This window comes from Streptomyces sp. NPDC043908, from assembly GCF_056435525.1.
Window position 1 is genome coordinate 173,015 of the sequence record NZ_JBWKEI010000008.1, and the last position, 56,331, is coordinate 229,345.

A 56,331-nucleotide genomic window follows, 5' to 3' on the forward strand; every position below is an offset into this window, starting at 1 on the left:
CATCTCCGCGCTGGCCACCGGGCTGGCGCAGGGCTGCGTCGACGAGTCGGTGAAGTACGCGCGCGAGCGCCACGCCTTCGGCCGTCCCATCGGGGACAACCAGGCGATCCAGTTCAAGATCGCGGACATGGAGATGCGGGCGCACATGGCCCGGGTGGGGTGGCGCGACGCGGCGTCCCGTCTGGTGCGGGGCGAGTCCTTCAAGAAGGAGGCGGCGGTGGCGAAGCTGTACTCGTCGACGGTCGCGGTCGACAACGCGCGGGACGCGACGCAGATCCACGGCGGGTACGGCTTCATGAACGAGTATCCGGTCGCCCGGATGTGGCGGGACTCGAAGATTCTGGAGATCGGGGAGGGGACGAGTGAGGTGCAGCGGATGCTGATCGCGAGGGAACTGGGCATGCCGGCGTAACGGCCGCCCCCTCCCCGCGCCCCGTTCCCGGCTCGCCCTCCGGGCCCCTTCCGGGCCGGGGGTTCCCTGCGGGTCGCTTGTCGATCCGGGGTTCCCCTGCGGGTCGCTTCCTGGTCCTGGGGTTCCCCTGCGGGTCGCTTCTCGGTCCGGGGTTCGTCTGCGGGTCCGGTGGGGGCTTGTCGCGCAGTTCCCCGCGCCCCTTGGGGGGTTGGGCTCGGCCCGGGAGGCGCCTGCGGGGCAGGCCGGGGAGTTCGTCTGCGGACCGTCCATGGCTGAGCGCGCAGTTCCCCGCGCCCCTAGGTATTTAGGGGCGCGGGGAACTGCGCGACAAGCCCACCACCGAGGTTCAGACAAACGGGGGGTTAGGGGCGCGAGGAACTGCGCGAGGAACCCACCGCCGGGCCGCAGGTTCGCTCCGGGCGCTGGTGGGGCGCAGGCCCGTCCAGGGGACCCGGGGGCTCGCCCCCGGGAGATGCCTCAAGCCACCCCCGCCGCACCCCGATCCCCCGAAGGGGTGGGCCCGAGGCATACGGCCCTCGCGGGTGGCGGCCCGGGGACACGCTGAACCCCATGACCCCACCCACCTGCCCCGCCTGCCCCACGCGGCCGCCCCTGTGGAAGGACACCTCCGCCACCGTCCCCGGCGCCGCCGACCACTGGCACTGGCACTGCACCGCCTGCCGCACCCTCTACGAACCCACCGCGTCCCACAAAGTCCGCTTCACGTACGCGCCCCTGCGGCGGTAGGGCGCTCGGGGGCGTCCGACCCCTCCCGTCGCGGCTGTCGGCCACCGGCGGCGCCCTCGGCCTCGGGGCCGTGCGGCCGTAGGGCCCCGGCCCCGTCCGTCCGGGACCCCTCTACAGATCCTTGTGAGGTTAGGCTAACCTACCCAGGAACTGCCAGAGGCCGACCCCGGCACGTACGAAAGCGGATCGTCATGCCCTTTTCCCGAGCGTCCCACCTCTCCCGTCGCGGCCTGCTGGCCGCCGGCGGCGCCCTCGGCCTCGGGGCCGCGCTGGCCGCCTGCGGGGACGGCGACGACGACAAGAAAACGGGCGACGAGCAGCAGGCCGCCGGCAAGTCCGGCCCCTGGTCCTTCAAGGACGACCGTGGCAAGACCGTGCAGACGAAGTCCACCCCCAAGACCATCGTCGCCTTCACCGGCACCGCCGCCGCCCTCCACGACTACGGCGTCGAGGTCAAGGCCGTGTTCGGCCCGACGAAGACGAAGGACGGCAAGCCGGACGTCCAGGCGGGCGACCTCGACATCAACAAGGTCGAGATCCTCGGCAACGTCTGGGGCGAGTTCAGCGTCGAGAAGTACGCGGCCCTCGCCCCCGAGCTGCTCGTCACGGACATGTGGGAGAAGGACGCCCTCTGGTACGTGCCGGACAACAGCAAGGACAAGATCCTCAAGCTCGCCCCGAGCGTCGCCCTGTGGGCCGCGCAGCTCAGCATGCCGGCCGCCCTCCAGCGCCGTGCCGACCTCGCCGCCTCCCTCGGCGCCGACCTCAAGGCCGCCAAGGTCACCGAGGCCAAGGCCCGGTTCGAGAAGGCCGCCGCCCGGCTGAAGGCCGCCACCAAGGCCAACCCCAACGTCACGGTGATGATCGGCTCCGCCAGCGCCGACCTGTTCTACGTCTCGGCGCCCAAGACCTCCGCCGACACCGCCTACTTCCAGGAGCTGGGCGTGAAGTTCGTCGAGCCCAAGGTCAACGCCCAGGGCTTCTTCGAGGAGCTGAGCTGGGAGAACGTCGGCAAGTACAAGGCCGACGTGATCATGATGGACAACCGCTCCACGGCCCTCCAGCCCGACGCCCTGAAGTCCAAGCCGACCTGGGCCGGTCTGCCCGCCGTCAAGGCCGGCCAGATCACCCCGCGCACCACCGAGCCGATCTACTCGTACGCCAAGTGCGCGCCGATCCTCGAAACCCTCGCCCAGGCCATCGAGACCGCGAAGAAGGTTGCCTGACCATGACGCTGACAGCCGAGACCGCCACCGTCCCCTTCCGTCTCTTCGATCTGAGCGTGGTACGGACCCGGCGGCTCGGCCCGTCGCTGGTGCGGATCACCTTCGGCGGCGAGCAGTTGGCGTACTTCGAGGGCGGCGGCCGGGACCAGAGCCTCTCGCTCTTCCTGCCGCACCCGGGCCAGGACGCTCCCGTCCTGCCGCTCACCCAGGACCCGCAGACGTGGTTCGCGGAGTACCGGGCGCTGCCCGACGGGGTACGGGCGGTGATGCGCTCGTACACCCTGCGCGCCCAGCGCCGCGACCCCGACGAGGTCGACATCGACTTCGCGCTCCACGAGGACGGCGGCCCGGCGTGCCGCTGGGCCGCGCGCGCCGAGCCCGGGGACCGTGTGGCGGTCCTCGGTCCGGCGGTCGCCGACAACACGGCGGTGCGCTTCCGGCCCCCGGCGGGGACGGACGGGGTGGTGCTGTGGGGCGACGAGACCGCGCTGCCGGCCGTCTCCGCGATCCTGGAGTGGCTGCCGGCCGGCACGCCCGCGCGGGTATGGCTCGAAGTGCCGTTCAGCGGAGACCGGATGGCGCTGCCGACGGCCGCCGACGCCGAGATCACCTGGCTGGTGAAGGAGGAGGGCGCGCCCTCCGTCCTGGACGCGGTGCGGACGGAGCCGGTCCTGCCGGGGCTCGACCCGTACGTATGGATCGCCGGGGAGGCCTCCACCATGCGGGAGCTGCGGCGGCACTTCGTGAATGAGCGTCACATCGACCGCAGGAACGTCACGTTCGTCGGCTACTGGCGGCGGGGGCGCTCCGAGGACCAGTTGCGCGAGGAAGAGGCCGCGTAGGGGACTGTCGCGCGGCTGCGGGTCCGTCTGGACCGGTCGGTCGCGCGGTTCCCGCGCCGGTCAAGGGCGTACACCCCACTCCACGTCACAGGGGCGAGGGCCTGTTGAGATCGAACTTAGGTTAGGCTAACCTTAGTTCGAGATCGCGGTCCTCGCCCCCTTCCTTTCTGCCCGGAGGGCCCGACGAAGTCCCCGATCCGGGAGGACAGTTCATGCGTTCGCACCTGCTCAATGACACGACGGCGGAGAGCTACCGGCGCTCCGTGACCGAAGGAGTCGAGCGGGTGGCGTCGAAACTCGCCGCGACCCGGCGCCCGTTCACGGGCGCGGGCGTCGAGGACATCGCCCCGCTCATCGACCGGGTCGACCTCGACCGGCCGCTGGGCGACACCTCCGCCGTCCTGGACGAGCTGGAGGACGTGTATCTGCGCGACGCCGTCTACTTCCACCACCCCCGCTACCTGGGCCACCTCAACTGCCCCGTGGTGATCCCCGCCGTCCTCGGCGAAGCGGTCCTCTCGGCCGTCAACTCCTCGCTCGACACCTGGGACCAGAGCGCGGGCGGCACCCTCATCGAGCGCCGGCTGATCGACTGGACCGCCGGACGCGTCGGCTACGGCCCGGCCGCCGACGGCGTCTTCACCAGTGGCGGCAGCCAGTCCAACCTCCAGGCGCTGCTGCTGGCCCGCGAGGAGGCCAAGACCGACGACCTGGCGAAGCTGCGGATCTTCTCCTCCGAGTGCAGCCACTTCAGCGTCCAGAAGTCCGCCCAGCTCCTCGGCCTCGGCCGGTCCGCCGTCGTGTCGATCCCCTGCGGCCAGGACAAGCGCATGCAGACCGTGGCGCTCGCCCGCGCCCTGGAGCGCTGCGCCGCCGAGGGCAACGTGCCGATGGCCGTCGTCGCCACCGCCGGCACCACCGACTTCGGCTCGCTCGACCCACTGCCGGAGATCGGCGAGCTGTGCGAGCGGTACGGCGCCTGGTTCCACGTCGACGCCGCGTACGGCTGCGGGCTGCTCGTCTCCCCCACCCGGCGCCACCTCCTCAACGGCATCGAGCACGCCGACTCGGTCACCGTGGACTACCACAAGTCCTTCTTCCAGCCGGTCAGTTCGAGCGCGATCCTGGTCAAGGACGGCACCACGCTGCGGCACGCCACGTACCACGCGGACTACCTCAACCCGCGCCGGGCCGCCGAGGAGCGCATCCCCAACCAGGTCGACAAATCCCTCCAGACCACCCGCCGCTTCGACGCCCTGAAGCTGTGGATGACGCTGCGCACCATGGGCGCCGACGGGATCGGCTCGCTCTTCGACGAGGTGTGCGACCTGGCCGTCGAGGGCTGGCGGCTGCTCGCCGCCGACCCGCGCTACGACGTCGTGGTCGAGCCCACCCTCTCGACCCTGGTCTTCCGCTACATCCCGGATGCCGTCACCTCGCCCGCCGAGATCGACCGCGCCAACCTCTACGCCCGCAAGGCGCTCTTCGCGTCCGGCGAGGCGGTCGTCGCCGGTACCAAGACCGGCGGACGCCAGTACCTGAAGTTCACCCTGCTCAACCCCGAGACGACGGCCGCCGACATCGCCGCCGTCCTCGATCTGATCGCCGGCCACGCCGAGCAGTACCTGGGAGAGAACCTTGTCCACGCAGTCTCGTGAGCCGTACGACTTCATCGGGATCGGCCTCGGGCCCTTCAACCTGGGCCTGGCCTGCCTCACCGAGCCGGTCGACGAGCTCAGCGGCCTCTTCCTGGAGTCCAAGCCGGACTTCGAGTGGCACTCGGGCATGTTCCTGGAGGGCGCCCACCTCCAGACCCCGTTCCTGTCCGACCTGGTGACGCTCGCGGACCCGACCTCGCCGTACTCCTTCCTCAACTACCTGAAGGAGTCGGGCCGCCTCTACGCGTTCTACATACGCGAGAACTTCTATCCGCTGCGCACCGAGTACAACGACTACTGCCGCTGGGCGGCCGGCAAGCTCTCGTCGATCCGCTTCAACCAGACGGTGAGGACGGTGACGTACGAGAACGAGGTGTACGTCGTACGCACCGAGGACGGCTCGGAGTTCCGCGCCCGGCGGCTCGTGCTCGGCACCGGCACTCCCCCGTTTGTGCCCGAGCCGTGCCGGGGCCTGGGCGGCGACTACCTGCACAACTCCCGCTATCTGGAGCACAAGGAGGCGCTCCAGAAGAAGAAGTCGATCACGCTGGTGGGCAGCGGACAGTCGGCGGCGGAGATCTACTACGACCTCCTGAGCGAGATCGACGTCCACGGCTACCGGCTGAACTGGGTCACGCGCTCGCCGCGCTTCTTCCCGCTGGAGTACACCAAGCTGACGCTGGAGATGACCTCGCCGGAGTACGTGGACTACTTCCACGCGCTGCCCGAGTCCACCCGCTACCGCCTGGAGTCGCAGCAGAAGGGGCTGTTCAAGGGCATCGACTCGGAGCTCATCGACGCGATCTTCGACCTGCTGTACCAGAAGAACCTCAAGGGCCCCGTCGGCACCCGCCTGCTCACCAACTCCTCGCTCAACGCCGTGAGTTACGACACCACGACCGGCACCTACACCCTGGGGCTGCGCCAGGAGGAGCAGGAGAAGGACTACACCCTCGACACCGAGGGCCTGGTCCTGGCGACCGGCTACAAGTACGCCGAGCCCGCGTTCCTGGAGCCGGTCGCGGACCGGATCAGGCGCGACGGCCACGGCCGCTTCGACGTGGCCCGCAACTACGCCATCGACACCGCCGGCAGCGAGATCTTCCTCCAGAACGCCGCCGTGCACACCCACTCGATCACCTCGCCCGACCTGGGCATGGGCGCCTACCGCAACGCGTACATCATCGGCGAGCTGCTCGGCCGCGAGTACTACCCGGTCGAGAAGTCCATCGCCTTCCAGGAGTTCGCCGTATGAGCACCACGCACACCACCGCCGGCATAGGCACCTTCACCGTCCGCGCCCTCGACCCCCTCCGGGACGCCGAGCTGCTGCACGGCTGGGTCACCCACCCCAAGGCCGCGTTCTGGATGATGGGGGACGCGAAGCTGGAGGACGTCGAGCGGGCGTACATGGAGATCGCGGCCGACGAGCACCACCACGCGCTGCTCGGGCTGCACGACGGCGAGCCCGCGTTCCTGATGGAGACGTACGACCCGGCCCACCGCGAGCTGGTCGGGCTCTACGAGCCGGAGCCGGGCGACGTCGGGATGCACTTCCTGGTCGCGCCGACCGGCACGCCGATCCACGGCTTCACCCGCGCGGTCATCACCGCCGTGATGGCGCACCTCTTCGCGGACCCGGCGACCCGGCGGGTCGTCGTGGAGCCGGACGTGGGCAACAAGGCCGTCCACGCGCTGAACGCCGCCGTCGGCTTCGAGGTCGTCGGGGAGATCACCAAGCCGGAGAAGCGGGCGCTGCTCAGCGTCTGCACGCGCGCCGCGTTCGAGGCCGCGACCGAGGGAGCGGCCCGATGACGACGACCCCCGCCATCGCCGTCCCCCACCTCACCCCCGGGCTGTGGGCGCGCGCCAACCGGCTGCTGATCCGCAAGGCGCTCGCCGAGTTCGCCCACGAGCGGCTGCTGGAGCCGCGCCCGCTGGGAGAGGACCGGTACGGCGTGCTCAGCGACGACGGCACGGTGGAGTACCGCTTCACCGCCGCGCTGTACGCCCTGGACCACTGGCAGGTCGACCCGGAGTCGATCTCGCGGCACGGCGCCGGGGGACAGCTGCCGCTCGACGCCCTCGACTTCTTCATCGAGCTGCGCGCGACGCTGGGCCTGAGCGACGAGATCCTGCCCGTCTACCTGGAGGAGATCTCCTCCACGCTCTCCGGTACGGCGTACAAGCTCACCAAGGAGCAGATCCCGGCGGCCGAGCTCGCCCGGGCGGACTTCCAGGCGATCGAGACGGGAATGACCGAGGGCCACCCGTGCTTCGTGGCCAACAACGGACGGCTCGGCTTCGGCGCGCACGAGTACGCGGCGTACGCGCCGGAGGCCGCCGCCCCCGTCCGGCTGATCTGGCTGGCGGCGCGGCGCGACCGGGCGACCTTCACCTCGGGCGCGGGCCTCGACTACGACACGCTGATCGAGGCGGAGCTGGGCGCCGCGACGCTGGAACGTTTCGCCGCGACGCTGGCGGAGCGCGGTCTCGACCTCGCGGACTACCGGCTGCTGCCGGTCCACCCCTGGCAGTGGTGGAACAAGCTGTCGGTGACGTTCGCGGCGGAGGTCGCGCAGGACCGGCTGGTACCGCTGGGGGTCGGCGACGACGACTATCTCGCCCAGCAGTCGATCCGTACCTTCTTCAACACGACGGACCCGACGAAGCACTACGTGAAGACGGCGCTGTCGGTCCTGAACATGGGCTTCATGCGCGGCCTTTCGGCGGCGTACATGGAGGCGACGCCCGCGATCAACGACTGGCTGGCGGGGCTGGTGGAGCGCGACTCCGTGCTGCGCGCGGCCCGCTTCTCGATCATCCGCGAGCGGGCGGCGATCGGCTACCACCACCGCCAGTACGAGCGGGCCACCGACCGCTCGTCGCCGTACCGCAAGATGCTGGCGGCGCTGTGGCGCGAGAGCCCGGTGCCGACGCTGGAGCCCGGCGAGCGGCTCGCCACGATGGCGTCGCTGCTGCACGTGGACGGCGCCGGGGCGTCGTTCGCGGGCGCGCTGATAGCGCAGTCGGGGGTGGGGGCGCGGGAGTGGCTGCGGCGCTACCTCGACGCCTACCTCCTGCCGGTCCTGCACTCCTTCTACGCCTACGACCTGGTCTACATGCCGCACGGCGAGAACGTGATCCTCGTGCTGGCCCCGGACGGCACGGTCTCGCGGGCGATCTTCAAGGACATCGCCGAGGAGATCGCGGTCATGGACCCGGACGCGGTGCTGCCGCCGGCGGTGGAGCGGATACGGGCGGACGTCCCCGACGACATGAAGCTCCTGTCCGTCTTCACGGACGTCTTCGACTGCTTCTTCCGCTTCCTGAACGCGACGCTGGTGAGCGAGGGGGTGCTGGAGGAGTCGGAGTTCTGGGAGGCGGTGGCGGAGTGCGTCACGTCGTACCAGGCGTCGGTGCCGGAGCTGGCGGACAAGTTCAAGCAGTACGACATGTTCGCGCCGGAGTTCGCGCTGTCGTGCCTGAACCGGCTCCAGCTGCGGAACAACCGGCAGATGGTGGATCTGGGGGATCCGGCGGGGGCGCTGCAACTGGTGGGCACCCTGCGAAACCCCCTCGCGGGGTAACTCCCCCTGTGCGAGCTGCGCGTTCGGCTGCGGACCGTGGGTGGCTGGTCGCGCAGTTCCCCGCGCCCCTCAAGGCCCGTGGCTGAGGCACCCTTCCCCGCACGGGGAAGTGCCCGAGCTACCAGCCACTCAGGGGCGCGGGGAACTGCGCGATCAGCCCCCACCGGCCCGCGGACGAACACGCATCGGCGGGGTCCGGGGGCCGCAGGCCCCGTGCCTCTGGGGGTTCGGGGGCGCAGCCCCCGGCAGGACCCGTCCCCACCCCCGGAGGGTTCAGGGAAGGGGCGGGTCGGGGGAAAACCCCTCACCCCCACGGCACCAGCGGCGACCGGTAGAAGTTCACCCCCAGCGCCCCCAACCGCTCCCCCTGCTCCCCCAACCGCCCCCGAAACGCCCCCCAGTCATGCGTCGCGGCAGGCGACCACCCCAGCTCCGCAACCCCCACCACCCGGGGAAACGCCATGTACTCCAGATCCCCGCTGCGCACCAGCGTCTCCGTCCACAGCGGCGCCTCCACCCCCAGCACCGCCCCCGCCGGCATCCCCTTCACGAACGTGTCCGGGTCCCAGCCGTAGGCCTGGTCCACCTCCACGTGGCCCGCCCAGTCCTGCCCCAGCTCGGTGGTCGCGTCGTACTTCATGTCCAGGTACGCCCGGTTCGCCGGGGACATCACCACCTTCGTGCCCGCCTTCGCCGCCGCGACGACCTCGGCCTCGTCCCCTTCCGTGCCCCAGTACTGCGCCACCGCCCCGGCGACGGGCCGCGCCCCGGTCAGCTGGTGCCAGCCCATGACCGTCTTGCCGTACTTCCCGACGACTGCCTGGGCCCGGTCCATGAAGGCCACATAGTCCGCGTGCGGCGTCGAGTGCGCCTCGTCGCCGCCGATGTGGATATATCGACCAGGCGTCATCGCGGCCAGCTCCCGCACCACGTCGTCCAGGAACGCGTACGTCACCGGCTTCGGCACGCACAGTGAGCTGAAACCGACGTCCGTGCCGGTATAGAGGGGCGGCGCGACGCCGTCGCAGTTCAGGTCGGCGTAGGAGGCGAGGGCCGCGTTCGTGTGGCCGGGGGTGTCGATCTCGGGGATCAGTTCGAGATAGCGGCTCGCCGCGTACCGGACGATCTCCCGGTAGTCCGCCTTGCTGTAGTGACCGCCCTTGCCCCCGCCCACCTGCGTCTGCCCGCCGTACACCGCAAGCCGGGGCCAGGAGTCGATGGCGATCCGCCAGCCCTGGTCGTCGGAGAGGTGCAGATGCAGCTTGTTGATCTTGTAGAGGGCCAGCTGGTCGATGTACCGCTCGACCTGCGCCACCGTGAAGAAGTGGCGGGAGACGTCCAGCATCGCGCCCCGGTAGGCGTAGCGCGGGACGTCCGTGACCGTCCCGCCCGCCACCCGCCACGGGCCCGGCTGCCGGGTGCGCCTCTCGACCGACGCGGGCAGCAGCTGCCGCAGCGTCTGGACGCCGTGGAAGAGCCCGGCCGCCCGGTGCGCGGTGAGCGTGAGCGCGCCGGGGCCGCTCTCCAGCCGGTATCCCTCCCGGCCGAGCCGTGCCTCGCCGGAGAGCCGCAGCCGGATGCCGCCGCGACCGTCCGCCCGTACCGGCAGCGCGTACCCGGTCGAGGGGCGCAGGACGTCGGCCAGGTACCCGGCGATCCGGCGGCCCTCCGCGCCCGCCGCCGCGTCGACGCGGATCACGGTGCCGGGGGTGATCGTGTACGGGGAGCCGCCGGGGGCGACGGACGCCGGGGCCGGGACGATCCGGTCCAGCGGGCGGGGGGTGCGGGGCGCGGCCGCGGCGGATCCCGCCGAGGAGATGCCGGCCGCCAGGAGCAGCAGGGCGCCCAGCAGACCGGTGATGGTTCCGCGCCGTCCGACAAGCCGTCTCACAAGCTGTTCCCTTCGACGGGACGCGAGCAGGGGCGTGAGCAACCGAACGGGATCCATCACAGCGGCCCGCCACCGCCACCGCCAAGGTGCAGACCAATGCCCAACGGCCTGTCCCCGCACGGCCGATGGAACAATCACGGCATGGCGGAAATCATCCAGAGGGACGGGACCTGGACCTTCGACGGGGACGGCATACGCGTCGTGCCCGGCAGCGACAAGGGGATCAGCCTGCTGCGCCGCACCCTCGGCGAGGTGACCGTGCCGCTCGTCGCGCTGGCGGGGGTGGCGTACGAGCCGGGGCGCAAGGCAGGGCGGCTGCGGCTGAGGCTGCGCGACGGCGCCGACCCGCTGCTCCAGGTCACCGGCGGCAAGCTGGACGACGCCTCCGATCCCTACACCCTGACCGTGGATACGAAGGCGGCCGCGATAGCCGAGTACTTCGTGGACGAGGTCCGCAACGCCCTGCTGCTCGACTCGGTGCCGACCGGGCCGGTGGACCGCTATCTGCTGCCCGGGCCCCCGCTGCCGATGACGGTCGGCGCGGGCGACGGCACGGCCGCCTTCGACGGGCGTACGGTCCGCCTCGACTGGACCTGGCACACCGACGAGGTGAAGAGGAACAGCGGCCCGACCACCGTCGCCCTGGAGGACCTGCACGCGGTGGAGTGGCTGCCCGCGCGCGGCCTGGAGGACGGCCATCTGCGTTTCGTGGTCTCGCCGAACGCGCCCCGGCTGCCCGCCGGGCGCGATCCGCACGCCGTGGAGCTCAACGGGTTCAAGAAGGACCCGCTGATGGCGCTGCTCGCCTCGGCCGTGGTGGCGCGGATGCCGCACCCGCACGCGGCGGCGCCCGCACCCGAGCCGAAGGCCCTCGGCCCGGCGCCGGCCGCCGAGGACCCGGACGCGCTGCTGCGGCGGCTGCGCGAGCTCGGGGAGCTGCACCGGTCCGGGGTCCTCACCGAGGAGGAGTTCACCTTCGCCAAGCAGGCCGTGCTGAAGCGGTTGTGAGGCCTAGGGGAGCCGTGGGGGCGGCCTGGTCTGTACCAGGCTGCGTATGATCATGAGAATCCTGCCCGATATCGGGCAGGATTCTTGCGTGGGGGCCGGATTCCCCGCAGTATCGACGGGTGCTCGAACGCCGCAGCCCGTCGTCGCACGACGACCTCATCGACCATCTGGTGCGCAGCACCGCGCTCCAGCGCGGTGAGGCCGCCCGGGTGGTCCTCGATGTGCTGGCGTACTTCGACGAGACGTACGAGGAGTTCGTCCGCCGCCGCCACCGTGAACTGCAGTCCGGTGGTCTGGTGAACGCGGAGATCTTTGAGCGGATCGCGGCCGAGCTGCCGCACCGCGCCGTGGCGCCCCCGGAGCTCTCGCTCCGGCAGCTGCGCCGCATCGTCTACGGCTGAGCACACCGGAACGTGTTGGACCTGTTGGACCTGTTGCACCTGTACGTCGATGGAGGGGTCAAGACTCTATGTGCGGAATCGTCGGTTATATCGGTAAGCGTGATGTCGCTCCCCTGCTGCTGGAAGGCCTCCAGCGGCTGGAGTACCGCGGTTACGACTCCGCGGGCGTCGTCATCAACAGCCCCAAGTCGGGCGCGCTGAAGATGGTCAAGGCCAAGGGCCGCGTCCGCGACCTGGAGGCCCGCGTCCCCAAGCGCTTCACCGGCACCACCGGCATCGCGCACACCCGCTGGGCCACCCACGGCGCCCCCAGCGACGTGAACTCGCACCCGCACCTCGACCCCGAGAACAAGGTCGCCGTCGTCCACAACGGCATCGTCGACAACGCCGCCGAGCTGCGCGCCAAGCTGGAGGCCGAGGGCGTCGTCTTCGTCTCCGAGACCGACACCGAGGTGATCACCCACCTGATCGCCCGCTCGCAGGGCGACTCCCTGGAGGAGAAGGTCCGCGAGGCGCTCAAGGTCATCGAGGGCACCTACGGCATCGCCGTGATGCACGCCGACTTCGCCGACCGCATCGTGGTCGCCCGCAACGGCTCCCCGGTCATCCTCGGCATCGGCGAGAAGGAGATGCTCGTCGCCTCCGACGTCGCCGCGCTGATCGCCCACACCCGCCAGGTCGTCACCCTGAACGACGGCGAGATGGCGACCCTGAAGGCCGACGACTTCCGTACGTACACGACCTCGGGCACGCTCACCAACGCCACCCCCGAGATCGTCGAGTGGGAGGCCGCCTCCTACGACATGGGCGGCCACGACACGTACATGCACAAGGAGATGTCGGAGCAGGCCGACGCCGTGGACCGCGTGCTGCGCGGCCGCATCGACGACCGGTTCTCCACCGTCCACCTCGGCGGCCTCAACCTGGACGCCCGCGAGGCCCGCGGCGTGCGCCGGATCAAGATCCTCGGCTGCGGCACCTCGTACCACGCCGGCATGATCGGCGCCGGCCTCATCGAGGAGCTGGCCCGTATCCCCGCGGACGCCGAGCCGGCCTCCGAGTTCCGCTACCGCAACCCGGTCGTGGACCCCGACACGCTGTACATCGCGGTCTCCCAGTCCGGTGAGACCTACGACGTGCTCGCCGCCGTCCAGGAGCTCAAGCGCAAGGGCGCCCGCGTCCTCGGCGTCGTGAACGTCGTCGGCTCGGCGATCGCCCGCGAGGCGGACGGCGGCACCTATGTGCACGCCGGCCCCGAGGTCTGCGTCGTCTCCACCAAGTGCTTCACCAACACCGTGGTCGCCTTCGCGCTGCTCGCCCTGCACCTCGGCCGCATCCGCGACCTGTCGGTGGCCGACGGCAAGCGGATCATCGAGGGCCTGCGCAAGCTGCCCGGGCAGATCGCGGAGATCCTGGCGATGGAGCCGGAGATCGAGAAGCTGGCCAAGGAGTACGCGGGCGCCCAGTCGATGATGTTCATCGGCCGGGTGCGCGGCTACCCGGTCGCCCTGGAGGCCTCCCTGAAGCTCAAGGAGATCTCCTACATCCACGCCGAGGCCTACCCGGCCTCCGAGCTCAAGCACGGCCCGCTGGCGCTCATCGAGCCCGCGCTGCCGACGGTCGCGATCGTCCCCGACGACGACCTGCTGGAGAAGAACCGCGCGGCCCTGGAGGAGATCAAGGCCCGCAGCGGCCGCATCCTCGCCGTGGCCCACCGCGAGCAGGAGAAGGCCGACCACACCATCGTCGTCCCGAAGAACGAGGACGAGCTGGACCCGATCCTGATGGGCATCCCGCTCCAGCTCTTCGCGTACCACACGGCGCTGGCCATGGGCCGCGACATCGACAAGCCGCGCAACCTGGCGAAGTCCGTCACGGTCGAGTAGTCCGTCCGGTACGGCTGGTTCCGTATCCGTCGGCCCCGTAGAGGCAGAAGCGGCCCCGCACGCGCCACCTGGCGTGCGGGGCCGCTCCCTTGTCTGCCGGTGCCGCCCATCGCACCGGCGTGCGGCTGCCTAGCCGGCGGCCGTCACCCCCCGGCCGGCAGCGCGTCGCGGGATCGCGGTCGGCCAGTTGGCCAGGGCCGCCGTCGCCCCGTACCAGGACGCGGCGCCCGCGACCGCCGCCACCCAGCCGCCGGCCTTCGCGAGGCCCTCGTTGGTGGCGAAGTCGGCGATCGCGAGGAGCACCAGGGAGACGAAGAGCAGCGCGAACGAGCCCTGCCGGATGGGGCCGTAGCCCGCCGAGCCGACCGCGAGGCTCAGCGCGAGGAGCGCGAAGAGCAGCAGGAACAGGCCGGCCGCGTTGGCCGAGAACTTGGTGTCCGCGCCGCTCGCCCAGGTGAACCAGAAGGCGCCGAGGCCCGCGAAGGCGGTGCCGGTGAAGGCGTCCTGGTCGCGGAAGGCGACGATGCCGAGGACGAAGAGGGCGATGCCGCCGACATAGGTCGCGACCGACACGGCGTCGGCCGCGGTGACGCCGTCGATGACCCGGGTGGTGCCGAGGCCGAAGGCGAGCAGGGTGAGGCCGAGTGCGAGGTGGCCGAGGGCGGAGGTGATGCTTCCCGCGGGGGCTTCGTGGTCCACGGCGGGCTCCCTTCATGTGCAGTTGTGCTGCGGGTCGTGCTGTGGGTCGTGCTGCTTCCCAGCGACCTTTATGTACCCTTCACAAGGGCACAATCCACCACCTACCGCAGGGTAGATTCGCCGTGTGGGCACGGGAGTTGACGTCATCTCAGCCGCTGCGGGCCGCGGGGTTCCGGTGCGGGCTGCTCCGGTTACGGGATGACGACCACGGGGCGCTGGGCGCGCCGGGCGAGCCGTCCGGCGACCGAGCCGAAGATCCGGCCGACGATGCCGTGGGTGGAGCCGACGACGATCGCGTCCGCCGCGTACTCCCGCCCGACTTCTTCGAGTTCGTGGCAGATGTCCCCGCCGCGCTCGACCAGGATCCAGGAGACCTCGGCGAGGTAGTCCGCGCAGGCGAGCTCCAGGCCGAGCACTTCCGTACGGTGGTCCGGCACGTCCACGAAGACCGGCGGCTCGCACCCCGCCCACACGGTGGTGGGCAGCCGGTTGGCGACATGCACGATGATCAGGCCGGAGCCGGAGCGCCGGGCCATGCCGATGGCGTACGCCAGGGCGCGCTCACTGGACGTGGAGCCGTCGAAGCCGACCACCACTCCGTGCCGGAACGCGGGGTCGCAGGACAGACGTGGCTCTTCCGCCGCCTGGAGGTCCGATGTCGGGTCGGCTACCTGCTTGCGGTCCGCGGGTTCGGAGAATTCTTGTCCGGCCATGGGTGTCTCGGCGTTTGGATCCTCATGGGAGGGCGACAGGTGGCGGCGGAGCTGTGTCCGGGAATCATCTTCCCAACCCCATACCCCCAAGGGTACGGCGACACTCCTCTCCTGCCCAGAGCCGCCGGTGCTGCACGGCGTTCCCCGGAGCATGCACGAGCCCGCTCCGGATGGCAATGGCAGATGGCTGATACAGAGGTCTGGCCTTCAACATTCCGTGCACGGTCGATCCGTCTCGGTGACCTCGGCGGGCCCGGCGAGCGCCCGGACCGCGCTCCGACGGCGCCCTGGATGTGCCCCGGCTGTGGCCCGGCTGTGCACGCGCAGTGACCGGAACCGGTGCCCGCCCGTTAGACACGCGGTCGCCGCGACGCTGTTCCATACCCCCAGGGAGCCCCTGCCCGTGCCCGCCCCGCCGCTCACCCAGGACGCCGGCCCGCCCACCCCGCCCGGCGGCTCCCCCCGGATCGCGTACGCCCCCCGGGAGCCCGGCGCGCCCGCGCCCGGCGGAGGGGTGCCGCGCGGCCGGGAGGGCGCGGAGGGGGGCGCGCACGGCGTACGAAGGGCCGGAGCGGGCAGCGGTGACGGTGCGGGCGAGGTCGTGCGCTGGGCGGCGTTCAGCTGCGTCCTGGTCCCGGTGGTGCTCGTCGTCTACGGTTCCTCGTTCGCCGGGGCGGCCGGCTGGGCCCTCGGGCTCGCGACCGTCACCGCGGCCTGCCGGCTGCTGCTGCGACACTCCGAGCGGACGGCGCGGACGGCGCGGACGGCGCGGACGGCGTGCTCAGCCCCCCAGCCGGGGCCCGGTCGGCACCGGGACGGACGGGCGAACGGCGAAAGTTCGCCGTTGGACTGACGGGTTCGCACACACGGACCCGTATGTTTTCAGCCAACTTCCCCTCCCCCCTCCTTCCTGCCCGAAATGGCCTGCCAACCCCCTTGTCACCAGGGAAAAACGGGCAGCGGTGGCGGATTTCGCCATACGGGTACGGGCCATGCGTGCGACGCCCACTTCCCTACGGGCGCCTCGGGTGAAACCCTTCGTGATCGAATGCTTCGCGCCAAGTTGCCAAGTCGACATAGCGCTGAGTACCGGACTTGTCACGCCGACGCCACAGAACGCAGTAGATTCGATCATGCGTATCGAAGGCTGGGGGACTCGTGCAAAACCAAGGGGAAAAGTGCAGGAGCGACAAGCCCGACAAGAACGGGGAGCCGCGAACACCGAGGGGGGCTTAGCAAAATGAGCCAGGACTCCGCTGCCGCATCACCGGAGGCCACAAGGAAGCTCGCCGGCCGTCGACGCCGGGAAGTCGTTGCCGTACTGCTGTTCAGTGGCGGCCCCATCTTCGAGAGCTCCATTCCGCTCTCCGTGTTCGGGATCGACAGGCAGGACGCGGGCGTGCCCCGCTACCGTCTGCTGGTCTGCGCCGGAGAGGAGGGCCCCCTGCGGACCACAGGCGGGCTCGAACTGACCGCGCCCTATGGGCTGGAAGCCATCAACCGGGCAGGCACCGTCGTGGTGCCCGCCTGGCGATCCATCACCTCGCCACCGCCCGCGGCCGCGCTCGACGCGCTCCGCCGGGCGCACGAGGAAGGGGCCCGCATCGTGGGCCTGTGCACCGGGGCGTTCGTCCTCGCCGCCGCCGGGCTGCTCGACGGCCGCCCGGCGACGACGCACTGGATGTACGCGCCGACCCTCGCCAAGCGCTATCCGTCGGTCCACGTGGACCCGCGGGAGCTGTTCGTCGACGACGGGGACGTCCTCACGTCGGCGGGCACGGCGGCCGGAATCGATCTCTGTCTGCACATCGTGCGGACCGACCACGGCAGCGACGCCGCCGGAGCCCTCGCGCGCCGGCTCGTCGTCCCGCCGCGGCGCAGCGGCGGCCAGGAGCGCTACCTGGACAGGTCTTTACCCGAGGAGATCGGGTCCGACCCGCTGGCCGAGGTCGTGTCCTGGGCGCTGGAGCACCTCCACGAGCAGTTCGACGTGGAGACCCTCGCCGCTCGCGCGTACATGTCACGCCGTACGTTCGACCGGCGGTTCCGCTCGCTGACCGGATCGGCCCCGCTCCAGTGGCTGATCACCCAGCGGGTGCTCCAGGCCCAGCGTCTCCTGGAGACGTCGGACTACTCGGTCGACGAGGTCGCGGGCCGCTGCGGCTTCCGCTCGCCGGTCGCGCTGCGCGGGCACTTCCGCCGCCAGCTCGGCTCGTCCCCGGCGTCCTACCGGGCCGCCTACCGGGCGCGCCGGCCGCAGGCGGAGCCGTCCGGGGGTCCGCCGACCCTGGAGACGGTGCCGTCGCAGGCCGTGCCGCAGTCGCGGCGCACGGCGGCGAGCGCACTGGTCGGCCCGGCGGCGATCACCCACGCGGCGCCGCCGGACCACCCGGGGAAGTCCGTCTCGGAGATGTACGCCACCGGTTACATGCGTCCGAGTCTGCCGGGGCAGCGCAGCGGCCCCGTAGGCTGAGACACATGAACGACCGCATGGTGTGGATCGACTGCGAGATGACCGGGCTCTCGCTGACGGACGACGCACTTATCGAGGTGGCCGCCCTGGTCACCGACTCGGAGCTGAACGTGCTCGGTGAAGGGGTGGACATCGTGATCCGTCCCCCGGACGCCGCGCTGGAGACCATGCCGGAGGTGGTGCGCGCGATGCACACCGCCTCCGGGCTCCTCGACGAGCTGGCCGGCGGGACCACGCTGGCCGACGCCGAGGCGCAGGTCCTGGCGTACGTCCGGGAGCACGTGAAGGAGCCGGGCAAGGCCCCGCTGTGCGGAAACTCGGTCGGCACCGACCGCGGGTTCCTCCTGCGCGACATGCCGGCCCTGGAGGAGTACCTCCACTACCGGATCGTGGACGTCTCCTCGGTGAAGGAGCTCGCCCGCCGCTGGTACCCGAGGGCGTACTTCAACAGCCCGGACAAGAACGGCAACCACCGCGCGCTGGCGGACATCCGCGAATCCATCGCGGAGCTCCGCTACTACCGCGAGGCGATCTTCGTCGCCCAGCCGGGCCCGGACTCGGACACGGCGAAGGCGATCGCGGCGAAGCACGTCCTGCCTGCGGAGTAACCCCTTCCGGGTCACTCCGGGGCGCTCAGGGGCCACCCCGGGAGGGTGCCGCGAAACATGTGCGCGAGCACCCTCCCGGACCCTGTACACTTTTTCTCGGCCGGTAAGGAAAGCCCCCAGGGACTTTCCCAGACCACAACAGTCCGGCCACGCATGGTGGGTATAGCTCAGCTGGTAGAGCACCTGGTTGTGGTCCAGGATGTCGCGGGTTCGAGTCCCGTTACTCACCCTGATCGGGAAGGCCCGGTCCGCTCCGGCGGACCGGGCCTTTCTCGTTGTGTGGCCTCGACACGTCCGGACACGGGGGTCACCCCAGGGCCGCGATGGCCTTGAGGACGAGCGCGCGGGCGTCGGAGCCGTAGACGGCCATGGTGCGCAGGCGCTCGAAGGCTTTCAGGTAGAGCTCGATCTCCGTGGGCTGGGTCACCGTCACCCGGGCCGACAACAGCTCCACGGACACCAGCGTGTCGTCGTACATATGGAAGACCTCCTGGGGCCACAGCGCGCGCTCCCCCGTCTCCTCGGGGATGATCCCGAGCGAGACTGCGGGCAGCGCGCCGGCCGTGAGCAGGTAGCCGAGCTGAGCGGCCATCGCGTCCGATGAACCCAGCCGGTAGCGCAGCACACTCTCCTCGATGAGCAGGACGAACCGGCGCCCGGGCTCGTGGATGATCCTTGAGCGTTCGATACGGGCCGCAGCAGCCTGTTCCGCGTCGTCGGGGATACCGAGCAGGCGGGCGTTGGCAGACAGTACGGCTCGTGCGTACCCCTCGGTCTGCAGCAGGCCCGGGACCAGCGTGGGTGAGTACACACGGAACAGAGTCGTCGACCGGTACAGCTGCACATAACTGTCCTGGAGGTGCCGGAGCCCAGTGCGGACCTTTCGGCGCCATTCGACGTACTGCGACTCGGCGTTGCGGGACTGGGCCACGAGATCGGCCACTCGCTCGGGAGCGCCGCACGCCACGCACCAACGGCGAATGTCCTCCGGGGTGGGCGGCGTCCGGGCGTTCTCGATACGCGATGACTTCGAGTGCGTCCAGCCGCAACGCGCGGCCAGCTCACCCCCGGTGATCCCGGCGTCGGCGCGGAGCTCACGCAGTCGCTGTGCGACTTGTCCACGCGCGGCGTGGGCTGCCGACGAGGGGGAGATGGGCATGAGCCGTCCTGTGGGCCTTCCGGGTTAGCTGAGCTTGTAGTCGTCGTGAGGTACGGCGCGTTCCCACACCTCCTCGAAGGCACGTGCGCACAGGTGCGCGGCGGCTGGGTCCTCACTGAGTTCCCCGCCTCCGGAAGCGCCGTCGCCCGTGAAGTGGTTCCAGCGGATGACGCTGCCGTCGATCAACCAGAAGTCGTTCCCCGGCAGTGCGATGTCGGAAGCGCGCCTCCGTGCGAGCCAGCGCACCTCTTCACCGGCGCGCAGATTGACCACCGCGCCCGCGTGCTCGTAGCGGATGTAGTCGCTGACCGGCTCGGACACGATGCGCGCGCGGCGGACTGCCACGCCACGGCTCAGGGTACGGCGAACCAACTCCACCCAGGGCGCCCAGTACGGTGATCCGGGATCCGTGTCCCGTTCCCCGGTGCGTTTCCACCCGGCGAAGTCAACGGCCTCCCCCGCCACCCCATAGACATCGCGCATCTCCAGGTGCACAGCCGCGTGTCGAGCGCTGTCGAGCAGTTCAGCGATGGTCGGGACGCTCGGCGTCATCACATGCCTTCCTCAGGATCGGCACCATCCGCGCCGGGATGCGGACGACCGCTTCGTGTTCCGGGATACCGGCGGCATGTCCCGGCACCATGAACGGGGCACACTCCGCCTCGAGTTCCGGACCGGGCTTCCAGCCCTGGATGGCCAGGTCACGTGTGGTGTCGTGCACCCACACCGTTGGGCTTTCGCCCGTACCCGAGTGGGGGTCGATTCCGACGAACCGTAATGCCACGGCGGCCTCCAGCTGCTCAAGCTGTGTGTGCACGGATGTACATCACGGTCCTCCGGTTTCGACACGGCGGTCAAGAGGGCGTGCGGTCGATGGCCTGGATACCGGCCAAGGTGTACATCGGTGCACATTCATGGCCTCGGCGCACGCCGCCCGCCTACCTTCCTGACCAACGCCAGTCCCACCCCCAGGGAGGCCCCATGTCCGAGCCCGACCCCCTCCACGGCGCCCCGGCGTACTACCGGACCCGCGCCGTCCGCAAGGAGCCCGAAGCGAGTGCTGTCACGCATGGAGGCCGCGCGATGAGGCTCGTCGGTGGGCTGCCCGAGATCGGTGGGCTTTCGCAGGCACAGCAGCGCGGTGTCGACTGCGTGTGGTGCGGGGTGACCCTGACCGCGGCGACCGCCGTCGACCTGGGGCCGCGGCCGCTGAAGATCCTGGACTACCGGACCTATTGGTACCCCCGGGCCTGCCCGCAGCACGCGCTCCCCCGGATCTGCGCCGTCTGCGACGAACCCGTCGCCGGTGAGGCCGAGGTGGTGCTCGGGTTCTCGTCGTGCGGGGCCCGGCCGGACGCGTACCGGCATCCGGCCGGTACGCCCGGATGCGTACGCAAGAGCGGCACGAGGTAGCGCGGGGGCCTCACGCCGATGCCCGTACTACCAGTTCCGTCGGCAGCACCAGTTGGGTGCTCGCGCGTTCGCCCGCCGCGATCTGGGTGAGGAGCAGGTCCGTCATCGCCCGGCCCATCTCCTCGATCGGCTGGCGCACGCTGGTCAGCGGGGGCTCCATGTGGCGGGCTATGGCCGAGTCGTCGAAGCCGATCAGGCCCACGTCCTCGGGGACGCGGCGGCCCCGTTCGCGCAGGATCTGGCGGGCGCCCGCCGCCATCACGTCCGAGGCGGCGAAGACCGCGTCGAGGCCGGGGGCGCGGTCGAGGAGTACGGCCATCGCCTCGCGGCCGCCCTCCTCCGTGAAGTCCGAGGGGGCGATGAGCCCGGGCTCGGGCGCCAGGCCCGCCTCGGTCAGGGCCGCGCGGTAGCCGTCCAGGCGGCAGCGGGCGCCGTACACGTCGAGCGGGCCCGTGATCGTGGCGATCCGGCGCCGGCCACGGGCCAGCAGATGCGCCACGGCCGCCCGCGCCCCGGCGAAGTTGTCGGAGTCCACCGACGCCAGCGGCTCCTCCTCCGAGCGCGGGCCGCTGATCACCACCGGCAGGTCCAGCTGCTCCAGGAGGTCGAGCAGCGGGTCGTCGGCGTGGACGCCCACCAGCAGGACGCCGTCGACCCGGTGGCCCGTCAGGTACTGGGCGAGCCTGCGGCGCTCCCGTTCGCTGCCCACCAGGGTCAGCAGGAGCTGCATGTCGGTCTCCGCGAGCGCCTGGCCGACGCCCCGGACCACCTCGGAGAAGTACGGCTCCGCGAAGAAGCGCGTCTCCGTCTCGGGGACGACCAGGGCGATCGCATCCGTACGGTTGGCGGCCAGGGCGCGGGCCGCGCGGTTGGGGACGTAGCCGAGCTCGGCCACCGCCGCCTCGACGGCCGCGCGCGTACGGTCGCTGACCCGGGGCGAGCCGTTGATCACCCGGGACACCGTGCCGCGGCCGACCCCGGCACGCGCCGCCACCTCTTCAAGGGTGGGCCGCCCGGCCCCGCGGCCCCGGACCGTGCGAGCTGCTTTCATGCCTGCCTCCGCGTCTTGCCGCACATCGTGGACCTCGGGGTGAAAACTAACAGCACGACCCCGGTGGCGGACTGCCTTTGCCAGCTCCCTTGACACCCTCCCGGACAGTCGCCACCCTTCAACACATCACGACTGGGAGCGCTCCCACCCCTATCTGTCCGTACACCTTCCGCACCTTCCACCCCTGCATGACCGACCGTCAATCGTTCTGCACGGAAAGCACGTTGGAGGATCACCATGCGTTCGAGATCCCGTACAAGAACACCCCTCGGCACCCGCGCGCCCCGGCGGCTCGCGGCGCTCGCCGTCGTCTCCGTACTCGGCGCCGGACTGCTCGCGGGCTGCGCCGACGACGGCGACGGCAAGGACTCGACCGGTTCCGGCTCGTCCTCCTCCGGAGGCGGCGGGGGCGGCGGGGCGAAGACCACGCTCACCGTCGGTGTCTTCGGGGCCTTCGGCCTCAAGGAGGCCGGCCTCTACGACGCGTACATGAAGCTCCACCCGGACATCGAGATCAAGCAGACCTCGATCGAGCGCAACGAGAACTACTACCCGCAGCTCCTCACCCACCTCGGCTCCGGCAGCGGGCTCGCCGACATCCAGGCCGTCGAGGTCAACAACATCGCCGAGGTCACCGCCACGCAGGCGGCCCACCTGGAGGACCTCGGCAAGGTGAAGGGCGTGGACAAGGCCGCCTTCCTGCCGTGGAAGTGGGGGCAGGCCACCACCAAGGACGGCAAGACCGTCGGCCTCGGCACCGACATCGGGCCGCAGGGCATCTGCTACCGCAAGGACCTGTTCGCCGCGGCCGGGCTGCCCACCGACCGGGAGGCCGTGGGGAAGCTGTGGGCGGGCGACTGGCAGAAGTACCTCGCGGCCGGTGAGCGCTACAAGGCGAAGGCGCCCAAGGGGAAGGCCTTCGTCGACTCCGCCTCCGGCGTCCTGAACGCCATCACCGGCTCCAGCGACACCCGCTACTACGACGCGGACGGGAAGGTCGTCTACAAGACCAGCCCGGCGGTGAAGGAGGCGTGGGACACGGCGGCTTCGTTCGCCACCCGTGGCCTGACCGCCAAGCTCCAGCAGTTCCAGCCCAGCTGGGACCAGGGCTTCGCCAACGGAAGCTTCGCCACCGTCTCCTGCCCGGCCTGGATGCTGGGGTACATCCAGGACAAGGCGGGCGCCGCGGGCAAGGGCAAGTGGGACGTGGCGGCGGCGCCCAAGCCGTCGAACTGGGGCGGTTCGTTCCTCGTCGTCCCGTCGGCGGGCAAGCACCGCGAGCAGGCCGCCGAGCTGGCCGCCTGGCTCACCGCGCCGGCCCAGCAGGCGACCTTCTTCGAGAAGCGCGGCAGCTTCCCGAGCGCCAAGGCCGCGTACGCCCTGCCCGCCGTCGCAGGCGCCCAGCACGACTACTTCGGCGGCGCGCCGATCGGGCAGATCTTCGCCAAGGCCGCCGAGGGCACGCCCGTGCAGGCGCTCGGGCCGAAGGACCTGATCATCGCGCAGAACCTGGCCGACGTCGGCATGCTCCAGGTCGACCAGAAGGGCCGGTCCCCGCAGGCCGGCTGGGAAGCCGCGGTGAAGGCCATCGACAACGCCCTGGACCAGTGAGGACGGCCAACGGCACCGGGGCGGAGGCCTCCGGGGACCGGGGCGGCGGGGGTGTCGCGGGCCTGACCGCCGCCACCCCGGACGGGGCCGTCCCGGCCGCGGTCGCCCCGGGCCCCGCGGCGTCCGCCGCCCCGGGCCCCGACCCCCGCGAGGCGCGGCGGCGCGAGCGGCGCAGCCGGCGCTACCGGCGCGACGTGCGCTGGAGCCCGTACGCCTTCGTGGCGCCCTTCTTCCTCTTCTTCGCCGCCTTCGGCCTCTTCCCGCTGCTCTACACGGGCTGGGCCTCGCTGCACCAGGTCGAGCTGACCGCGCCGAACGAGATGCACTGGGTCGGTCTGCGCAACTTCTCCCGGCTGCTGTCGGACGAGTTCTTCTGGAACGCGCTGCGCAACACCTTCACCATCGGTCTCATCTCCACTGTCCCCCAGCTCCTGATCGCCCTCGGTATCGCCCATCTGCTCAACTACAAGCTGCGCGGCTCGATGTTCTTCCGGGTCGCCGTCCTGACCCCGTACGCCACCAGCGTGGCCGCCGCGACCCTTGTCTTCGTACTCCTCTTCGGACGCGACTACGGCATGATCAACTGGGCGCTCGGCCAGCTCGGCGTGGGCCCGGTGGACTGGCAGAACGGCACCTGGACCTCCCAGTTCGCCGTCTCCACCATCGTGGTGTGGCGCTGGACCGGCTACAACGCGCTGATCTATCTGGCCGCGATGCAGGCCATCGCGCCCGATCTGTACGAGTCCGCCGCGCTCGACGGGGCCTCGCGCTGGCAGCAGTTCCGGCACGTCACCGTGCCCGCGCTGCGGCCGACGATCCTCTTCACCTGCGTCGTGTCCACGATCGGCGCGACCCAGCTGTTCGGCGAGCCGCTGCTGTTCAACGGCGGCGCCGGGGCCACCGGAGGCTCCGACCACCAGTTCCAGACGCTCGGGCTGTATCTGTACGAGCAGGGCTGGGTGAACCTCCATCTCGGCCGCGCCTCGGCGATCGCCTGGACGATGTTCCTGATCCTGCTGCTGATCGGCGCGGTGAACTGGCTGGTCTCGCGCGCCCTGCGCAAGGAGACGTCATGAACGCCAAGACGACGGCCCCGGCCGTCCCCGCCGACGGCCCCGCCGGCCCCTCCTCCCCCGGCTCCTCCTCCCGCGCCTCTCCCCGGTCCGTCCACCGCGCCGGGCGCCAGCTCCACGGCGGGCGCCTGACGTACACGATCCTGATCCTCTTCACCGCCGGCTCCCTCTTCCCGCTGGTGTGGACGGCGATCGCCGCCTCGCGCACCAACGAGCGCCTCGCCCAGACCCCGCCGCCGTTCTGGTTCGGCGGGAACCTCTTCAAGAACCTGAAGATCGCCTGGACCGACGCCAACATGGGCACGGCCCTGCTCAACACCACGATCGTGGCGGGCTCGATCGCGCTCGGCACGGTCTTCTTCTCCACGCTCGCCGGATTCGCCTTCGCCAAGCTGCGGTTCCGCTTCAAGAACGTGCTGCTCCTGCTCGTCATCGGCACGATGATGATCCCGCCGCAGCTCAGCGTCGTCCCCCTCTACATGATGGTGGCGAAGCTGTCGTGGACCGATCAGCTCCAGGCGGTCATCCTGCCGACCCTGGTGAGCGCCTTCGGGGTGTTCTTCATGCGGCAGTTCCTCATCGAGGCGCTGCCCACCGAGCTGATCGAGGCCGCCCGGGTCGACGGCGCCAGCAGCTGGCGCGTGATCTGGCACGTGGTCTTCCCCGCCGCCCGGCCCGCGATGGCGGTCCTGGGGATGCTCACCTTCGTGATGGCCTGGAACGACTTCTTCTGGCCGATCATCGCGCTGACCCAGAACGGCAGCCCCACGGTCCAGGTGGCGCTCACCGGACTCGGCCGCGGCTACATCCCCGACCAGTCGGTCATCATGGCCGGCGCCCTCCTCGGCACCCTCCCCCTGTTGCTGGCGTTCGTCCTCTTCGGGCGGCAGATCGTCGGCGGCATCATGCAGGGAGCGGTCAAGGGGTGAGCACCGACCACGCGCCCGACAGCCCCCTCCTTCCCCACCCCCTCGATGGGAGCGCCTCCATGACCGACCGCTTTCCGCCCGACTTCCTCTGGGGCACCGCCACCTCCGCGTACCAGATCGAGGGGGCGGTCGCCGAGGGCGGTCGTACGCCGTCCATCTGGGACACCTTCTGCCGTACGCCGGGGAAGGTGTTCGGCGGGGACAGCGGGGACGTCGCCGTCGACCACTACCACCGCTGGCGGGACGACGTCCGGCTGATGGCGGACCTGAACCTCGGCGCCTACCGCTTCTCCGTGTCCTGGTCGCGGGTGCAGCCGACCGGGCGCGGACCCGCGGTGCAGCGCGGACTCGACTTCTACCGCAAGCTGGTGGACGGGCTCCTGGAGCAGGGCATCCGGCCCTCCCTCACCCTCTACCACTGGGACCTGCCGCAGGAGCTGGAGTCCGCGGGCGGCTGGCCCGAGCGGGACACCGCCCACCGGTTCGCGGATTACGCGGGCATCGTCGCCGAGGCGCTCGGCGACCGGGTGGATATGTGGACCACCCTCAACGAGCCCTGGTGCAGCGCCTTCCTGGGATACGGCTCCGGCGTCCACGCGCCCGGCCGCACCGATCCGGTGGCCGCGCTGCGGGCCGCGCACCATCTGAGCCTGGGCCACGGGCTGGCCGCCGAGAGGCTGCGCGCCACGCTGCCGAAGGCCGCGAAGCTGGCGATCAGCCTCAACCCGAGCGCGGTCAGGGCCCGCACCCAGTCCCCCGCGGACCTGGACGCGCGGCGGCGCATCGACGCGCTCGCCAACCGGGTGTTCACGGGCCCGATGTTCAAGGGCGCGTACGACGAGGACCTGCTGCGGGACACCGCGCGGCTCACGGACTGGTCGTTCGTCCACGACGGAGATCTGAGCACCATCAAGCACCCCCTCGATCTGCTGGGCATCAACTACTACGCACCCTCAGTTGTATCCGCCGCCACTGACAATCCCCCCGGTGACGGCCCTGACCTGCAAGTACCCCGTCCCGACGGGCACGGCGCGAGCGCCCACTCGCCCTGGCCCGGAGCCGATTCCGTCGTCTTCCACCAGCCGCCGGGCGAACTGACCGCGATGGACTGGTCGATCGACCCGACGGGGCTGTACGACCTGCTGATGCGCTACACCCGCGAGGCGCCCGGCGTACCGCTGATGATCACGGAGAACGGCGCCGCGTACGACGACAAGCCGTCCCCCGACGGCTCGGTCCACGACCCCGACCGCATCCGCTACCTGCACGGCCACCTCGCGGCGGTGCGCCGGGCGATGCGGGACGGGGCGGACGTGCGCGGGTACTTCCTGTGGTCCCTGCTCGACAACTTCGAGTGGGCGTACGGCTACGGCAAGCGGTTCGGCGCGGTGTACGTCGACTACGAGACGCAGACCCGTACGCCGAAGTCGAGCGCGCGGTGGTACGCGGAGGTGGCGCGGACGGGGGAGCTGCCGGAGGAGCTGCCGCTGGGGTGAGGGTCGAGGGGGCGGCCACGCGCCCCGGCCGGGTGGGGGGGGGTGAACCGGCGGGGCGCGTGCGGGGAGGGGATGGTGGGGGTGGGGGTGGGGGCCTTGTTACTTGTAGGCGGCGAAGGCCTTCGTGAAGGCGAGGGGGGCCTGGACGATGGAGGAGCAGGTCGGGTCGGCGGAGTTCTTGGCGCCGCCCGCGCACTGCTTGTCCCGGGCGCCGGACCACATCGCGAGCCGGCCCAGGCCCTTGGACTTGGCGAAGTCCACCAGCTGGGTGGCGTCGTCGACCGTGAACGTCTCGGTGTTGACGTCGTTGACGCCGATCATCGGGGTGACGGCGACGGCCTTCCAGGCGGCGGCGTCGGAGAGCCCGAGGACGCCCTTGATCTGGGCCTGCGTGGCGGTGGCGGCCTGGATGGCGTACGTGCCCATGTCACCGCTGTACGCCGGACCGTAGTCCATCGTCATGATGTTGACGGCCGAGACGGCGACACCGTTCTTCCTGGCGTCGGCGACGAGGTCGACGCCGGGCTGGGTGAGACCCTCGGGCATCACCGGCAGCGTGAACGACACGTCGAGGCCGGGGTGGGACTTCTGGAGCTGCGCGATGGCCTGCGCGCGGCGGGCGTTGGCGGCGGTGTCCGGCAGGGCCGCGCCCTCGATGTCGAAGTCGACCTTGGTGAGCTTGTACGCGTCGATGACCTTGCCGTACGCGGTGGCGAGCTCGCCGGCGCTCTTGCAGACCAGGCCGAGTTCGGAGCCGGACGCGCCGCCGAACGAGACGCGGACGTCGCCGCCCTTGGCGCGCAGGGCGCCGATCTGCGCGGCGACGGCGTCGCTGTCCAGCCCGCTGACACCGCCCCAGAGCGGGGTGCAGCCGCCGCCGGAGGTGATGAAGGCGAGGTGGAACTCCTTCACGCCGGTCTTGGCGGCGGTGTCGAGGAGGTCGTACGCGGGGTAGAGCGACGTGTCGATGTACGGCGCGAAACGGGAGGTCGTGCCGGTGGTGGGGGGTTGGGGGGTGGTGGGCGTGGTGGGTTTGGTGGGGGTGGGTTTCGTGGGAGCGGTGGTGGGGGTGGGGTTGGTGGTGGGCCGCGTGGTCGGGGTCGGCTTCGTCGTCGGGCGGCCGGTGGGGGCGGGGGTGGCGCCGGTGTCGACCGAGCACTTCTCGTCGTTGATCAGACAGCCGGTGGGGTCGCCCGCCGTGCCGGTGGAGTTGGTGACGAACCCGACGGTGACGGACGCGCCCGCGGCGAGGCCGTTCCTGTCCCAGGTGGGGGGCTTCACGGTGACGTGCTGTCCCTTGACGGTCCGCTCACCGTTCCAGAGGGAGGAGAGCGTGGTCCCGGCGGGGAGGTCGAACTCCAGGGTCCAGTCGGGGAGGGCCTTGCCGCTGTCGTTGGTGATGACGTACTGGCCGGTGTAACCGCCGCCCCAGCTACTGGTCTTGGTGTACGCGGCGGCGACGGAGGCGGCGTGCGCGGTGCCGGGGAGGACGACGGCGGCGCCCGCGATGGCGGCGGCGGTGGCTATGGCGCCGATCGCCTTGGCCTTGCCGGTGGCGCGGCGGCGGTGGGTACGGGGGTGGGTCATGAGTGCGCCTGCCCTTGGGGGTGGGGGTGGGGGTGGGGGTGGTGGGAGTGGGTGGGGTGATGTGGTGCGGGCAGCACGCTAGCCGGTGGGAATCGGGCAAATGGGGTGCGGGGGGCTGGGGTTGGGGATCTTAGGGTTCGCTTAAGGGGGCGATGTGGCGGGGTTAATTCCGGGGGGCGCTTCTGCTGCGGGCCGGTGGGGGTTGCTCGCGCAGTTCCCCGCGCCCCTTGGGGGACGGGGGCCGGGCTGCCGTTCCCCTCGGGCACCCGGCGTACCGCTGCGGGGACTGCGCCCCCCAACCCCGTTGGTCGTCTGCGGGCTGGATGTGGCTGGTCGCGCAGTTCCCCGCGCCCCTAGGGGGGACGGGGGCCGGGCTGCCGGTTCCCTCGGGTCGTCCACCCGCTGGGGGGGCTGCGCCCCCAACCCCGTTGGTCGTCTGCGGGTCGGCTGTGGCTGAGCGCGCAGTTCCCCGCGCCCCCGGGCGGCCAGGGGCGGGGAACTGCGCGAGCAACCCGGCACGGTCCGCGGCCGGGAACGACGACCGGCCTACCGCGCCGCACCCCGCACGCCCCGGCCGACGCCCCCGCCCCTACCCGACGGGCGGGACGGCGCGTCGGGGCTCCGGGCGGCGGCGTCTGCCTCGGCGGCGGATGCGTGACGTTCGCGCTCCGGTCGCGCCCAGGCCGATCCACACCCGCACCTCCGTCCCGCCCAGCACCGACCGCCCCAGCCGCACATCGCCCCCCGTCGCCTCCGCCATGCGGCGCACGATGTCCAGGCCGAGGCCCGTCGAGCCGCCGCCGCTCGAACCCCGGGCCAGGGCCGCCCGGGGGTCGGCGATGCCGGGGCCCGCGTCCGAGATCAGGACGATCACCGCGTCCTCGCCGTTGTGGACGTCCACCGCGAACGCCGTGCCCTCGGGCGTGTGGCGAAAGACGTTCCCCAGCATCGCGTCGAGCGCGGCGGCCAGTTCGGGCCGGGCGACCGGGATGCGGACGGGACGGTCGACGCCCGCGAGGCGTACCTCCCGGCCCTCGTCCTCCGCCAGTGCCGACCAGAACGCCATCCGGTCCCGGATGACCTCGGAGGCGTCGCACCCGGCGCCCGCCCCGGCCGGCTGGGTCTGCGGCTTGGCCTCCCGGGCCGTACGGATGATCGTGTCGACCTCGCGCTCCAGCTGCTCGACCGCCGCCCGCGTCTGCTCGGCGGCCGGCCCGTCGCCCAGGGACGCGGCGTTGAGGCGCAGCACGGTCAGCGGGGTGCGCAGGCGGTGGGAGAGGTCGGCCGCCAGCTCCCGCTCGTTGGCGAGGAGCTGGACCACCTGGTCGGCCATGGAGTTGAAGGCGACGGCCGCCGAGCGCAGTTCCGCCGGCCCCTCCTCCGGCACCCGCGCCCCCAGCCTCCCCTCGCCCAGGTCGTGCGCCGCCCCGGCGAGCCGCTGGGCCGGACGGACCATCCGTACGCCCAGCCGGTCCGCCACCGCGACCGAGCCGATGACGAGGGCGACGCCCACGCCCGCGAGGACCAGCCACGCCGTGGCGACGCCGTTGGTGACCTCGGCCTCGGGCACGTACACCTCGACGATCGCGATCTCGCCGGAGCTCAGCGCGGTCGGCTGGAGGAGCGTGGAGCCGCCGGGGACGTCGGAGATGTAGGCGCGGACCACCTTGCGGGTCGCGTCGAGGTCCTTGCGGGCCGCCCGCCGCCGGCCGATCTCGGAGGGCGCGCCGCCCGGCGCCGCGGGGATGTGCACGGCCATCCGGCCCGCCGCGCCCGCCTGGGTGGAGGCGACGGCCCGTTCCAGCGCGTCGCGGTCGGTGGTGATCGACAGGGTGGGGCCGATCGCGGCGGCCTGGCGTTCGGCGTTGGAGAAGGCGCGGTCGCGCGCCATCTCCTTGATGACCAGGCCCAGCGGTACGGCGAAGGCGAGCACCACCATGAGGGTGACGGCGACCGCGACCTTCACCAGGGCCCATCTCATCGGCCGGGCTCCGCCCGCGGTGGCTCCAGCTTCACACCCACTCCGCGCAGGGTGTGCAGATAGCGGGGCTGCGCGGCCGTCTCGCCGAGCTTGCGGCGCAGCCAGGACAGATGGACGTCGATGGTCTGGTCGTCGCCGTAGGACTGCTGCCATACCTCGGCCAGCAGCTCCCTGCGCGGCACGACCACGCCGGGCCGCCCGGCGAGGAACGCCAGCAGGTCGAACTCGCGGCGCGTCAGATCGAGCCGCAGCCCGTCGAGTTCGGCCTGGCGGCGCAGCGGGTCGATGGAGAGGCCGCCGACCCGGATCAGCGTGGGCGGCGGCTCGGCCCCGGCGGCTCGCGCCCGGCGCAGCACGGCCGCCATCCGGGCGGACAGGTGCTCCACGGAGAACGGTTTGACCAGGTAGTCGTCGGCGCCGTCGTTGAGCAGCCGGACGATCTCCGCCTCGTCGTCCCGCGCGGTCGCGATGATCACCGGTACGTCGGTGATGCCGCGGAGCATCTTCAGCGCCTCGGCCCCGTCGAGATCGGGCAGTCCGAGGTCCAGGACGACCACGTCGAAGGAGAAATGGGCCACCTCGCGCAGCGCCTCCAGCGCTGTTCCGACGCTCCGTACGGTGTGGGAGGCCTCGGTGAGGTGGCGGATGAGGGCGGAGCGAACGAACTGGTCGTCCTCGACCACGAGCACACTTGCCATGGGCGGCACCGTACGCCATCCGGGGTACACCGGTCCCGGCCGGGACGAGGCGGGGCGGGGCCCGGTGGGAGGGGACACGCGTGGGGCGCGTGGGGCAGTATGGCCCCCGATATGACCCCGATGCACCGAGGAATCGTTCACGTCTGCGCCTGGTCGCTGGCCACCGGGGCGGCCGTCACGCTCTCCTGGTGGGGCGTGCACACGGTGATGGCCGGAACGGCGTACGACCCGCCGCGCGCGGTCCCGCTCACCGGCGACGGGCACACCGCGCAGGGGGTGTGGCCCCTCGCCTCCTCGACGCGGCGGCCGAAGGGCTCGCCGTCCCCGTCCGACGGCCCTTCCGGCGCGCCCTCGCCGCCCGCGGACCAGAAGCCGGGCCGCTCCGCCCCCGCCGCGCCGCCCAAGTCGCCCTCCGACCACCCTTCCCCGGGCTCTTCCGGCTCTTACGGTTCCTCCGGTTCCAGCGGAAACGTCAAGGGCTACAACGTCGACGGCGGCCGGGTCGTCTTCGACATCGGCGCCACCGCGGCGGAGCTGGTGACGGCGACGCCGGACGCGGGCTGGCGGATGCAGGTGTGGAAGCAGCCGACGTGGATCCGGGTGACGTTCAGCAAGGGCACGCGCGAGGTGTCGGTCTTCTGCACCTGGTACAACCACGCGCCGACCGTGGAGCTGGACGACCGGGGCTGAGCCCGCGGGCGCCGGACCGGCCTCCGCCTACCTAGCGGAACACCGCGGGCGGCGGTACGGGGGACGGCTTGGCGGTCGCGTCCGTCACCGGGGCCGCCCCGCCGGTGAAGTCGGCGAGCGCGCGCCCGTGTTCGACACGTCCGGGGTGCGGGTCCCCCGCGATGCGGCGGGTGAACTCGGCCACCGGCAGCGGCACGTCCGAGGCGAGCAGGACCGCGTTGCCGAACCGCTTGCCGCGCAGCACGGTCGGGTCGGCGGCGAGCGCCAGTTCGGGGAAGAGCCCGGCGGCGGTGGCTATCTGGCCGCGCAGATGCGCCAGCGGGGGGCCGTCGGCGAGGTTGGCCGCGTAGATCCCGCCGGGCCGCAGCACCCGGCGCACCTCGCCGAGGAACTCGGTGCTGGTCAGATGGGCGGGGGTGCGGGCGCCGCTGAAGACGTCGGCGACGACCAGGTCGGCCCAGCCGTCCGGGAGCTTGGCGAGCCCCTCGCGCGCGTCCAGGGAGCGCACCCGTATCCGGGCCTGCGGATCGAGCGGCAGCTCCCGGCGGACCAGCGCCACGAGCGCCGCGTCGATCTCGACGACCTGCTGGGTGGAGCGGGGACGGGTGGCGGCCGTGTAGCGGGCGAGGGTGAGGGCGCCGCCGCCCAGGTGCAGCACCTGGAGGGGGCGGCCCGGCTCACCGGCCAGGTCGATGACGTGACCGAGGCGGCGCTGGTACTCGAAGGTGAGCCGCTCCGGCGCGTCCAGGTCGACGTGGGACTGGGGGGCGCCGTCGAGCAGCAGGGTCCAGCCGTGCGGGCCGTCCCGGTCGGGTATCAGCTCGGCGAGGCCGCCGTCGACCGGCTCCACGACGGCCTGCGGGGCGGACGGGCGGCCGCGCCGCCCGCCCGGCGCGGCCTTCGCCCCGCCCTTCGCCGTGTTCTTCGTACCGCTTCGTGCCGCCATCCGACCATTATCGGCCGCCGGCCTCGGTGATGCCGTCCGCGGCCTCGATGAGCCGGGCGGCCTCGCCCAGCGCCAGGCGCAGCACGGCCGGGTCGGTGACCGCCACCGCGTCCGGCGGCAGCAGCCAGCCGCTGCCGGGGGCCGGCGGCCCGGGCGGTCCCGGCAGGCGCAGTCCCCGTCCGTTCGTCTCGGTGCAGGCGCTGCCCGGCACGTCCCAGGCGGCGGCGGTGCCGGGCGGCACCAGGAACCCGAGGGTGTCGCAGGCGCCGTCGTGGAGCACGGGGCCGACGGCGGCCGGGGCGACGGCGCGGCGCAGGATGTCCACCGCCTCCAGGCCCTGCCGCGCGGGCACGGTGACCAGGTCGCAGGGCTCCCCGCCGCCCGGCGGTCCACCGGCGTCCCGGGTGGGCCGGTGCCGCACGGTCGTCGTGGTCGTCCCGGTGCCTTCGATGTCCATGCCGGCCTCCAACAAGGCAACCCCCACGTGGTTTCTGCGGGTTGGCGGTATCCGCATGGTTCAACGCCGGTCCCTGTCAACGGCTACGGCGGTATGCCGCCGCAAAGGATGGCAGTTCATAGCAGATCGCAGGTGAGATATCCCTTTTGTAGCCAAACTTCGTTTCTGGAAGCCGATGTTGCCGGTACGTTCTTGCTCCGCACCACCACGCCGGAGAGAGCTGTTGAGCCATGGCGACGTCCACGGATCCCCGCGCCGGAGCGAACTCCGCCGCACGACCTCCCGAACGGAATCCCGCCAAGGCACCCAACACCGCCTTCCGCGAACTGCGGGGCCAGCGCTCGCCCGGCGAGTTCGCGGCGGCGGTCCGCAGGGCGGCCCGCGAGATCGGCGAGCAGGTCGCCTGTGACGCGCGGTACGTCGGACGGGTGGAGGCCGGCGAGATCCGCTGCCCCAACTACGCCTACGAACGCGTGTTCCGCCACATGTTCCCGGGTTTGACGCTGGCCGACATGGGGTTCTCGTCGCGTGAGGCGGTACGGGGCCGGGGGGCCCGTGCGGGGTGTGGTGCGACCCCGCCGCACTCCACGCCCCAGGAACACCCCGCACCCCGCTGCGGCACCATCGACCACGAGGAAGACCGTAATGACGAGGAGAGCGACGTGCTGCGTCGCGCGTTCATGACCGGCGGCTCCGCCACCCTGGCGGCCGTCTCCCTGGGGCTGCTGCCCGAGTGCGCGGCCGCCGCGCCCCACGACCCCACCGACCCGTCGGCATCGTCGTTCCAGCCGGTACGGCGGGTCGGCGAGGCGGAGGTCGGCGCGGTCGAGGAGGCGGTACGGCGGATCCGGCTGCTCGACGACCGGCACGGCGCGAACGGGCTCTACCGCAGGGCCGCCCAGCCGCTGCGCACGGCGTACGCGCTGCTCGACGCGGGCACCGCGCGCCGCTCCACGGCCGAGCGGCTGCACGCCGGCGCGGGCGAGCTGGCCATCTCGGTGGGGTGGCTCGCCCATGACTCGGGCCACTACGAGGAGGCCCGCTCGCACTACGCGGAGGCGCTGGCGACCGCCCGCCTCGCGGGCGACCCGGCCCTGGAGGCGCACGCCTTCTGCAATATGTCGTTCCTGGCCAGGGACGCGGGACGGCCGCGCGAGGCGCTGCGGGCCGCGCAGGCGGGCGGTCGCGCGGCCCGTCGGCTCGGCTCCTCCCGGCTGCTCGCGCTGCTCGCGCTGCGGGAGGCGGGCGGCTGGGCCGGGCTCGGGGACCGGGGGGCGTGCGAGCAGTCGCTCGCCCGGGCGCACGCGCTGTTCGCGCGCGGCCCGTCCGAGCGGGATCCGGAGTGGATGACGTTCTTCGTGGAGGCGGAGCTGGAGATGCTGGAGGCGCAGTGCTGGTCGGCGCTGGGCGACTGGTCCCGCGCGGCCCGCCACGCCCGCCGCGCGGCCTGCCTCCAGGACCCGCACTTCGCCCGCAACCTGGCCCTGTACCGCGCGGAACTCGCCGACGACCTGGCCCGCGCGGGCTTGCCGACGGAGTCGGCGGCGGCGGGGCACCAGGTCCTCGACCTCCTCACCGAGGTCCAGTCCACCCGGATCCAGGCCATGCTGGCCGACACGGCCCGCATCCTGGCGCCCCATGCGGGGTGCCCGGAAGTGGGGGGGTTCTTGGAGCGGAGGGCTTCGGGGTAGGGCGCTGGTTTTGTCTGCGGGTGAGTGGTGGGTTGCTCGCGCAGTTCCCCGCGCCCCTTAAGGGGTCGGTGCTTGGCTGCGGGCCGGGGTGGGCTGGTCAGACCTCCAGGTGGCCCGTGTCGTTCCACCGCTCCACCGCAGGCTGCCCGTACGCCCACCCCAGCACCGACAGCGAGGTCGGCTCCAGCTTGATGCGCGCCGCGAAACCGATCGGCTCGCCCAGCCAGCGCGCCGCGATCGACCGCAGGATGTGCCCGTGCGCGAAGACCAGCACGTCCCGCCCGGCCGACCGCGCCCACTCCACGACCTCGTCCGCCCGCGCCGACACCTGGGCCAGCGTCTCGCCGCCCTCGACCCCGTCGCGCCAGATGAACCAGTCCGGCCGGCCCGCCTTGATCTGGGGCGGGGTGAGCCCCTCGTACGCCCCGTAGTCGAACTCCATCAGCGCGTCCCAGTCCCGCGCGCGCTCCCCGAAACCGGCCAGATCGCACGTCTCGCGCGCCCGCGCCAGCGGGCTCGTCCGGACCTCGACGTCCGCCAGACCGTCCCAGGGCGCGCGGTGCAGGCGCTCGCCGAGCAGCTTCGCGCCCCGGCGGCCCTCCTCAAGGAGCGGGATGTCGGTACGGCCGGTGTGCCTGCCGGCGAGCGACCACTCGGTCTGCCCGTGCCGGGCGAGCAGGAGGCGCGGTTCGGCGGCTGGCATGTCAGGTCACTCCCGTGGCGCGTGGAGAATGCCGAGGGTTCGGCGGAGGTTCACCTCCATCATCGCGCACCCTTGCGGCCCTCCCCCGCGTCCTTCGGGGGTGGGTGCACAAGCGCACCCACGACCACCGTACGGTTGAACACCTGAACGGGGCCCGAAGAGGTCCTGAAGAAGAGATGGAGAGGGTCCGGAGATGCAGCACCCCGCGCCTCGGCCCCGCTGGTGGACCGAGCTGCCGCTCATCGCCATCGTCTACGCCGCCTACTCGGCGGGCCGCCTGCTGGTGAGCGGTAGCGAGTCGCAGGCCGTCGACCACGGCCTGGCGATCCTGCGCATCGAGAAGTACCTGCACCTGAACGCCGAGCACCCGCTCAACCGGCTCTTCACCCGCACCCCCTCCCTCGGCATACCCGCCGACTTCGCCTACGCGTCGCTGCACTACCTGGTGACGCCCGCGATCCTGGTGTGGCTCTTCCGGCGCCGGCCGCTGCGGTACCGCGCCGCCCGCACCTGGCTGATGCTCTCCACCCTCATGGGCCTGATCGGCTTCTCGCTGCTGCCGACCTGTCCGCCGCGCCTGCTCGACCCCTCGTACGGGTTCGTCGACACGATGGCGCAGTACAGCTCGTACGGCTGGTGGGGCGGCGAGGCCAGTGCGCCGCGCGGCATGGGCGGCATGACCAACCAGTACGCGGCGATGCCGAGCCTCCACGTGGGCTGGGCGCTGTGGTGCGGGGTGATGCTGTGGCGCTTCGGCGGCCGCCGCTGGACCCGGGTGCTGGGTGTCGCGTACCCGCTGACCATCACGTTCGTGGTGATGGGAACCGCCAACCACTATCTGCTCGACGCGGTCGCCGGGGTGGTCGTGATGGGGCTCGGACTGCTGCTCTCGCGGCCCGCGATGCGGCTCGCGAACGCGGTGCGCGCCCGTGTCGCACCCGGCTCGTTCGGCACACCGGCCCCGATTGTCAGTGCCGGATGCAAGACTTCCGCGGGTGAGCGAATCCCAGGGCAGCGCACGTCCGACGACTCCACCGCGGGAGCGGGCGACAGCCATTCGTCAGCGGCTCGCTGAGCTGCGCGGTCCCACCGCCGTGCCACGCCCGCTGGACGCCCGGGCGCTGGCGGCCCTCGCCGCCAACCCGGGCTGCCGCCGCCGCGCCCTGCTCGACGGGGCGGGCGTCGACAAGGGCGCGCTGGCCGAGGCGCTGGGCTCCCCGTCGGCGGCGTTCGGCCAGTCCCAGTTCGCCATCGCGCGCGGCAACACCTTCGAGGCCCGCGTGAAGTCCGACGGCGGTACGGAACTGCTGCGGCTGCTCCACGAGCGCACCGGCGGCGAGCCGCCCAAGGACGCGGTCGTCCCCGACCTGGCGGCGGCCGGTCCCGAGGGCCGGGCCGCGCGCACGGCCCTCGCGCTGCGCGAGGCGACGGCGTCCGGCGGATGGACGCTCCTGGACCACCCGATGCTGGCCCTGGAGGTGGCGGGCTCCCCCGCCTATCTGGAGCCGGACGCGGTGGTGATCGCCCCGGACGGCCGGTGGACGGTCGTCGAGATCAAGTCCTTCCCGATGATCGACGCGGCGGCCGACCCGTCCAAGGTGGGCGCCGCGGCCCGCCAGGCGGCGGTGTACGTCCTGGCCCTGGAGCGGGTGGCGGGGCTCGTCGCAGGGGCGCGGGACGCGGCCTCCCCGGCCCCCGCCGTCGCGCACTCGGTGCTGCTCGTCTGCCCCAAGGACTTCTCCAACCTGCCGACCGCCTCCCTCGTCGACGTGCGCAAGCAGCTGTCGGTGACCCGGCGCCAGCTGGCCCGGCTCACCCGGATCGAGGAGATCGCCGACGCGCTGCCGCCCGGCGCCAGCTTCGCGCTCGACCGGCCGGCCACCGAGCTGACGGACACGGTCGAGTCCGTCCCGGCGACGTACGCGCCGGAGTGCCTGGCCGCCTGCGAGCTGGCCTTCCACTGCCGCGACCGGGCCCGCTCCCTGGACGCGGTGACGGCGCTCGGCCGTGGCCTGCGGGCCGAGCTGGGCGGGCTGACCAGCGTCGGCGCGGTCCTGGACGCGGCGCGCGGCCACGCGGGCGACGCGGCCGACCCGGCGGTGGCCGCGCTGCGCAGGGCCGCGGCGCTGCGCGCGGAGGCCCTGGAAGGCGCGGCCGCGGGAGGCGCCGTATGTCGCTGATCACCACCCTCGCCCGGCTGGAGGCCGTCGAGGCCGGACGGGCCGCGCCGCTGGCCACCGTGCGCCACCGGCACCTGGCGGACCATCCGCTCGTGCTCGTCCCGCTGACCACCTCCGGAGAGGCCGGGGCGCCGCTCGGAGCACTGGTGGGGACCGACCGCGAGGCGCCCCGTCTGCTCGTCGTGCCCCAGCCGCGCGACCGCGAGCTGCGGTTCGCCTTCCTCGCCGAGCTCGCCGACGCCGTACTGCCGCATCTGGACGCGTACGCGGACGAGGTGGAGGCCGCCGAGCGCAACGAGACCGACCCGGAGACCGGCAAGAAGGTCAAGGTCGAGGTCGAGCTGTGCGCCGACGCGCCGCAGATCGTGGTGCCGGGCAGGGCCGCCGTCGACTTCGTACGGCTGCTCGGCCGCTCCATGCGCTTTCGCCGGACCGCCGAACAGGACCCGGACACCCCGCACCCCGCGCCCCCGCGCGTCCCGCTGCTCGGCCGCTGGCTGACGCACTACGGGGAGCGCGCCCGCGTCCCCGGCTCCGCGCTGCTGCTCGCCGCCACCGACCTGCTCGCCCGGCACTGGGCGACGGGCCAGTCCAGCCTGGAGGACCAGCACCTGGGGGCGCTGCTCGCCTGGATCGACCCGCCCGAGGGCGCCACGGGCGCGGAGGCGGCACTGCGGGCCGAGCTCGCCCGGGACGGGGACGGGCAGCTGCTGTGCCCGCCGGCCGGCCCCGCCACCGACCCGGCCTTCGACAACAAGCTGCTCGCCCCCGCGTTCGACCGCTACGACCGGGCCCGCCAGGCGCTGTCCGCGGCGCAGGACGGCGAGGCGGCCGACGCGCGCCTGGCCGGCCTCTCCCGGGCCGAACAGGAGATCCGCCGACTGGTCGAGGGCCAGCTGCGGCCCACCTGGGAGGCGGTGTGGCGCTCCCTCGACCTGCTGCGGGAGCTGCCCGAGGCGCCGCGCGCGGCGGACCGCTGGACCCGCGACCGCTGGTCGTTCACCGCCCACCGGGACCGCGTACGGGCCGGCGAGCCGCCGCAGCCCCGCCGCGACGACGCGGTGACGGCGGCGGCCAAGCTCGCGTCGCGCGAGAGCGCCCAGGCGCAGCTGGAGGCGCAGGAGGCGCTGGACGACCCGCTGGTGATGGCCGGGAGGCGCCTCGCGGGCGAGGCGTTCGCGGGCGAGGTCGTCGACGTGGTGATGGCCTGGTCGGAGTCGAAGCGGCCGAGCCCGCGCCCCCTGGTGACCGTGCGCACGGGCGACGAGCCGCACCTGGCCGAGCGGGCGAAGGTGTTCCGCTCGCTGGACGGCAAGCCCCAGTCGGCGGAGTTCGTGGGGTACGAGCGGGACGGCTCGCTCGTGCTGCGCCTGCTCGACAAGATGGGCCGGAGCAAGGAGCCCGCGCCCGGCTCGGTGCCGGAAAAGGGCGACCGGGTGTGCTGGACGCTCTTCGAGCACGACCAGCGCGGCGGCCCGAAGCTGCCGGACCCGGAGGCCACCCCGTGGACCCACGGCGGCCCGCCGGGCACGGACGCGGAACACCCCGACCCCCTCACCCCGGAGGACCTGCTGTGATCCGTACCGAGCGCGGCTTCGACCCGGGCGCGGCGGCGGCCGAGGCGACCGGGAGGATCCTGCACGACACCCTGCACGCCGAGGCCCGGGGCGTCGTCGTGGACTCGCCGCCGGGCGCCGGGAAGTCGACGCTCGTGGTGCGCGCGGCCCTCGAACTGGCGGCGGCCGGGCGCCCGCTGATGGTGGTGGCGCAGACCAACGCCCAGGTCGACGACCTCGTCCTGCGCCTCGCCGAGCAGGAGCCGGAGCTGCCGGTGGGCCGCCTCCACAGCAGCGACGCCGACCCGTACGACAAGGCCCTGGACGACCTCGGGCACGTACGCAAGTCGTCGAAGGCCGCCGATCTGGCGGGTCTGGACATCGTGCTGTCGACGGCCGCGAAGTGGGCGCACGTCAAGGACGTCGAGCCGTGGGCGCACGCGATCGTGGACGAGGCGTACCAGATGCGCTCGGACGCGCTGCTCGCCGTGGCCGGGCTCTTCGAGCGGGCGCTGTTCGTGGGCGACCCGGGCCAGCTGGACCCCTTCGCGATCGCGGACTCCGAGCAGTGGGCGGGGCTGTCCTACGACCCGTCGGCGAGCGCGGTGACGACGCTGCTCGCGCACAACCCCGAGCTGCCGCAGCACCGGCTGCCGGTCTCCTGGCGGCTGCCGGCGTCGGCGGCGCCGCTGGTCTCCGACGCGTTCTACCCGTACACCCCGTTCCGCAGCGGTACGGACCACGGCGACCGGCGGCTCTCCTTCGGCGTCCCCTCGGACGGCTCGGCGCCGGACCGGGCGCTGGACGAGGCGGCCGCGTCGGGCTGGGCCCTGCTGGAGCTGCCCGCCCGCCACACCCCGCGCACCGACCCGGAAGCGGTACGGGCGGTGGCCCAGGTGGTCCGCAGGCTGCTCGACCGGGGTGGCGCGGCGACCAGCGAGCGCTCCCCCGACCCGGTGCCGCTGACGGCGGCCCGGGTCGCCGTCGGCACGGCCCACCGCGACCAGGCGGCGGCGGTACGGGCCGCGCTCGCGGAGCTGGGGGTGACCGGGGTGGCCGTGGACACGGCGAACCGGCTCCAGGGCCGCGAGTTCGACGTGACGGTCGTCCTGCACCCGCTGTCGGGCCGCCCGGACGCGACGGCGTTCCACCTGGAGACGGGCCGCCTGTGCGTCCTGGCCTCCCGCCACCGGCATGCCTGCGTGGTGGTGTGCCGGGCGGGCGTGACGGACCTGCTGGACGAGCACCCCTCGACCGAGCCGGTCCAGCTGGGGGTCACGGTGAAGTTCCCGGACGGCTGGGAGGCGAACCACGCGGTCCTGACGCACCTGGCCGAGCACCGGGTGCGGTGGCGGCCGTAGGGGGCGCGCGGGCAGTGCGAGGCCCCCTTGCGGGGCGCGGGACAATGGAGGGTGGCCCGGGGCGAACCCCGGGCCGCTGAACTGCGGCAGGAGGAGACCCGATGGCGGAGCCCGAGCGGAAAGAGCAGCGGCAGCGGCTGAGGCCGGCGCCGTTGCTGTTCGAGCCGGCCGAGGCCGCCGCCGACCCGGAGCACTTCTTCGCCCTGGAGTCGATCGAGGACCCCCGGGAGCTGCTGTCGCGCTCCACGGAGCTGGCGCTGGCGTTCCGAGCGGCGGCGGACCGGGCGGTGGAGTTCCAGGCGATCGCGGCGGCCCAGCTGGCCGACCCCCGCCGCTTCGACCGCCTCACCCCGGCGGACATCGCCGAGCGGGCGCGGTGGACCGAGGACTACGCGAAGAAGATGGTGGAGTTCGGGCGGGATCTGCTGTCGCGGGGGGTGGAGCGGGGGTAAGGGGGGTTGCCCGGGGGATGCCTGCGGGCCGGGGGTGGGTTGCCCGCCGGGGCCGGGGGGCCTGGGGTTTGCCTGCGGGTCGCGGTGGGTTGTCCGCACACAAACACCCGGCACCCCCACGGGCATATGCCATCGGCCGCGCAAGATACTCCCTCCCGCCCCACCCCGTCCCGGTTTCCGGTAATCCGCCGGGACCGGGGGGCCGGGGCCCGTAGACCTACTACCCATGAGCATCATGCAGCGCGACGAGGCCCTGCTCCCCCGGGGCCGTGGCGGTCGGGTCACCCCCGAGGGGGCCGCCTGGCTGGCGTCGGCGGGACCGTATCCGCGCAGCACCCTCGCCCTGTGGGAGGACCGCCCGGACGCCCCCGTCGTGCTCCCGTGCGGCTCGGTCTTCGACGTGGTCGGGGTGCCCGCCGTCTTCGGGCGCCGGATGCTCGACCGGCTGTGGGGCGAGGGCGCCGGCTCCGGGCCGGTCGCCCGGCACCGGGGCAGGATGCTGCTCTTCGCCACCCCCGGCACCGCCCACCGCCTGCCCGCCCTGCTCGACTGGGAGGAGTGGACCGAGGTGCCGCCGCTGCTCTGCCACGGCACGGGCGACGCGGTCACCGTGCCCGGCCTCGCCCACACCGAGCACGCCCCGCACCCCGGCGCCGCCCGCTGGCTGGTCGCCCCCGACACCCGCCACCCCTGGCTCCCGGGCCCCGACGTCCTGCTGTGGGCATGCGTCCGCGCCGCCCGGGACAGCGTCCCCGCCGACCGGCGCTTATCGATTTTTCCTCCCGCCGATCAGGATGCTAAGGTCTACGACGTCAGCAGGCGCCGCTAGCTCAGTTGGTTAGAGCAGCTGACTCTTAATCAGCGGGTCCGGGGTTCGAGTCCCTGGCGGCGCACAGACGGAAAAGGCCCCTCGCGCAAGCGGGGGGCCTTTTCGTGCCCGGAAGGTGCCCGGGAAGGTGCCCGCACCGGCCTCCGCCGGTCCGCACCAACCCGTACCTACGGCGTGACCTTCACCGTCCACCCCCCCGACCGCGTCCGCCCCGTGGCCTCGATCCGGATCCCCTCCCCCGGCACGGTGAACGTCTCGCCCACGTTCAGCGGCGCGTCCGCCAGCGCCGGGTACACCGAGCGCTCCCAGCACGCCCCCGTGTCGGGGTGGGTGTCGAGGACCTCGACCGGCCCGGTGCCCGACGCCGTCTCGCCGCGCACGCGGTAGACCAGCAGCCCCGACGTACAGGTCGTACGGTCGTTGCCCGCCGAATCGCGGGCCTCGATGGCGACCGCGCTGTCCCGCGAGGTCCGGACGACCGCGAGCCGGACGCCCCCGTGGCCGACCCGCGCGGGCGACTCCGAGAGCGGCGCCAGGGTCAGCCGCGAGGACCCGCGCGCCGCCACGCACGCCACCTGGCGCCGGTCCAGCCACCCCAGCTTCCACTTCTGCCAGCCGAACAGATCCGGCGCCATCCCGAACTGGCTGCCCATCACGTCCCAGTCGCCGACGTACGTGTCCCAGTCGCCCTTGCCGTCGACCGGCCGGTGGTAGAGGTCGGGCAGGTCGAAGACGTGGCCGGTCTCGTGGGCCAGTACGTTGCGGTCCGGCGGGTGCTGCTCGAAGACCGTGACGACCCGCTTGAGGTCCGTGCCGTCGACCCGCAGCGGCTGGTCGAAGTTGACGACCTTGGTGGCGTCGGAGTCGACGCCCGGCGCGTCCGGGTCCGCGACCAGGTAGACGATGTCGTACGCCGAGAAGTCCACGCCCGGGTCGGCGGCCGCGACGGCGTCGCGCAGATACTCGGTGCGCCGGTCGGGGTCCCAGTCGCGCTGTATCCGGTAGGACGTGGACGGCTTCGGCATGCGCACCCACTCCGGGCGCGCATCGGCCTGGAGCCGGAACTTCCCGTACGAGGCGCGGGCGAAGAAGTCGCTGGTCGCGGGGAAGTAGTCGGTGGCGATGTCCTTCGGGGCGGCCACCGGCACCGAGTCCGGGAACGAGAGGAAGACCATCACCGCCCGGAGGGTGCGCACCGGGCGCGGATAGGCGGTGTTCCAGGTGTCCACTCCGAGCGAGTGGTGGGCCGCGGTGCGGGGCAGCGCGCAGGGCATCGCGGATCTGGCGGCCACGGCGGGGCCCGCCACGAGGGTGGTGGCGGCGACCGCGGTCAGGGAGGTGAGCGCGGCGGCGGCACTGCGCAGCCGGGCACGCTCCACTCCCCCGGGTGTCAGCTGACGCTCCACGTCGACCTCCGGGTACGGAAATGCGGGACACCTCACCCACCTTGTGATGGTTTGTGTGATGACGCCCTGTTCCGCTGCCCCAGGTGGGTGAGGAGCCCGACACCTGCCCGACACCCCGATGCCTTACAGAAAGTCACAATCGGTCACTTGCGAATCGCCGCTGGCCAGGCGTGTGCAGAAACGATCGGCCTCGGCTCCCGGGTGCGCATGATCACGGCCATGGAGCTGGATCGGCCATTGCGCCTGCCTCTATGATCGGCACACTTTCCTGCGTGGATTCAGCCCCGGGCGGCTGTCCTCCACCCGGCCGACGGCCCCGACCACATCTCTGTACGACTCGAATGCACAGCGGGAGCGAGCGGTGAGCGGAACCCCCGAAGGACCGGGAGCAGCACCCGGGACCATGCGGCCGCCGGTCACAGAGCGTCATCCAGAGGGGCCTCTGGGGCCCATGGGACGGCCGCCCGAACGTCACGCGGTCGGGCGCACCACCGCCGAGCCGCGTGACTACCGCGCGGCCTTCGACGCGGCCCACCTGGCGATGGCCGTCGTCGACCGGCACGGCACGGTGACCGCCGTCAACCACGCGCTGGCCGAACTCCTCGGCTCCCCGCCCGCCGAACTGTGCGGCCGGCCCGCCGCCGACCTCGTCGACCTCGCCGCCGACGCCCGCACCTGGCACATCTACCAGGACGTCCTCCAGGGCAGCCGCTCCCGGTTCCGCTGCACCCGCCGCCTCAAGCACCCCGACGGGCACTCGCTGTGGGCCGAGGTCACCGTCTCGCCGGTACGCGACGGCAGCGGCGCGCTGCTCTCGATCACCGACATCAGCGACCGGCGCGAACTCCAGGCGCGGTTGCGCCACCTCCAGATGCACGACCCGGTGACCCGGCTGCCCAACCGCACGCTCTTCTTCGAGCGGCTCGCGGGGGCGATGGAGGCGTCCACGTACGGACGCGGCGGCACCGGCCGGATCGGGATCTGCTACCTCGACCTCGACGGCTTCAAGGCAGTCAACGACACCCTCGGCCACCGCATCGGCGACCGGCTCCTGTCGGCGGTCGCGGCCCGCCTCACCCACTGCGCCGACCAGAGCGGCTACGCCCGCAGCGGCGGACACCTGGTGGCGCGCCTGGGCGGCGACGAGTTCGCGGTCCTGGTCGAGGACTCCACCGGGACCGAGCAGCTGGCCGAGCTGGCGAAGTCCGTACTGGCCGTGCTCCAGCAGCCGTTCGACCTGGCCGGGCAGCGGCTGTCGGTCTCGGCGTCCATCGGCGTGGTGGAGCGGGCGGTCGCGGGGACGACGGCGACGGGTCTGATGCAGGACGCGGACACGACGCTGTACTGGGCCAAGGCCGACGGCAAGGCCCGCTGGACCCTCTTCGACCCCGAGCGCAACGCGCACCGGATGACCCGTCAGGCGCTCTCCTCCACGCTGCGTCCGGCCGTGGACCGGGGGGAGTTCGCGCTGGAGTACCAGCCGCTGGTGGGGATGGCGGACGGGGCCGTGGAGGGCGTCGAGGCGCTTGTCCGATGGAACCATCCGCAGTTCGGCACACTTGCGCCGAATCGGTTCATCGGAATTGCCGAAGAGGACGGCTCGATCGTCCAGCTCGGCCGCTGGGTCCTGCGGACGGCCTGCCGGCAGGCGCGCCGCTGGCAGATCGAGCACCCCGGGGTGCCACCGATCTTCGTGAGCGTGAACGTGGCCGTGCGCCAGGTCTGGGACTCCGACCTGGTCGCGGACGTGGCGGAGATCCTCGCGGAGACGGGCCTGGCGCCGCACCTGCTGCAACTGGAGCTCACCGAGTCCGCCGTGATGGGCTCGGCGGGCCGTCCGCTCCAAGCCCTCCAGGCGCTGTCCGACATGGGCGTACGGATCGCCATCGACGACTTCGGCACGGGCTACTCGAACCTGGCGTACCTCTCCCGGCTGCCGGTCTCCGTCCTGAAGCTGGACGGCTCCTTCGTCCGGGGCTTCCAGTACGACGAGGGCGGCACGCACCCCAACCCCGCCGACGAGACGATCGTCGAGGCACTGGTCCAACTGGCGCACCGGCTGGGCCTGAAGGTGACGGCGGAGTGCGTGGAGACGTCGCACCAGGCGGGGCGGTTGCGGCGGATCGGGTGCGATACGGGGCAGGGGTGGTTGTATTCGCGGGCGGTGGGGCCGGGGTTGATCGGGACGATGCTGTCCGGGGGTTGCGGCGCGACGACTTCGCGCAGTTCCCCGCGCCCCTGAAAGCATCGGTCGTCTGCCGGTCGTGGTCGGTTGCTCGCGCAGTTCCCCGCGCCCCTTTTGTGCCCGGGGTTCGTCTGCGGGCCGGTGGGTGGCTGGTCGCGCAGTTCCCCGCGCCCCTGAAGGGGCCGGTGTTCGTCTGACCGTGCGGTGGGGGTTGCTCGCGCAGTTCCCCGCGCCCCCAAAAACGTCGGTCGTCTGCCGGTCGTGGGTGGCTGGTCGCGCAGTTCCCCGCGCCCCTCAAGGGGTGCGTGTTCGTCTGCCGGTCGGGAGTCATGCGCTCCTGAAGGGGCCGGTGTTCGTCTGCCGGTCGGAGGTCGCGCGACCCTCGGTCACTCCTGGTCGTCGTACCTCCAGCGCCCACCCGCCGATCGGGGCGGAGCCCCGTTCTTCAGGGGCGCGGGGAACTGCGCGACCAGCCCCCACTCACCCGCGGACGAAAACGAGGAGGGGGGCGCAGGGGCCGCAGGCCCCGCACGGGGATCGGGGGCGCAGCCCCCGTCGCGGGGTGCGGGGCCGCAGGTCCCCCACGGGGGGTTCGGGGGCGTAGCCCCTGGAGGGGTGGGGTGGGGCAAGAGAAAGCCGTCCCATCCCCGGCACGGGATGGGACGGCTTCCCCCCGAAGGGGGCTCTCGGCTCACATCAGCATGCGCCCAGGTCCTGCCAGACCCCCCACTCCCCGGTCGTCCCGGGCTCCTCCCCCTGCGTCCACCACTTGGCCTTCCAGGTGTGGCCCTTGTGGGAGACCTGCGTCCCGCCCGTGTACGTACCGCCCTTGTCCCAGGCCGCGGCCGTGCAGCCCGTCGTCGGCGGAGTGGTGGGCGGCGTCGTGGGAGGCGTGGTGGGCGGGGTCGTCGGCGGGGTGGTGGGCGGCGTCGTCGGGTCCGGCGTCGAGGACGGGGACGAGCCGACCGCCGTGACGATCTGGTTCAGGAGCGTCGTCCTGTCGTCCAGGCCGAGCAGGGAGTACATCATCGCCCCCGCCAGCCCCCGGCTGTGCGCGTAGTCGGCGCGCGCCTGGACCGACTTCTGGTTCAGGCCGGTGAAGAACTCGCCGTCCTTGTAGAAGTAGGACGCCTTCGCCTGGTCGTCCCAGTACGTCGTCGCCGCGTTGTCGACGATCCCGCCGAGCTCCTTGTAGTGGGCGATGCCGGGCTGCTGGCTCAGCGGCCGTGCGCCCGAGGGGCCGGTCGCCGCCTGGGCGAGGCCGCCCGCACTGCCCGCGGGGACGCCCTTCCAGCCCCGGTAGTAGAACTCGTACCCGAGGGTCAGCTTGTTCGCCGGGAACCCGCCCGCGATGCCGTACGCCGCGTTCCCGTCCAGCCAGGAGTCCACCGCGTTGGCGATCGAGTACTTCTGGGTGCCCGGCTTGATCACGTCGGTCGGGTCGTTGGCGCCGGAGTACAGCGGCGACTGGTGGTACGTCGGCCCGTCGCCGTCCCAGGCGCCGTGCATGTCGTACGTCATGACGTTGGCGTAGTCGAGGTACTGCCCGACCTTGTCGGTCTCGATGTTCTTGATCTTGTCCTGTCCGGCCGGCATCGCCGCCGTCAGCAGGTACTTCTTGCCGCCGTGCGCGGCCCCGTACGCGTCGAGCTGCTTGCGGAACTCGGCGAGCAGCAGCGTGAAGTTCTGCTTGTCCTCGGGGGCGTAGTGGTTGCCGAGGTGGCCGTCGGGCGAGCCGGGGTACTCCCAGTCGATGTCGATGCCGTCGAAGATCCCGGCGGCGGTCCCGGGGCCGCCGAAACCTCCGTCGACCGGCAGGTCGCCCTGGATGTACTGCTTGATACAGGACGCCACCAGCTTCTTGCGGCTCGCGTCGGTCTTCGCCGCGTCCGAGAAGTACTTGGAGTAACTCCAGCCGCCGATCGATATGTTGATCTTCAGCTTGGGGTACTTCGCCTTGAGCTGCTTGAACTGGTTGAAGACGCCGACGATGGGCTGGTTCCAGGTGTCGGCGGTCCCGCTGACGCTGTCGGCCGCTCCGAACGACTTCTGGTAGTCGGCGTAGGAGTCGCCCGCGCCGTCACCGGCGCTCGCGTTGCTGTCGTCGCCCGCCGCCTTGTTGGCCTCGAAACAGGTGAGGTCGGTGGGGTGGATGTTGGCGAACGAGTAGTTGATGACGTCCAGTTTGCCCGCGATGCCCCGGGTGTCGAGGTGCTTGGGGTAGAAGGCGTTCCCGTACACGCTCCACTGGTCGTAGTACGCGATCTTCACGCCGCCCGTGGAGGCGGCGACCGTCCGGGTGTGGGCGGCGGAGGCGGCGCCGGCCGGGCCGAGGCCCGCGAAGGCGGCCAGCGCGCCGGCGGCGAGCGTCGCGGTCGTCAGGGCTGCGGTTAGAGGTCTGCGGACGGGCACGGTCGGCCTCCGGGGGGGGGAGCTGAGCGGAACGGCGGTTGGAGCAGTGATAGCGATCACGCCGGGGGTGAGTCAATGGTCTGAACCAAATTGAGGACTAGACCAATTTGGGAACGTAACCGCTCGTCAGGGAGGTGGACCCCACGCACGAACCGCCCGCCACCATCGGTGACGAGCGGTTTAAGGGTGTCTTATGGATCTTGCGGAGGGCGGCGGACGCGTTGGACCACCGGCCGTGCGGAATCCAGGATTTACCGACGAGTGATCGTCGCGCACGGCTCCCGACGGCCGCCGCGAGGCCGCCGACGGACCACGCGGGCCACCCGGATTCCGCGGCTTGCACGGATTACGCGGACCCCGTGGATCGCGCGGATGACACGGGCTTCGCCGTGGGCGCCCCGTACACGTCCGCGATCAGTTCGTACGAGCGCAGTCGCGCCTCGGGTCCGTGCGCGTTCGCCGTCAGCATCAGCTCGTCCGCGCCCGTCCGCTTCTGGAGCGCGTCGAGGCCGGCGCGCACCTCCTCGGCCGTCCCGGAGACCACGTTGGCGAGCCAGCTGTCGACGAACTCCCGCTCCAGCGCGCTGAAGGAGTGCGCCGCCGCCTCCTCGGGCGTCGGCACCAGACCCGGGCGGCCGGTGCGCAGCCGCACCATCGACAGGGCGTTGGTGAGGGTCTGGCGGCGGGCCTCCTCCTCGGTGTCGGCGGCCAGCGCGGAGACGCCGATCAGCGCGTACGGCGCGGCCAGCACCGCCGAGGGCCGGAACGACTCGCGGTACAGATCGAGCGCGGGCACGGTGTTCGCGGCCGAGAAGTGGTGCGCGAACGCGAACGGCAGGCCCAGCGTCCCCGCGAGCCGGGCGCTGAAGCCGGAGGAGCCGAGCAGCCAGATCGGCGGGCGGCCGGTGGGGCCCTGCACGGGGCCGGGCACGGCGTGGATGCGGGCGTAGGGGTGCCCGTCGGGGAAGTCGTCGTCCAGGAAGCGGGTCAGCTCGGCCAACTGCTGCGGGAACTGGTCCGCCCCTTCGTTCAGCCGGTCGGTGCGGCGCAGGGCCGCCGCCGTCGCGCCGTCCGTGCCGGGCGCGCGCCCCAGGCCCAGGTCGATGCGCCCGGGTGCCAGCGCCTCCAGCGTGCCGAACTGCTCCGCGATCACCAGCGGCGCGTGGTTGGGCAGCATCACCCCGCCCGAGCCGAGCCGGATGCGCTCGGTGTGGGCGGCGAGGTGGGCGAGGATGACGGCCGGGGACGAGGAGGCGACGCCGGGCATGGAGTGGTGCTCGGCGACCCAGTGGCGGGTGAAGCCGCGCCGCTCGGCGAGCCGGGCGATCTCCACACTTGTGCGCAGGGCCGTGCTCGCGGTGTAGCCGCTGCCGACCGTCACCAGGTCCAGCACGGACAGGGGCACGGGCGCGCCGCCGAACGCCGTCCCTCGAATGTCGTCCACGTCCACCGGTCCGCTCCTCCAGTTCGTGCCGTACGGATACAGCGAAGCCAACAGGAGGCGGTCTCCGTTTTATTCCCCGGCCACCGGGCGCCCGCCCGGCCACTGTGGATCAGCAAACCCGGGTACGAACCCGGGCATGACCGAGCCGACGACAGGCCGCACCTCTCTCGCCGACCTGACTGCCCGTCAACTCCTGGCGGGATACGGCAGGGGCGACTTCTCCCCCCTCGACGCGGTCCGCGACGTACTGGAGCGGATCTCCGCCGTAGAGCCCCGGATCAACGCCTTCGTCCGGGTCGACGCCGAGGCGGCGCTGGCCCGGGCCGGGGAGTCCACCGCCCGCTGGCGCGCGGGGGAGCCGCTGGGGCTGCTCGACGGGGTGCCGGTGTCCGTGAAGGACGCGCTGCCGGTGGCCGGCGGCCCGACCCTGCGCGGCTCGACGCTCCCGGCGGGACCGGGGCCCTGGGACGTGGACGCGCCTCCCGTGGCGCGGCTGCGCGAGCACGGGGCGGTGTTCGTGGGCAAGACCACGATGCCCGAGTTCGGCTGGAAGGCGGTCACCGACTCGGCGCTCTCGGGGATCACCCGCAACCCGCACGACCCCTCCCGTACGGCGGGCGGCTCCAGCGGCGGCAGCGCGGCGGCGGTCGCGGCCGGGGCGGCGCCGCTCTCGCTCGGCACCGACGGCGGCGGCTCGGTGCGCGTCCCGGCCTCGTTCTGCGGGGTGGTCGGGCTGAAGCCGACGTACGGGCGGGTGCCGCTGTTCCCGCCGAGCCCCTTCGGCTCGCTCGCCCACATCGGACCGCTGGCGCGCGACGCGGCCGACACGGCGCTGCTGCTCGACGTGATCAGCGGGGCCGACTGGCGCGACTGGTCGGCGGGCGAGGCCGCCCGGCCCGTCTCCCCGAGCCTCGACGAGGGGGTGAAGGGCCTGCGCGTGGCGTACTCGCCGTCCCTCGGCGGCCAGGTGGCCGTGCGTCCCGAGGTCGCGGCGGCGGTACGGGCCGGGGTGACCCGGCTCGCCGGGCTCGGCGCCTACGTCGAGGAGGCCGACCCGGACTTCGCGGACCCGGTCGCCGCCTTCCACACCCTGTGGTTCACGGGCGCCGCGCGGGTGGCCGCCCGCGTCCCCTCCGAGCGGCGGGCAACCCTGGAGCCGGGGCTGCGGGACATCGCCGAGCAGGGCGCGCGGTACTCGGCGCTCGACTACCTGGCCGCGCTCGACGTCCGCGCCGAGCTCGGCCACCGGATGGCGCGTTTCCACCGCTCCTACGACCTGCTGGTCACCCCGACCCTGCCGATCACCGCCTTCGGGGCGGGGGCGGAGGTCCCCGAGGGGTCGGGGCTGCGCCGGTGGACGGGCTGGACCCCGTTCACGTACCCCTTCAACCTGACCTGCCAGCCGGCGCTCACCGTCCCGGTCGGCACGGACGCGGCGGGGCTGCCCATCGGCCTCCAGCTGGTCGCCGCGCGCCACCGCGACGATCTGGTGCTGCGGGCGGCGCGCGCGCTGGAGAGCTGAGGGAGCAGGTCGGGACGCATGGGGGCGTCGATCCCGGGTAGCGGCGCCGCCATGGTTCGAGCAACTGCACGACGAACGTTTCTCGCCGGGGGTGTCGGCGTGGCCCTGGCCGCCGCCGGCTGCTCCCGGGTGCCCGAAGGCGACGCGCTCGGGCGCCTCAGATCGCAGGGCACGGTACGGCTGGGGATCGCCGGAGAGGTCCCGTACGGCTATGTCGACGAGGACGGCCGGTTCACCGGCGAGGCGCCGGAACTGGCCAAAGTGATCTTCAAACGGCTCGGCATCGACCGGGTCCAGCCGGTGGCCACCGACTTCTCCTCGCTCATCCCGGGCCTGAACTCCCAGCAGTTCGACGTCGTCTCGGCCGGGATGTACATCAACAAGGAGCGCTGCGCGCAGGTCCTCTTCGCCGACCCCGAGTACCAGATGCTCGACGCGTTCATCGTGCGCAAGGGCAATCCCAAGGGGCTGCACACGTACCAGGACGTGGTGCGCACCCGCGCCCGCTTCGCCACCGGCACCGGCTACGCGGAGATCCAGTACGCGGTCGCCGCCGGCATCCCCGAGAAGGACATCGTCATCCTCCAGGACCAGGTCGCCGGGCTGAACGCGGTGGAGTCCGGCCGCGTCGACGTCTTCGCCGGGACCGCGCTGACCACCCGCGCCGTGGTGCGCAAGAGCAGCCGCGCCGAGGCCACCGCGCCCTTCGCCGCCGTCGTCGACGGCAGGAAGAAGGTCGACGGCGGCGGCTTCGCCTTCCGGCCCACCGACACCACGCTGCGCGACGCCTTCAACACCGAGCTGCGCAAGATGCGCGCCAGCGGCGAACTCTTCCGCATCCTGCGGCCGTTCGGCTTCACCCGCGCGGAGATGACCACCCTCACCGCCAAGGAGCTGTGCCGATGACGGCGGGACTGTGGCAGCACTGGGTGCTGCCGGGGATCTGGATCACCGTCCAGCTGACCGTGTACAGCGCGGCGCTGGCCGCCGCCGTCGCCTTCGGCATCGGCATGGCCCGTACGCACCGCTCGGTCTTCGTCAGGTTCCTGGCCGGCTTTTACACCGAAATCTTCCGGGGCACCTCCGCCCTGGTCCTGATGTTCTGGCTGTTCTTCGTGCTGCCGCCGCTGGTGGGCTGGCAGCTGGTGCCGATGTGGGCGGCCGTCCTGGCGCTCGGCCTGTCCTACGGGGCGTACGGCGCGGAGATCGTCCGGGGCGCGCTGAACTCCGTCCCGGCCGCGCAGCGCGAGGCGGGCATAGCCCTGAGCCTCACTCCCTGGCAGCGGATGCGGCTGGTGCTGCTGCCGCAGGCGGTGCCGGAGATGATCCCGCCGTTCTGCAACCTGCTGGTCGAGCTGCTCAAGGGCACCGCGCTGGTCTCGCTGCTCGGCGTCGGCGACGTGTCGTTCGCCGCGTACCTGGTCCGCCTCGCCACCCAGGACAGCGCCCGGATCTACGGCGTCACCCTCGTCATCTACTTCGTCCTCGCCTTCGGGATCACCCGGGGCATGAAGGCACTGGAGCGCCGCACCAAGGCCAATCTGGGGGTGACGGTCAAGTGACGCACTCGGTCTCGGCGCAGACGGCGCAGTCCTCCTGGGACTGGTCCGCCGTCGGCGACTTCATGCCGCGCTTCTGGGACGGGGTGCTGGTCACCCTGGAAGTCCTCGCGCTCGGCTCGCTCATCTCGTTCTCGCTGGGGCTGGTGTGGGCGTTCGGCCTGCGCGCCTCGTCCCGTGCGGTGCGGTGGCCGGTGACGGCCGTCACCGAGTTCATCCGCACCACCCCGCTGCTGGTGCAGTTGTTCTTCCTGTTCTTCGTGCTGCCCGAGTGGGGCGTGCAGTTCTCCGCCCTGACCACCGGCGTCCTCGCCATCGGACTGCACTACTCGACGTACACCGCGCAGGTCTACCGGGCCGGCATCGACGCGGTGCCCCGGGGCCAGTGGGAGGCGGCCACCGCGCTCAGCCTGCCCGCGCACCGGACCTGGCTGGCGGTGATCCTGCCGCAGGCGGTCCGCCGCATCGTCCCGGCGCTCGGCAACTACGTCATCTCGATGCTGAAGGACACCCCGCTGCTCGCCGGGATCAGCGTCCTGGAACTCCTCCAGCAGTCCCGTCTGGAGGGCGCGTCGACCTTCCAGTACACCGAGCCGCTGACCGTCGTCGGCGTCGCCTTCATCCTCATCGCCTACCCGGCTTCCGTTCTCGTACGAGCCCTGGAGCGCCGCCTTGCCCGCTGACCTCTCCCCCGCGTCCGCCCCCGCCTCCTCCCCCTCCGCCCCGCCCGGGTCGCCCCTGATCACCTTCGACAACGTCACCAAGCGCTTCGGGTCCACCACGGTCCTGGACGATCTCTGCTTCTCGGTGCGGCCGGGGCGGCACGTCACGCTGATCGGCCCGTCCGGCTCCGGCAAGACCACCATCCTGCGGCTGCTGATGACCCTGGAAACCCCCGACTCCGGGACGATCCAGGTCAATGGGGACCGGCTGTTTCCGGCCGCCGAGAGAGAGCGCCGGGAGGCCCGCAAGAAGATCGGGATGGTCTTCCAGCAGTTCAACCTCTTCCCCAACATGACCGTCCTGCGGAACCTCACCGAGGCGCCGGTGCGGGTGCTCGGCCTCTCGCCCGACGAGGCCGAGGCACGGGCGAAGGAGCTGCTCGACCTGGTGGGGCTCGCCGACCGCACGGACGCCAGGCCCTCCCAGCTCTCCGGCGGCCAGCAGCAGCGGGTGGCGATCGCCCGGGCCCTGGCCATGCGCCCCCAGGTGCTGCTTCTCGACGAGGTGACCTCCGCGCTCGACCCGGAGCTGGTGGCGGGGGTCCTCGACGTCCTGCGGGACATCGCGACGACGACGGACATCACCATGCTCTGCGTCACGCACGAGATGAACTTCGCGCGCGACATCTCGGACGAGGTCATGATGTTCGATTCCGGGAAGGTCATCGAGTCCGGTCCGCCGGAGAAAATCTTCACCGCGGCCGAACACGAACGCACGCGCGAGTTCCTCGGCTCGGTGCTCTGACCTCACCTTCCGGCCAGGGACCTTTCCTCTGGCATATGCCATACGGATGCGCCCCAGCGTGCGGGCCGGGGCGCATCATCAATCTCGTCAACACCCCCACCGGAATGGGGTCTTGGCGGTTATCGTGGAACGGTGAAGCTGTCCACCTTCGCAGCCTCGACCTGCTAGGGGGAAACCGTGGCGCTGAAGCCCGAGCCGACCGCGCCGTTCCACTCGGTGCAGTACGCCTTCCGCGTCCTGGAGACGATCTCCAAGCACGCGAGCGGAGTGACGGACGTCCAGATCGCACGAGAGACCGGTCTGCCGACCGCCCACCTCGCCTCGCTGCTGCTCATGCTGCGCTGCGAGGGTTACGTGGAACAGGTGGCCGACGGGGCGTACGTCATCGGCGACTCCACCGTCCTGCTGGGCTCCGGCGTGGTGCGCCAGCAGGCCCTGGAGGCCAAACTCCAGAGCACGCTGACCGAACTGCGCGACTCGGTCGGCGCGGCGGTCTACATCAGCCGGTACATCGACGGCGAAGTGAAGATCACGCAGTACGCCGACGGCCCGCGCGCCCCGAAGGTCAACGAGTGGGTGGACTTCCGCTCGGCGGCGCACGCCAGCGCGGTCGGCAAGTGCCTGCTCACCCAGCTCGACCAGAACGGCCGGCGCGACCACCTCTCCCGCCACAAGATCGCCCGGCTCACCTCGCGGACCATCACCAACGAGCGCGTGCTCTTCAGCAAGCTGGACAGCCAGCCCGCGACTGTCCCGGTCCTCGACCTCCAGGAGTACGCGGTGGGCACGGTCTGCGCGGCCGTCCCGCTCACGGCGGGCGCGGCGGTCGGCTGCCTCGCCCTCTCCCTCCCGATCGAGCACGCCCACCGCCTGCGCTCGGCGGCGGACACCCTGAACCGCCGGGCCGCTCCCGTGGTGCTGTCGCTGGCGATCTAGCACCGACCGGTACCACGCCGACCGGTACCGACACGCCCGCTCCGTGGCGTGTCGTTTCCGTGATCCGTCGGGTGTCCGGAGCACCCCGGCGGACCAGGTAGTATTTTCTCTGTCAGCAGGCGCCGCTAGCTCAGTTGGTTAGAGCAGCTGACTCTTAATCAGCGGGTCCGGGGTTCGAGTCCCTGGCGGCGCACCGACAGCAGAAGCCCTCCGCGAAAGCGGAGGGCTTTTTGCGTTGTGTCTACATGTTTCCGGCCCACGGCGAACACCCTTGGCACGTCCGTCAACGCGCGTAATTCTGATTACATGATTACAGCCGAACAGCACGAGCAGCTTCGCGGCTGGTTCTCCGGCCGCATCCCCGAGGGGCTCTACGAGCGCCTCGTCGAGGTGACCGTCGACCGTGAGGAGATCACCGTCGTCGGACGCGTCCCCGAGCCGGCGCTCGCGGACGACGTCTCCCCCGCCGAGCGCGCCGCCGCCGTCGACGGCCGCATCCAGGAGTTCCGCGAACGCACCCGCGAGGAGCGGATCGCCGTCGCCCGTGAGGCCGAGCACCGGTACGGGCGCAAGGTGTCCTGGGGCGCCGAGTGCGGCGGGCACCGGGCGATGTTCACCCAGGTCGCGGCGCCGGTCATGACCCGGCTCCGGCAGAGCGAGCGCCAGGTCCTGGACACGCTGGTGGCGGGCGGGGTGGTCCGCAGTCGCAGCGAGGCCCTTGCCTGGTGTGTACGGCTCGTACAGAGTCACACCGACGACTGGCTCGGGGAGCTGCGCGACTCCCTGGAGCGGGTACGCGAAGTCCGCGCCCAGGGCCCCGACCGCGCGCCGGGGCCGGCCGAGGAGGAACACGCATGAGCGACGCTCCGGGGATCCCCAGCGTCTACGAGTGGATGGGCGGCCAGGAGGCGCTGGGCCACCTGACCGAGGTCTTCTACGGGCATGTGCACAAGGACCCGGTCCTGGCGCCGGTGTTCGCGGCGGCCCCGCCCGAGCACGCCCACCACGTGGCGGTCTGGCTCGCCGAGGTCTTCGGCGGTCCCGCCGGCTACACCGCGGCCCACGGCGGCCACGACCGGATGGCCGGGCGCCATCTGGGCCGCGGCATCACCGAGGAGCAGCGGCGGCGCTGGGTCTCGCTGCTGATGGACACGGCGGACGAGGTGGGCCTGCCGGACGACCCGGAGTTCCGGGCGGTGTTCGCGTACTACATCGAGTGGGGCACCCGGATGGCGCTCGTCTACTCCGGCCCGAACCCGCCGCCGGTGGAGGGCACGGGCGCGAAGGTGCCGAGGTGGGGCTGGAACCAGACCCCGCCCTGGCAGCCGAAGGCCTAGCGGCCCGGAGTTCGACCGCGGGCCGGCGGGGGCTGGTCGCGCGGTT

Annotated in this window: 52 protein-coding genes and 3 tRNA genes (1 of these 55 running past the window's edge); 39 read left to right on the plus strand and 16 right to left on the minus strand. The window is 72.2% G+C overall.

Translation table 11 applies throughout. The annotated features are described in order from the left end of the window. The 8 genes from AC069K_RS19305 to AC069K_RS19340 all read left to right on the plus strand — a co-directional run. On the plus strand, window positions 1-412 hold the final stretch of the coding sequence (locus tag AC069K_RS19305) for an acyl-CoA dehydrogenase family protein (RefSeq protein ID WP_478617759.1). The gene continues 749 nt to the left of window position 1, outside the view; 412 of the gene's 1,161 nt are visible here — the last part of the coding sequence; the start codon falls outside the window, past its left edge; its stop codon occupies window positions 410-412. 570 nt (window positions 413-982) lie between these two features. Next, entirely contained in the window at window positions 983-1,159 is a 177-nt protein-coding gene (locus AC069K_RS19310) for a hypothetical protein (RefSeq protein ID WP_365101235.1), read from the plus strand. Window positions 1,160-1,350: 191 nt separating this feature from the next. After that, a complete protein-coding gene (locus tag AC069K_RS19315; protein ID WP_478617762.1) occupies window positions 1,351-2,385 on the plus strand; it encodes an ABC transporter substrate-binding protein in 1,035 nt (344 codons plus the stop codon). 2 nt (window positions 2,386-2,387) lie between these two features. Then, window positions 2,388-3,227 (plus strand): siderophore-interacting protein, encoded by an 840-nt coding sequence (locus AC069K_RS19320; RefSeq protein ID WP_478617765.1) that lies wholly within the window; start codon window positions 2,388-2,390, stop codon window positions 3,225-3,227. Between the two features lie 212 nt (window positions 3,228-3,439). Further along, window positions 3,440-4,885, plus strand: a complete 1,446-nt coding sequence (locus AC069K_RS19325) for a pyridoxal phosphate-dependent decarboxylase family protein (RefSeq protein ID WP_478617768.1) — start codon at window positions 3,440-3,442, stop codon at window positions 4,883-4,885. Continuing rightward, window positions 4,866-6,140 carry a lysine N(6)-hydroxylase/L-ornithine N(5)-oxygenase family protein gene (locus tag AC069K_RS19330; RefSeq protein ID WP_478617771.1) on the plus strand — a complete coding sequence of 425 codons (1,275 nt, stop codon included), beginning with the start codon at window positions 4,866-4,868 and terminating at the stop codon, window positions 6,138-6,140. The genes AC069K_RS19325 and AC069K_RS19330 overlap by 20 nt, the downstream gene beginning before the upstream one ends. Then, complete coding sequence (locus tag AC069K_RS19335; protein WP_365101245.1) at window positions 6,137-6,700, plus strand: GNAT family N-acetyltransferase; 564 nt, start codon at window positions 6,137-6,139, stop codon at window positions 6,698-6,700. The genes AC069K_RS19330 and AC069K_RS19335 overlap by 4 nt, the downstream gene beginning before the upstream one ends. Beyond that, window positions 6,697-8,475 carry an IucA/IucC family protein gene (locus AC069K_RS19340; protein ID WP_478617774.1) on the plus strand — a complete coding sequence of 593 codons (1,779 nt, stop codon included), beginning with the start codon at window positions 6,697-6,699 and terminating at the stop codon, window positions 8,473-8,475. The genes AC069K_RS19335 and AC069K_RS19340 overlap by 4 nt, the downstream gene beginning before the upstream one ends. A gap of 304 nt (window positions 8,476-8,779) precedes the next feature. Here AC069K_RS19340 and AC069K_RS19345 read toward each other — a convergent pair whose 3' ends face one another. After that, complete coding sequence (locus tag AC069K_RS19345) at window positions 8,780-10,423, minus strand: beta-N-acetylhexosaminidase (RefSeq protein WP_478618115.1); 1,644 nt, start codon at window positions 10,421-10,423, stop codon at window positions 8,780-8,782. Window positions 10,424-10,507: 84 nt separating this feature from the next. Between AC069K_RS19345 and AC069K_RS19350 the strand changes: the two genes are divergently transcribed. The 3 genes from AC069K_RS19350 (at window position 10,508) to glmS (ending at window position 13,661) form a co-directional block, all read left to right on the plus strand. After that, window positions 10,508-11,374, plus strand: a complete 867-nt coding sequence (locus tag AC069K_RS19350) for a DUF4429 domain-containing protein (protein ID WP_478617777.1) — start codon at window positions 10,508-10,510, stop codon at window positions 11,372-11,374. Between the two features lie 119 nt (window positions 11,375-11,493). Beyond that, a complete protein-coding gene (locus AC069K_RS19355) occupies window positions 11,494-11,775 on the plus strand; it encodes a hypothetical protein (RefSeq protein ID WP_067159327.1) in 282 nt (93 codons plus the stop codon). A 68-nt stretch (window positions 11,776-11,843) separates the two neighbouring features. Continuing rightward, window positions 11,844-13,661: a glutamine--fructose-6-phosphate transaminase (isomerizing) gene (glmS, locus tag AC069K_RS19360; protein ID WP_365101252.1), complete on the plus strand. Its 1,818-nt coding sequence runs from the start codon at window positions 11,844-11,846 to the stop codon at window positions 13,659-13,661. A gap of 129 nt (window positions 13,662-13,790) precedes the next feature. Here glmS and AC069K_RS19365 read toward each other — a convergent pair whose 3' ends face one another. Together AC069K_RS19365 and AC069K_RS19370 are read right to left on the minus strand one after the other, a co-directional pair. Then, window positions 13,791-14,360, minus strand: a complete 570-nt coding sequence (locus AC069K_RS19365; protein ID WP_365101254.1) for a GPR1/FUN34/YaaH family transporter — start codon at window positions 14,358-14,360, stop codon at window positions 13,791-13,793. Window positions 14,361-14,551: 191 nt separating this feature from the next. After that, window positions 14,552-15,073, minus strand: coding sequence for a universal stress protein (locus AC069K_RS19370; RefSeq protein ID WP_344077004.1), 522 nt, complete (start codon window positions 15,071-15,073; stop codon window positions 14,552-14,554). Between the two features lie 403 nt (window positions 15,074-15,476). Here AC069K_RS19370 and AC069K_RS19375 point away from each other — a divergent pair, with 403 nt between their 5' ends. The 4 genes from AC069K_RS19375 to AC069K_RS19390 all read left to right on the plus strand — a co-directional run bounded on the left by AC069K_RS19375 (window position 15,477) and on the right by AC069K_RS19390 (window position 18,383). Further along, window positions 15,477-15,926, plus strand: a complete 450-nt coding sequence (locus AC069K_RS19375) for a hypothetical protein (protein WP_478617780.1) — start codon at window positions 15,477-15,479, stop codon at window positions 15,924-15,926. 387 nt (window positions 15,927-16,313) lie between these two features. Next, the gene (locus AC069K_RS19380) at window positions 16,314-17,546 is read left to right on the plus strand and encodes a helix-turn-helix domain-containing protein (protein WP_365101256.1); all 1,233 of its coding nucleotides are present in this window, start codon (window positions 16,314-16,316) and stop codon (window positions 17,544-17,546) included. Window positions 17,547-17,551: 5 nt separating this feature from the next. Further along, a complete protein-coding gene (orn, locus tag AC069K_RS19385) occupies window positions 17,552-18,154 on the plus strand; it encodes an oligoribonuclease (RefSeq protein ID WP_344077010.1) in 603 nt (200 codons plus the stop codon). A 156-nt stretch (window positions 18,155-18,310) separates the two neighbouring features. Beyond that, window positions 18,311-18,383: transfer RNA gene (locus tag AC069K_RS19390), tRNA-His, on the plus strand. A gap of 78 nt (window positions 18,384-18,461) precedes the next feature. On the opposite strand, the gene AC069K_RS19395 is transcribed toward AC069K_RS19390, so the two are convergent. From AC069K_RS19395 to AC069K_RS19405, 3 genes are read right to left on the minus strand one after another with little or no spacing between them, the layout of a single operon-like run. Next, window positions 18,462-19,313, minus strand: a complete 852-nt coding sequence (locus AC069K_RS19395) for a helix-turn-helix domain-containing protein (RefSeq protein WP_365101257.1) — start codon at window positions 19,311-19,313, stop codon at window positions 18,462-18,464. A 24-nt stretch (window positions 19,314-19,337) separates the two neighbouring features. Beyond that, window positions 19,338-19,865, minus strand: coding sequence for a DUF6879 family protein (locus AC069K_RS19400; protein WP_478617783.1), 528 nt, complete (start codon window positions 19,863-19,865; stop codon window positions 19,338-19,340). Next, entirely contained in the window at window positions 19,837-20,097 is a 261-nt protein-coding gene (locus AC069K_RS19405) for a hypothetical protein (protein ID WP_478618118.1), read from the minus strand. Before AC069K_RS19405 ends, AC069K_RS19400 begins: the two co-directional genes overlap by 29 nt. Before the next feature lie 197 nt (window positions 20,098-20,294). Between AC069K_RS19405 and AC069K_RS19410 the strand changes: the two genes are divergently transcribed. Beyond that, window positions 20,295-20,726, plus strand: coding sequence for a hypothetical protein (locus AC069K_RS19410; protein WP_478617786.1), 432 nt, complete (start codon window positions 20,295-20,297; stop codon window positions 20,724-20,726). A gap of 10 nt (window positions 20,727-20,736) precedes the next feature. Here the strand turns inward: AC069K_RS19410 and AC069K_RS19415 are convergent, their stop codons facing one another. Beyond that, window positions 20,737-21,777, minus strand: coding sequence for a LacI family DNA-binding transcriptional regulator (locus AC069K_RS19415; RefSeq protein ID WP_358835463.1), 1,041 nt, complete (start codon window positions 21,775-21,777; stop codon window positions 20,737-20,739). A 237-nt stretch (window positions 21,778-22,014) separates the two neighbouring features. On the opposite strand from AC069K_RS19415, the gene AC069K_RS19420 reads away from it, so the two are divergent. From AC069K_RS19420 to AC069K_RS19435, 4 genes are all read left to right on the plus strand, one after another. Next, a complete protein-coding gene (locus AC069K_RS19420; RefSeq protein WP_478617789.1) occupies window positions 22,015-23,388 on the plus strand; it encodes an ABC transporter substrate-binding protein in 1,374 nt (457 codons plus the stop codon). Window positions 23,389-23,450: 62 nt separating this feature from the next. Further along, complete coding sequence (locus AC069K_RS19425) at window positions 23,451-24,464, plus strand: carbohydrate ABC transporter permease (RefSeq protein WP_358990630.1); 1,014 nt, start codon at window positions 23,451-23,453, stop codon at window positions 24,462-24,464. Next, the gene (locus AC069K_RS19430; RefSeq protein ID WP_478617792.1) at window positions 24,461-25,390 is read left to right on the plus strand and encodes a carbohydrate ABC transporter permease; all 930 of its coding nucleotides are present in this window, start codon (window positions 24,461-24,463) and stop codon (window positions 25,388-25,390) included. Before AC069K_RS19425 ends, AC069K_RS19430 begins: the two co-directional genes overlap by 4 nt. A 59-nt stretch (window positions 25,391-25,449) precedes the next feature. Beyond that, on the plus strand, window positions 25,450-26,886 hold the full coding sequence (locus tag AC069K_RS19435) for a glycoside hydrolase family 1 protein (RefSeq protein WP_478617795.1): 1,437 nt from the start codon (window positions 25,450-25,452) through the stop codon (window positions 26,884-26,886). Between the two features lie 99 nt (window positions 26,887-26,985). On the opposite strand, the gene AC069K_RS19440 is transcribed toward AC069K_RS19435, so the two are convergent. The 3 genes from AC069K_RS19440 to AC069K_RS19450 all read right to left on the minus strand — a co-directional run bounded on the left by AC069K_RS19440 (window position 26,986) and on the right by AC069K_RS19450 (window position 31,152). Next, window positions 26,986-28,473 (minus strand): glycoside hydrolase family 18 protein, encoded by a 1,488-nt coding sequence (locus AC069K_RS19440; protein WP_478617798.1) that lies wholly within the window; start codon window positions 28,471-28,473, stop codon window positions 26,986-26,988. 589 nt (window positions 28,474-29,062) lie between these two features. Continuing rightward, window positions 29,063-30,454, minus strand: a complete 1,392-nt coding sequence (locus tag AC069K_RS19445; protein ID WP_365111817.1) for a HAMP domain-containing sensor histidine kinase — start codon at window positions 30,452-30,454, stop codon at window positions 29,063-29,065. Beyond that, the gene (locus tag AC069K_RS19450) at window positions 30,451-31,152 is read right to left on the minus strand and encodes a response regulator transcription factor (RefSeq protein ID WP_358835950.1); all 702 of its coding nucleotides are present in this window, start codon (window positions 31,150-31,152) and stop codon (window positions 30,451-30,453) included. Before AC069K_RS19450 ends, AC069K_RS19445 begins: the two co-directional genes overlap by 4 nt. Before the next feature lie 111 nt (window positions 31,153-31,263). Between AC069K_RS19450 and AC069K_RS19455 the strand changes: the two genes are divergently transcribed. After that, a complete protein-coding gene (locus tag AC069K_RS19455) occupies window positions 31,264-31,842 on the plus strand; it encodes a hypothetical protein (protein WP_478617801.1) in 579 nt (192 codons plus the stop codon). A 31-nt stretch (window positions 31,843-31,873) separates the two neighbouring features. On the opposite strand, the gene AC069K_RS19460 is transcribed toward AC069K_RS19455, so the two are convergent. Then, complete coding sequence (locus AC069K_RS19460) at window positions 31,874-32,788, minus strand: spermidine synthase (protein WP_365111810.1); 915 nt, start codon at window positions 32,786-32,788, stop codon at window positions 31,874-31,876. Window positions 32,789-32,795: 7 nt separating this feature from the next. Continuing rightward, the gene (locus tag AC069K_RS19465; protein WP_365111807.1) at window positions 32,796-33,245 is read right to left on the minus strand and encodes a hypothetical protein; all 450 of its coding nucleotides are present in this window, start codon (window positions 33,243-33,245) and stop codon (window positions 32,796-32,798) included. A gap of 230 nt (window positions 33,246-33,475) precedes the next feature. Between AC069K_RS19465 and AC069K_RS19470 the strand changes: the two genes are divergently transcribed. Then, window positions 33,476-34,936, plus strand: a complete 1,461-nt coding sequence (locus tag AC069K_RS19470; protein WP_365111804.1) for an NsdA family TPR-like regulatory protein — start codon at window positions 33,476-33,478, stop codon at window positions 34,934-34,936. Window positions 34,937-35,033: 97 nt separating this feature from the next. Here the strand turns inward: AC069K_RS19470 and AC069K_RS19475 are convergent, their stop codons facing one another. Continuing rightward, window positions 35,034-35,639 (minus strand): histidine phosphatase family protein, encoded by a 606-nt coding sequence (locus tag AC069K_RS19475; protein WP_478617805.1) that lies wholly within the window; start codon window positions 35,637-35,639, stop codon window positions 35,034-35,036. A 193-nt stretch (window positions 35,640-35,832) separates the two neighbouring features. On the opposite strand from AC069K_RS19475, the gene AC069K_RS19480 reads away from it, so the two are divergent. From AC069K_RS19480 to AC069K_RS19510, 7 genes are all read left to right on the plus strand, one after another. Then, window positions 35,833-36,714 (plus strand): phosphatase PAP2 family protein, encoded by an 882-nt coding sequence (locus AC069K_RS19480; protein WP_358835956.1) that lies wholly within the window; start codon window positions 35,833-35,835, stop codon window positions 36,712-36,714. After that, entirely contained in the window at window positions 36,635-37,819 is a 1,185-nt protein-coding gene (locus AC069K_RS19485) for a hypothetical protein (protein ID WP_365111798.1), read from the plus strand. Before AC069K_RS19480 ends, AC069K_RS19485 begins: the two co-directional genes overlap by 80 nt. Further along, entirely contained in the window at window positions 37,810-39,396 is a 1,587-nt protein-coding gene (locus AC069K_RS19490) for a hypothetical protein (protein ID WP_358835958.1), read from the plus strand. The genes AC069K_RS19485 and AC069K_RS19490 overlap by 10 nt, the downstream gene beginning before the upstream one ends. After that, window positions 39,393-40,736, plus strand: coding sequence for an AAA domain-containing protein (locus AC069K_RS19495; RefSeq protein ID WP_478617810.1), 1,344 nt, complete (start codon window positions 39,393-39,395; stop codon window positions 40,734-40,736). Before AC069K_RS19490 ends, AC069K_RS19495 begins: the two co-directional genes overlap by 4 nt. A gap of 101 nt (window positions 40,737-40,837) precedes the next feature. Continuing rightward, window positions 40,838-41,188 carry a hypothetical protein gene (locus AC069K_RS19500; protein WP_358835959.1) on the plus strand — a complete coding sequence of 117 codons (351 nt, stop codon included), beginning with the start codon at window positions 40,838-40,840 and terminating at the stop codon, window positions 41,186-41,188. A 226-nt stretch (window positions 41,189-41,414) separates the two neighbouring features. Continuing rightward, complete coding sequence (locus AC069K_RS19505; RefSeq protein WP_478617814.1) at window positions 41,415-42,017, plus strand: bifunctional DNA primase/polymerase; 603 nt, start codon at window positions 41,415-41,417, stop codon at window positions 42,015-42,017. Further along, a tRNA-Lys gene (locus AC069K_RS19510) sits at window positions 42,008-42,081 on the plus strand. The genes AC069K_RS19505 and AC069K_RS19510 overlap by 10 nt, the downstream gene beginning before the upstream one ends. Window positions 42,082-42,184: 103 nt before the next feature. On the opposite strand, the gene AC069K_RS19515 is transcribed toward AC069K_RS19510, so the two are convergent. Then, the gene (locus tag AC069K_RS19515; RefSeq protein ID WP_365111791.1) at window positions 42,185-43,423 is read right to left on the minus strand and encodes a M6 family metalloprotease domain-containing protein; all 1,239 of its coding nucleotides are present in this window, start codon (window positions 43,421-43,423) and stop codon (window positions 42,185-42,187) included. A gap of 361 nt (window positions 43,424-43,784) precedes the next feature. Here AC069K_RS19515 and AC069K_RS19520 point away from each other — a divergent pair, with 361 nt between their 5' ends. Beyond that, window positions 43,785-45,665 (plus strand): putative bifunctional diguanylate cyclase/phosphodiesterase, encoded by a 1,881-nt coding sequence (locus tag AC069K_RS19520; RefSeq protein ID WP_478617818.1) that lies wholly within the window; start codon window positions 43,785-43,787, stop codon window positions 45,663-45,665. A gap of 639 nt (window positions 45,666-46,304) precedes the next feature. On the opposite strand, the gene AC069K_RS19525 is transcribed toward AC069K_RS19520, so the two are convergent. Then, window positions 46,305-48,020 carry a glycosyl hydrolase family 18 protein gene (locus tag AC069K_RS19525; protein ID WP_478617821.1) on the minus strand — a complete coding sequence of 572 codons (1,716 nt, stop codon included), beginning with the start codon at window positions 48,018-48,020 and terminating at the stop codon, window positions 46,305-46,307. Between the two features lie 346 nt (window positions 48,021-48,366). Next, entirely contained in the window at window positions 48,367-49,506 is a 1,140-nt protein-coding gene (locus tag AC069K_RS19530; RefSeq protein ID WP_478618123.1) for an LLM class flavin-dependent oxidoreductase, read from the minus strand. 94 nt (window positions 49,507-49,600) lie between these two features. On the opposite strand from AC069K_RS19530, the gene AC069K_RS19535 reads away from it, so the two are divergent. The 9 genes from AC069K_RS19535 to AC069K_RS19575 all read left to right on the plus strand — a co-directional run bounded on the left by AC069K_RS19535 (window position 49,601) and on the right by AC069K_RS19575 (window position 56,285). Then, window positions 49,601-50,986, plus strand: coding sequence for an amidase (locus tag AC069K_RS19535; protein WP_478617824.1), 1,386 nt, complete (start codon window positions 49,601-49,603; stop codon window positions 50,984-50,986). A gap of 51 nt (window positions 50,987-51,037) precedes the next feature. Beyond that, on the plus strand, window positions 51,038-51,892 hold the full coding sequence (ehuB, locus tag AC069K_RS19540; protein ID WP_365111779.1) for an ectoine/hydroxyectoine ABC transporter substrate-binding protein EhuB: 855 nt from the start codon (window positions 51,038-51,040) through the stop codon (window positions 51,890-51,892). Further along, entirely contained in the window at window positions 51,889-52,548 is a 660-nt protein-coding gene (ehuC, locus tag AC069K_RS19545) for an ectoine/hydroxyectoine ABC transporter permease subunit EhuC (RefSeq protein WP_365111776.1), read from the plus strand. The genes ehuB and ehuC overlap by 4 nt, the downstream gene beginning before the upstream one ends. Window positions 52,549-52,610: 62 nt before the next feature. After that, window positions 52,611-53,228: an ectoine/hydroxyectoine ABC transporter permease subunit EhuD gene (ehuD, locus tag AC069K_RS19550; RefSeq protein WP_478618126.1), complete on the plus strand. Its 618-nt coding sequence runs from the start codon at window positions 52,611-52,613 to the stop codon at window positions 53,226-53,228. Then, window positions 53,218-54,012, plus strand: a complete 795-nt coding sequence (locus AC069K_RS19555; RefSeq protein WP_478617828.1) for an amino acid ABC transporter ATP-binding protein — start codon at window positions 53,218-53,220, stop codon at window positions 54,010-54,012. The genes ehuD and AC069K_RS19555 overlap by 11 nt, the downstream gene beginning before the upstream one ends. 177 nt (window positions 54,013-54,189) lie before the next feature. Further along, window positions 54,190-54,948 (plus strand): IclR family transcriptional regulator, encoded by a 759-nt coding sequence (locus AC069K_RS19560; protein ID WP_365111773.1) that lies wholly within the window; start codon window positions 54,190-54,192, stop codon window positions 54,946-54,948. A gap of 119 nt (window positions 54,949-55,067) precedes the next feature. After that, window positions 55,068-55,141 (plus strand) — tRNA-Lys (locus AC069K_RS19565). A 113-nt stretch (window positions 55,142-55,254) separates the two neighbouring features. Next, a complete protein-coding gene (locus AC069K_RS19570; RefSeq protein ID WP_478617830.1) occupies window positions 55,255-55,806 on the plus strand; it encodes a hypothetical protein in 552 nt (183 codons plus the stop codon). After that, window positions 55,803-56,285 (plus strand): group II truncated hemoglobin, encoded by a 483-nt coding sequence (locus tag AC069K_RS19575; protein WP_478617833.1) that lies wholly within the window; start codon window positions 55,803-55,805, stop codon window positions 56,283-56,285. The genes AC069K_RS19570 and AC069K_RS19575 overlap by 4 nt, the downstream gene beginning before the upstream one ends. Window positions 56,286-56,331 lie beyond the last annotated feature (46 nt).

Coding starts and splice junctions, on each gene's coding strand:
- AC069K_RS19475 (WP_478617805.1), bottom strand. CDS start 35,639: ATGCCAGCCGCCGAACCGCGCCTCCTGCTCGCCCGGCACGGGCAGACC.
- AC069K_RS19345 (WP_478618115.1), bottom strand. CDS start 10,423: ATGGATCCCGTTCGGTTGCTCACGCCCCTGCTCGCGTCCCGTCGAAGG.
- AC069K_RS19325 (WP_478617768.1), top strand. CDS start 3,440: ATGCGTTCGCACCTGCTCAATGACACGACGGCGGAGAGCTACCGGCGC.
- AC069K_RS19400 (WP_478617783.1), bottom strand. CDS start 19,865: ATGACGCCGAGCGTCCCGACCATCGCTGAACTGCTCGACAGCGCTCGA.
- AC069K_RS19460 (WP_365111810.1), bottom strand. CDS start 32,788: ATGGCGGCACGAAGCGGTACGAAGAACACGGCGAAGGGCGGGGCGAAG.
- AC069K_RS19500 (WP_358835959.1), top strand. CDS start 40,838: ATGGCGGAGCCCGAGCGGAAAGAGCAGCGGCAGCGGCTGAGGCCGGCG.
- AC069K_RS19455 (WP_478617801.1), top strand. CDS start 31,264: ATGACCCCGATGCACCGAGGAATCGTTCACGTCTGCGCCTGGTCGCTG.
- AC069K_RS19570 (WP_478617830.1), top strand. CDS start 55,255: ATGATTACAGCCGAACAGCACGAGCAGCTTCGCGGCTGGTTCTCCGGC.
- AC069K_RS19450 (WP_358835950.1), bottom strand. CDS start 31,152: ATGGCAAGTGTGCTCGTGGTCGAGGACGACCAGTTCGTTCGCTCCGCC.
- AC069K_RS19435 (WP_478617795.1), top strand. CDS start 25,450: ATGACCGACCGCTTTCCGCCCGACTTCCTCTGGGGCACCGCCACCTCC.
- orn (WP_344077010.1), top strand. CDS start 17,552: ATGAACGACCGCATGGTGTGGATCGACTGCGAGATGACCGGGCTCTCG.
- AC069K_RS19310 (WP_365101235.1), top strand. CDS start 983: ATGACCCCACCCACCTGCCCCGCCTGCCCCACGCGGCCGCCCCTGTGG.
- AC069K_RS19335 (WP_365101245.1), top strand. CDS start 6,137: ATGAGCACCACGCACACCACCGCCGGCATAGGCACCTTCACCGTCCGC.
- AC069K_RS19505 (WP_478617814.1), top strand. CDS start 41,415: ATGAGCATCATGCAGCGCGACGAGGCCCTGCTCCCCCGGGGCCGTGGC.
- AC069K_RS19445 (WP_365111817.1), bottom strand. CDS start 30,454: ATGAGATGGGCCCTGGTGAAGGTCGCGGTCGCCGTCACCCTCATGGTG.
- ehuC (WP_365111776.1), top strand. CDS start 51,889: ATGACGGCGGGACTGTGGCAGCACTGGGTGCTGCCGGGGATCTGGATC.
- AC069K_RS19340 (WP_478617774.1), top strand. CDS start 6,697: ATGACGACGACCCCCGCCATCGCCGTCCCCCACCTCACCCCCGGGCTG.
- AC069K_RS19350 (WP_478617777.1), top strand. CDS start 10,508: ATGGCGGAAATCATCCAGAGGGACGGGACCTGGACCTTCGACGGGGAC.
- AC069K_RS19490 (WP_358835958.1), top strand. CDS start 37,810: ATGTCGCTGATCACCACCCTCGCCCGGCTGGAGGCCGTCGAGGCCGGA.
- AC069K_RS19575 (WP_478617833.1), top strand. CDS start 55,803: ATGAGCGACGCTCCGGGGATCCCCAGCGTCTACGAGTGGATGGGCGGC.
- AC069K_RS19535 (WP_478617824.1), top strand. CDS start 49,601: ATGACCGAGCCGACGACAGGCCGCACCTCTCTCGCCGACCTGACTGCC.
- AC069K_RS19465 (WP_365111807.1), bottom strand. CDS start 33,245: ATGGACATCGAAGGCACCGGGACGACCACGACGACCGTGCGGCACCGG.
- AC069K_RS19315 (WP_478617762.1), top strand. CDS start 1,351: ATGCCCTTTTCCCGAGCGTCCCACCTCTCCCGTCGCGGCCTGCTGGCC.
- AC069K_RS19470 (WP_365111804.1), top strand. CDS start 33,476: ATGGCGACGTCCACGGATCCCCGCGCCGGAGCGAACTCCGCCGCACGA.
- AC069K_RS19420 (WP_478617789.1), top strand. CDS start 22,015: ATGCGTTCGAGATCCCGTACAAGAACACCCCTCGGCACCCGCGCGCCC.
- glmS (WP_365101252.1), top strand. CDS start 11,844: ATGTGCGGAATCGTCGGTTATATCGGTAAGCGTGATGTCGCTCCCCTG.
- AC069K_RS19440 (WP_478617798.1), bottom strand. CDS start 28,473: ATGACCCACCCCCGTACCCACCGCCGCCGCGCCACCGGCAAGGCCAAG.
- ehuB (WP_365111779.1), top strand. CDS start 51,038: ATGGTTCGAGCAACTGCACGACGAACGTTTCTCGCCGGGGGTGTCGGC.
- AC069K_RS19380 (WP_365101256.1), top strand. CDS start 16,314: ATGAGCCAGGACTCCGCTGCCGCATCACCGGAGGCCACAAGGAAGCTC.
- AC069K_RS19480 (WP_358835956.1), top strand. CDS start 35,833: ATGCAGCACCCCGCGCCTCGGCCCCGCTGGTGGACCGAGCTGCCGCTC.
- AC069K_RS19415 (WP_358835463.1), bottom strand. CDS start 21,777: ATGAAAGCAGCTCGCACGGTCCGGGGCCGCGGGGCCGGGCGGCCCACC.
- AC069K_RS19370 (WP_344077004.1), bottom strand. CDS start 15,073: ATGGCCGGACAAGAATTCTCCGAACCCGCGGACCGCAAGCAGGTAGCC.
- AC069K_RS19430 (WP_478617792.1), top strand. CDS start 24,461: ATGAACGCCAAGACGACGGCCCCGGCCGTCCCCGCCGACGGCCCCGCC.
- ehuD (WP_478618126.1), top strand. CDS start 52,611: ATGCCGCGCTTCTGGGACGGGGTGCTGGTCACCCTGGAAGTCCTCGCG.
- AC069K_RS19320 (WP_478617765.1), top strand. CDS start 2,388: ATGACGCTGACAGCCGAGACCGCCACCGTCCCCTTCCGTCTCTTCGAT.
- AC069K_RS19395 (WP_365101257.1), bottom strand. CDS start 19,313: ATGCCCATCTCCCCCTCGTCGGCAGCCCACGCCGCGCGTGGACAAGTC.
- AC069K_RS19410 (WP_478617786.1), top strand. CDS start 20,295: ATGTCCGAGCCCGACCCCCTCCACGGCGCCCCGGCGTACTACCGGACC.